This is a genomic window from Gordonia caeni (assembly GCF_039537105.1).
Lineage (GTDB): Bacteria > Actinomycetota > Actinomycetes > Mycobacteriales > Mycobacteriaceae > Gordonia > Gordonia caeni.
The window spans coordinates 342130-399800 of the sequence record NZ_BAAAZW010000003.1; the positions used below are offsets into that span (position 1 = coordinate 342130).

Annotated in this window: 46 protein-coding genes (2 of these 46 only partly in view); 22 read left to right on the top strand and 24 right to left on the bottom strand. The window is 71.1% G+C overall.

Annotation, left to right across the window (positions count from 1 at the left end; genetic code table 11):
• The 6 genes in view from ABD732_RS06730 to ABD732_RS06755 are tightly spaced (at most 46 nt apart) and all read left to right on the top strand, a layout consistent with a single transcriptional unit that may run on beyond the window.
• A protein-coding gene (locus ABD732_RS06730; RefSeq protein WP_344781892.1) for an acyl-CoA dehydrogenase family protein crosses the window boundary here: on the top strand, positions 1–99 show its 3' end. It extends 1047 nt beyond the left edge of the window; 99 of the gene's 1146 nt are visible here — the last part of the coding sequence; its start codon lies off the left edge, out of view; its stop codon occupies positions 97–99.
• 46 nt (positions 100–145) lie between these two features.
• On the top strand, positions 146–889 hold the full coding sequence (locus tag ABD732_RS06735) for an SDR family NAD(P)-dependent oxidoreductase (protein ID WP_344781894.1): 744 nt from the start codon (positions 146–148) through the stop codon (positions 887–889).
• Between the two features lie 14 nt (positions 890–903).
• The gene (locus ABD732_RS06740) at positions 904–2517 is read left to right on the top strand and encodes an AMP-binding protein (RefSeq protein ID WP_344781896.1); all 1614 of its coding nucleotides are present in this window, start codon (positions 904–906) and stop codon (positions 2515–2517) included.
• Complete coding sequence (locus ABD732_RS06745; protein WP_344781898.1) at positions 2514–3293, top strand: enoyl-CoA hydratase/isomerase family protein; 780 nt, start codon at positions 2514–2516, stop codon at positions 3291–3293. Before ABD732_RS06740 ends, ABD732_RS06745 begins: the two co-directional genes overlap by 4 nt.
• Positions 3290–4174, top strand: a complete 885-nt coding sequence (locus ABD732_RS06750; protein ID WP_344781900.1) for a 3-hydroxyacyl-CoA dehydrogenase family protein — start codon at positions 3290–3292, stop codon at positions 4172–4174. The genes ABD732_RS06745 and ABD732_RS06750 overlap by 4 nt, the downstream gene beginning before the upstream one ends.
• Complete coding sequence (locus tag ABD732_RS06755; RefSeq protein WP_344781902.1) at positions 4174–5325, top strand: acyl-CoA dehydrogenase family protein; 1152 nt, start codon at positions 4174–4176, stop codon at positions 5323–5325. Before ABD732_RS06750 ends, ABD732_RS06755 begins: the two co-directional genes overlap by 1 nt.
• A gap of 6 nt (positions 5326–5331) precedes the next feature.
• On the opposite strand, the gene ABD732_RS06760 is transcribed toward ABD732_RS06755, so the two are convergent.
• The 9 genes from ABD732_RS06760 to ABD732_RS06800 all read right to left on the bottom strand — a co-directional run bounded on the left by ABD732_RS06760 (position 5332) and on the right by ABD732_RS06800 (position 24096).
• Positions 5332–5949, bottom strand: coding sequence for a helix-turn-helix transcriptional regulator (locus ABD732_RS06760; protein WP_344781904.1), 618 nt, complete (start codon positions 5947–5949; stop codon positions 5332–5334).
• Positions 5950–5952: 3 nt separating this feature from the next.
• The gene (fdxA, locus tag ABD732_RS06765; RefSeq protein WP_344781906.1) at positions 5953–6303 is read right to left on the bottom strand and encodes a ferredoxin; all 351 of its coding nucleotides are present in this window, start codon (positions 6301–6303) and stop codon (positions 5953–5955) included.
• A 7-nt stretch (positions 6304–6310) separates the two neighbouring features.
• Positions 6311–6901, bottom strand: a complete 591-nt coding sequence (locus ABD732_RS06770) for a DUF2249 domain-containing protein (protein ID WP_344781908.1) — start codon at positions 6899–6901, stop codon at positions 6311–6313.
• A gap of 77 nt (positions 6902–6978) precedes the next feature.
• On the bottom strand, positions 6979–7746 hold the full coding sequence (locus ABD732_RS06775) for an anti-sigma factor (protein ID WP_344781910.1): 768 nt from the start codon (positions 7744–7746) through the stop codon (positions 6979–6981).
• Positions 7743–8306 (bottom strand): sigma-70 family RNA polymerase sigma factor, encoded by a 564-nt coding sequence (locus ABD732_RS06780; protein ID WP_344781912.1) that lies wholly within the window; start codon positions 8304–8306, stop codon positions 7743–7745. Before ABD732_RS06780 ends, ABD732_RS06775 begins: the two co-directional genes overlap by 4 nt.
• 77 nt (positions 8307–8383) lie before the next feature.
• Positions 8384–9166, bottom strand: a complete 783-nt coding sequence (locus ABD732_RS06785; protein WP_344782030.1) for an ABC transporter permease — start codon at positions 9164–9166, stop codon at positions 8384–8386.
• Complete coding sequence (locus ABD732_RS06790) at positions 9166–10254, bottom strand: ATP-binding cassette domain-containing protein (protein WP_425552996.1); 1089 nt, start codon at positions 10252–10254, stop codon at positions 9166–9168. Before ABD732_RS06790 ends, ABD732_RS06785 begins: the two co-directional genes overlap by 1 nt.
• On the bottom strand, positions 10232–10513 hold the full coding sequence (locus tag ABD732_RS06795; protein ID WP_344781914.1) for an MbtH family protein: 282 nt from the start codon (positions 10511–10513) through the stop codon (positions 10232–10234). Before ABD732_RS06795 ends, ABD732_RS06790 begins: the two co-directional genes overlap by 23 nt.
• On the bottom strand, positions 10510–24096 hold the full coding sequence (locus ABD732_RS06800) for a non-ribosomal peptide synthetase (protein WP_344781916.1): 13587 nt from the start codon (positions 24094–24096) through the stop codon (positions 10510–10512). Before ABD732_RS06800 ends, ABD732_RS06795 begins: the two co-directional genes overlap by 4 nt.
• A 187-nt stretch (positions 24097–24283) precedes the next feature.
• Between ABD732_RS06800 and cysD the strand changes: the two genes are divergently transcribed.
• Together cysD and cysC are read left to right on the top strand one after the other, a co-directional pair.
• Entirely contained in the window at positions 24284–25198 is a 915-nt protein-coding gene (gene cysD / locus ABD732_RS06805; RefSeq protein WP_344781918.1) for a sulfate adenylyltransferase subunit CysD, read from the top strand.
• Positions 25198–27036, top strand: coding sequence for an adenylyl-sulfate kinase (gene cysC / locus ABD732_RS06810; RefSeq protein WP_344781920.1), 1839 nt, complete (start codon positions 25198–25200; stop codon positions 27034–27036). Before cysD ends, cysC begins: the two co-directional genes overlap by 1 nt.
• A gap of 7 nt (positions 27037–27043) precedes the next feature.
• On the opposite strand, the gene ABD732_RS06815 is transcribed toward cysC, so the two are convergent.
• The 9 genes from ABD732_RS06815 to ABD732_RS06855 all read right to left on the bottom strand — a co-directional run bounded on the left by ABD732_RS06815 (position 27044) and on the right by ABD732_RS06855 (position 37078).
• Entirely contained in the window at positions 27044–29767 is a 2724-nt protein-coding gene (locus tag ABD732_RS06815) for a fumarate reductase/succinate dehydrogenase flavoprotein subunit (RefSeq protein WP_344781922.1), read from the bottom strand.
• Entirely contained in the window at positions 29764–30516 is a 753-nt protein-coding gene (locus tag ABD732_RS06820) for an ABC transporter ATP-binding protein (protein WP_344781924.1), read from the bottom strand. The genes ABD732_RS06815 and ABD732_RS06820 overlap by 4 nt, the downstream gene beginning before the upstream one ends.
• A complete protein-coding gene (locus ABD732_RS06825; protein WP_344782033.1) occupies positions 30513–31334 on the bottom strand; it encodes an ABC transporter permease in 822 nt (273 codons plus the stop codon). The genes ABD732_RS06820 and ABD732_RS06825 overlap by 4 nt, the downstream gene beginning before the upstream one ends.
• 101 nt (positions 31335–31435) lie before the next feature.
• Positions 31436–32815, bottom strand: coding sequence for an ABC transporter substrate-binding protein (locus ABD732_RS06830; RefSeq protein WP_344781926.1), 1380 nt, complete (start codon positions 32813–32815; stop codon positions 31436–31438).
• 95 nt (positions 32816–32910) lie between these two features.
• The gene (locus ABD732_RS06835) at positions 32911–33138 is read right to left on the bottom strand and encodes a 4Fe-4S dicluster domain-containing protein (RefSeq protein ID WP_344781928.1); all 228 of its coding nucleotides are present in this window, start codon (positions 33136–33138) and stop codon (positions 32911–32913) included.
• Positions 33135–33893, bottom strand: coding sequence for a GntR family transcriptional regulator (locus tag ABD732_RS06840; protein WP_344781930.1), 759 nt, complete (start codon positions 33891–33893; stop codon positions 33135–33137). The genes ABD732_RS06835 and ABD732_RS06840 overlap by 4 nt, the downstream gene beginning before the upstream one ends.
• Positions 33894–34057: 164 nt before the next feature.
• Positions 34058–35791 (bottom strand): type VII secretion AAA-ATPase EccA, encoded by a 1734-nt coding sequence (gene eccA, locus ABD732_RS06845; RefSeq protein ID WP_344781932.1) that lies wholly within the window; start codon positions 35789–35791, stop codon positions 34058–34060.
• 91 nt (positions 35792–35882) lie between these two features.
• Entirely contained in the window at positions 35883–36365 is a 483-nt protein-coding gene (locus ABD732_RS06850) for an SRPBCC family protein (protein ID WP_344781934.1), read from the bottom strand.
• A 14-nt stretch (positions 36366–36379) separates the two neighbouring features.
• On the bottom strand, positions 36380–37078 hold the full coding sequence (locus ABD732_RS06855) for a TetR/AcrR family transcriptional regulator (RefSeq protein ID WP_344781936.1): 699 nt from the start codon (positions 37076–37078) through the stop codon (positions 36380–36382).
• A gap of 117 nt (positions 37079–37195) precedes the next feature.
• Here ABD732_RS06855 and purL point away from each other — a divergent pair, with 117 nt between their 5' ends.
• From purL to ABD732_RS06880, 5 genes are all read left to right on the top strand, one after another.
• Positions 37196–39484: a phosphoribosylformylglycinamidine synthase subunit PurL gene (gene purL, locus ABD732_RS06860; protein ID WP_344781938.1), complete on the top strand. Its 2289-nt coding sequence runs from the start codon at positions 37196–37198 to the stop codon at positions 39482–39484.
• Positions 39485–39575: 91 nt separating this feature from the next.
• The gene (locus ABD732_RS06865) at positions 39576–40148 is read left to right on the top strand and encodes a CD225/dispanin family protein (RefSeq protein WP_344781940.1); all 573 of its coding nucleotides are present in this window, start codon (positions 39576–39578) and stop codon (positions 40146–40148) included.
• A gap of 11 nt (positions 40149–40159) precedes the next feature.
• Entirely contained in the window at positions 40160–40624 is a 465-nt protein-coding gene (locus tag ABD732_RS06870; RefSeq protein ID WP_344781942.1) for a CD225/dispanin family protein, read from the top strand.
• 14 nt (positions 40625–40638) lie between these two features.
• Positions 40639–41085, top strand: coding sequence for a DUF2752 domain-containing protein (locus tag ABD732_RS06875; RefSeq protein WP_344781944.1), 447 nt, complete (start codon positions 40639–40641; stop codon positions 41083–41085).
• A gap of 5 nt (positions 41086–41090) precedes the next feature.
• Entirely contained in the window at positions 41091–41771 is a 681-nt protein-coding gene (locus tag ABD732_RS06880; RefSeq protein WP_344781946.1) for a CD225/dispanin family protein, read from the top strand.
• Positions 41772–41779: 8 nt separating this feature from the next.
• Here ABD732_RS06880 and ABD732_RS06885 read toward each other — a convergent pair whose 3' ends face one another.
• A complete protein-coding gene (locus ABD732_RS06885; RefSeq protein WP_344781948.1) occupies positions 41780–42628 on the bottom strand; it encodes a glycerophosphodiester phosphodiesterase in 849 nt (282 codons plus the stop codon).
• A gap of 43 nt (positions 42629–42671) precedes the next feature.
• Between ABD732_RS06885 and ABD732_RS06890 the strand changes: the two genes are divergently transcribed.
• Positions 42672–43748, top strand: a complete 1077-nt coding sequence (locus ABD732_RS06890; protein ID WP_344781950.1) for an NAD(P)H-dependent amine dehydrogenase family protein — start codon at positions 42672–42674, stop codon at positions 43746–43748.
• Positions 43749–43796: 48 nt separating this feature from the next.
• Here the strand turns inward: ABD732_RS06890 and ABD732_RS06895 are convergent, their stop codons facing one another.
• Together ABD732_RS06895 and ABD732_RS06900 are read right to left on the bottom strand one after the other, a co-directional pair.
• On the bottom strand, positions 43797–44159 hold the full coding sequence (locus ABD732_RS06895) for a hypothetical protein (RefSeq protein WP_344781952.1): 363 nt from the start codon (positions 44157–44159) through the stop codon (positions 43797–43799).
• Positions 44160–44306: 147 nt separating this feature from the next.
• Complete coding sequence (locus ABD732_RS06900) at positions 44307–45818, bottom strand: glutamate-cysteine ligase family protein (RefSeq protein WP_344781954.1); 1512 nt, start codon at positions 45816–45818, stop codon at positions 44307–44309.
• 207 nt (positions 45819–46025) lie between these two features.
• Here ABD732_RS06900 and ABD732_RS06905 point away from each other — a divergent pair, with 207 nt between their 5' ends.
• Positions 46026–46979 carry a hypothetical protein gene (locus tag ABD732_RS06905; RefSeq protein WP_344781956.1) on the top strand — a complete coding sequence of 318 codons (954 nt, stop codon included), beginning with the start codon at positions 46026–46028 and terminating at the stop codon, positions 46977–46979.
• A 91-nt stretch (positions 46980–47070) separates the two neighbouring features.
• Here the strand turns inward: ABD732_RS06905 and ABD732_RS06910 are convergent, their stop codons facing one another.
• On the bottom strand, positions 47071–47931 hold the full coding sequence (locus ABD732_RS06910) for a PHP domain-containing protein (RefSeq protein WP_344781958.1): 861 nt from the start codon (positions 47929–47931) through the stop codon (positions 47071–47073).
• A 78-nt stretch (positions 47932–48009) separates the two neighbouring features.
• Here ABD732_RS06910 and ABD732_RS06915 point away from each other — a divergent pair, with 78 nt between their 5' ends.
• The 3 genes from ABD732_RS06915 to purM all read left to right on the top strand — a co-directional run bounded on the left by ABD732_RS06915 (position 48010) and on the right by purM (position 51233).
• Entirely contained in the window at positions 48010–48408 is a 399-nt protein-coding gene (locus ABD732_RS06915; RefSeq protein ID WP_344781960.1) for a sterol carrier family protein, read from the top strand.
• Positions 48409–48488: 80 nt separating this feature from the next.
• Complete coding sequence (gene purF, locus ABD732_RS06920) at positions 48489–50084, top strand: amidophosphoribosyltransferase (RefSeq protein ID WP_344781962.1); 1596 nt, start codon at positions 48489–48491, stop codon at positions 50082–50084.
• 66 nt (positions 50085–50150) lie between these two features.
• Entirely contained in the window at positions 50151–51233 is a 1083-nt protein-coding gene (purM, locus tag ABD732_RS06925) for a phosphoribosylformylglycinamidine cyclo-ligase (protein WP_344781964.1), read from the top strand.
• A 79-nt stretch (positions 51234–51312) separates the two neighbouring features.
• On the opposite strand, the gene ABD732_RS06930 is transcribed toward purM, so the two are convergent.
• Both ABD732_RS06930 and ygfZ read right to left on the bottom strand, forming a co-directional pair.
• On the bottom strand, positions 51313–51498 hold the full coding sequence (locus ABD732_RS06930; RefSeq protein WP_344781966.1) for a DUF3073 domain-containing protein: 186 nt from the start codon (positions 51496–51498) through the stop codon (positions 51313–51315).
• Positions 51499–51683: 185 nt separating this feature from the next.
• Positions 51684–52853, bottom strand: coding sequence for a CAF17-like 4Fe-4S cluster assembly/insertion protein YgfZ (gene ygfZ / locus ABD732_RS06935; protein ID WP_344781968.1), 1170 nt, complete (start codon positions 52851–52853; stop codon positions 51684–51686).
• 51 nt (positions 52854–52904) lie between these two features.
• Between ygfZ and ABD732_RS06940 the strand changes: the two genes are divergently transcribed.
• From ABD732_RS06940 to cydD, 4 genes are all read left to right on the top strand, one after another.
• Entirely contained in the window at positions 52905–53780 is an 876-nt protein-coding gene (locus tag ABD732_RS06940) for an aminodeoxychorismate lyase (protein WP_344781970.1), read from the top strand.
• Positions 53781–53985: 205 nt separating this feature from the next.
• Positions 53986–55581, top strand: a complete 1596-nt coding sequence (locus tag ABD732_RS06945) for a cytochrome ubiquinol oxidase subunit I (protein WP_344781972.1) — start codon at positions 53986–53988, stop codon at positions 55579–55581.
• A 12-nt stretch (positions 55582–55593) separates the two neighbouring features.
• The gene (gene cydB / locus ABD732_RS06950; RefSeq protein ID WP_344781974.1) at positions 55594–56661 is read left to right on the top strand and encodes a cytochrome d ubiquinol oxidase subunit II; all 1068 of its coding nucleotides are present in this window, start codon (positions 55594–55596) and stop codon (positions 56659–56661) included.
• 21 nt (positions 56662–56682) lie between these two features.
• Positions 56683–57671: the 5' portion of a thiol reductant ABC exporter subunit CydD gene (gene cydD / locus ABD732_RS06955; RefSeq protein WP_344781976.1), read on the top strand. 724 nt of this gene lie beyond the right edge of the window; the window shows 989 of its 1713 coding nt (coding positions 1–989); the start codon lies at positions 56683–56685; the stop codon falls past the right edge of the window.

Here is a 57671-nt window from a genome sequence, read left to right on the forward strand (position 1 = left end):
CTGCGCGACGTGATCGGCCTGGAGATCGGCGACGGCACCGCGCAGGTCTCCAAGCTCGTCATCTCCCGCAATCTCCTGGGCCGCGGCTACGCGCCCTGACCCACATCACGCTGACCTCTTTCCTTCCCACCACAGGAGCATTCACATGACCACCCGACTCGACCAGAAGATCGCCTTCGTCACCGGCGCGGGCCAGGGCATCGGCGCCGCCATCGCCCGCCGGCTCGCGGCCGACGGCGCCACCGTCGTCGTCACCGACCTCAACGCCGACACCGCGGCGCAGACCGCCGCCGAGCTGGGCAACGGCGCCATCGGCCTGCAGGTCGACGTGACCGACCGCGACAGCGTGAACGCCGCCGTCGACGTGGCAGTCGAACGCTTCGGCCGCATCGACGTTCTGGTGAACAACGCCGGCTGGGACAAGGGGGAGCCCTTCGTCGACTCCACCCCGCAGACCTGGGACCGCATCATCGGTATCAACCTCTACGGCGTCCTGAACACGTGCAAGAAGGTCGCTCCGCTGATGATCGAGCAGGGTTCGGGAAAGATCGTGAACCTCGGTTCGGACGCCGGCCGGGTCGGCTCGTCCGGCGAAGCGGTCTACGCCGCGGCCAAGGGCGGCGTCATCGCCTTCACCAAGTCGCTGGCCCGCGAGACCGCCCGCAACTCGGTGAACGTCAACTGCGTCTGCCCCGGCCCCACCGACACCGCCCTCTTCGCCTCCATGGGCGGGGAGAAGTTGCGCGAAGCCCTGCAGAAGGCCATCCCGATGCGCCGCCTGGGCCAGCCCGACGACCTCGCCTCCGCGGTGGCGTTCCTCGCATCCGACGACGCCGGTTTCATCACCGGCCAGACCGTCAGCGTCAGCGGCGGTCTCACCATGAGCTGACGGAGGCGAGACCCGTGGAAACCCTCCTCACCCCCGAGCTGTCCGCGAAGTACCACGGCGGCGGCTACTGGATCGATCGCACCATCACCGACTACCTCGACGACGTCGCCGCCGCGACACCGGACAAGGTGGCCTTCATCGACCACCGGCGCCAGATCACGTACGCGCAGTTGCGCGCCGAGGTGGACCGCTGCGCCCTCGGACTGCTCGAACTCGGGGTGCAGCCGGGCGACGTGGTGTCCTTCCAGCTGCCCAACTGGATCGAGTGGATCGTCGTGCACTACGCGGCCACCCGGATCGGCGCGATCAGCAATCCGCTCGTCCCGATCTTCCGGGAACGCGAGGTGGCCTTGATGATCCGGCTCGCCGGGAGCAAGGTGGCGGTGATTCCGGAATCGTTCCGCGACTTCGACTATCCGGCCATGTACGCCGGCCTGGACGGCGCGCTGCCGTCACTGGAACACACGCTGGTGGTCGGCTCCAGCTTCGACGAGTTCATGGCGACGCCGTGGGAGACGCGCCGCGACCCGACCGCGCTCGCCGCGCTGCATCCGGCCGGCGACGACGTGTCTCTGCTGATCTTCACCTCCGGCACCACCGGAGAACCCAAGGGCGTTATGCACACCCACAACACCCTGGTGGCGGCCAATCTGCCCCTCCCTGCGCGATTGGGCATCACCGACGACACCGTCTTCCACATCGCCTCCACCCTCGCGCACCTGACGGGCTTCCTGTACGGGGCCCGGCTCAACGTGCAGAACGGCGCCACCTGTGTGCTGCAGGACGTTTGGGACCGCACCGAGTTCGTGCGGCTGGTGGGCGAACACCGCATCAGCTACACCTCCGGCGCCACCCCGTTCCTGCACGACTTCATCGCCGCGGAGAACCTGCCGTACTCGGACGTGAGCAGCCTGAAGCTCTTCTGCTGCATGGGCGCACCGATCCCGCGGGCGATCGTCGACCAGGCCCGCGAGACGGTGCCCGGCATGGTGGTCCTGGGCGGCTGGGGCCAGACCGAGAACGCTCTGGTGACCCTGGGCGTCCCGAGATCGCCGATCGAGAAGATCGTCGGCACCGACGGCTACCCGTGGCCGGGAATGGAGATCCGCACCGTCGACATGGACGGCGCCGACCTCCCGGCCGGGCAGCAGGGGCGCCTGCAGGTGCGCGGACCGTCGCTGTTCGTCGGCTACCTGAATCGGCTCGACGACACCCGTGCGTCCTTCGACGGCGACTGGTTCGACACCGGTGACCTCGGGGTGATCGACGCCGACGGCTACCTGAAGATCGCCGGCCGCACCAAGGACATCATCATTCGCGGTGGGGAGAACATTCCGGTGGCCTTCGTGGAGAACGTCTTCTACGAGCACCCGAAGATCGAGGCCGTGGCGCTCGTCGGGCTGCCCGATCCGCGGCTGCAGGAACGAGCCTGCGCGTGCGTGGTGCTCAAGCCCGACGCCGACGGCTTCACCTTCGACGAGATGCGCGAGTATCTGGCGAGCAAGGGGCTGGCCAAGCAGTACTGGCCTGAGCGGCTCGAAGTGCTCGAGGCGCTGCCCACCACACCGAGCGGCAAGATCCAGAAATTCCATCTGCGCTCGACCCTGACGGAGGGCGAGAAGGCGTGACCGACTATCAGACTCTCGACGTGCAGGTGGCCGACGGCCTGGCCGTGCTCACCCTGAACCGGCCGGACGTCCGCAACGCGATCAACGCACAGGTTCAGGCCGACATCGCGGCGGCCCTGGACGCGCTGCGCGACGACGACTCCGTCGGCGCCGTGATCTTCACCGGGGCCGGCGACCGGGCCTTCGCCGCCGGCGCCGACATCGGCCAGTTGGCGAACTACGATCTGCACTCCGGGCTGGCTTCGACCATGCAGCGCCTCTACGACACCGTCGAGGACTACCCGAAGCCCACCCTCGCGGCGGTCAACGGCTGGGCGCTGGGCGGCGGCTGCGAACTGGCCATGGCCTGCGACATCCGGATCGCTGCGGCCTCGGCCCGCTTCGGGCTGCCGGAGACGACGCTGTCGGTGCTGCCCGGCGCCGGCGGCACCCAGCGGCTGGCCCGGCTGATCGGGGTGGGCCGCGCGATCGAGGCGATCCTGACCGGCCGGGTGTTCACCGCCGACGAGGCGCTGGCCGCCGGACTGGTCACCGAGGTGGCGCCGGACGGCGCCGTGGTGGACGCCGCCCGCGCGACCGCGGCGAAGATCCTGGCCAAGGGGCCGGTCGCGATCCGGCTGGCCAAGCTCGTCATCCGCACCGGCATGGATGCCGACCAGCGGACCGGTCAGGTGGTGGAGCGGCTGGCGCAGTCGTTGCTGTACACCACCGCTGACAAGGCCGAGGGCGCCGCCGCGTTCCTCGGCAAGCGCACCCCGGAATGGAGCGGCCGATGACCGCGCGCATCGGGCACGTCGCCGTGGTCGGCGCCGGCGCGATGGGCTCGCAGATCGCCATGGTCTGCGCCCTGGCCGGCCACCGGGTGACGCTGACCGACGCCGATCCGGCGGCGCTGGACCGGGCCCGGACCCAACTGCGCGAGCGCACCGACGCCATGGTGGCCAAGGGCCGCCGCAGCGCCGACGAGGTGGCACAGGCCTGGGCGCGGTGGGAGGCCGCGACCGTCCCGCCCGCCGACGCCGACCTGGTGATCGAGGCGATCGTGGAGAAGCTGGAGGCCAAACGGGAACTGTTCGCCGACCTGGACGCCCGCTGCGGCCCCGGCACCGTCTTCGCCAGCAACTCCTCGAGCTTCGTGCCGTCGTCGCTGGCCTCGGCCACCGGGCGGCCGGACCGCTTCGTCAACCTCCACTTCTTCAACCCGGCCCTGGTGATGACGTGCGTGGAGGTGGTCCGCGGACCGGAGACGGCCGACGCGGTGGCCGCGGAGGCCACCGAGTTCGTGACCGGCCTCGGCAAGGTGCCGGTGGTCCTGGACCGGGAGATCCCGGGCTTCGTCGCCAACCGGATCCTGGGCGCGGTGCGCGACGAGGCGCTCGCCCTCTACGAGGGCGGCTACGCCGACATCGAGGCCATCGACACCGCGGCCCGCACCGCGCTCGGCTACCCGATGGGGCCGTTCGAGCTGATGGATCTGACCGGGATCGACATCGGTTACCTCACCAAGACCGCCCGCTACGCCGACACCGGCGACGCCGCCGACAAGCCGTCGGACACCGTCGCCGCCCTGGTGGCCGACGGGCATCTCGGCCGCAAGACCGGCCGCGGCTTCTACCACTACGACCAGGCGGGCAACCGTCTCGGAAAGGCGCTCTGATGGACTTCACCCTCACCGACGAACAGCGGGCGTTCCAGCAGACCGCACGCGACTTCCTGAACAAGGAGGTGGTGCCCTTCCGAGCCGAGTGGGACCGCCGCGAATCGGTCGACACCTCGATCATCCCCAAACTGGGTGAGGTCGGCTTCTTCGGTTTGACCATCCCCGAGGAGTACGGGGGCCTGGGCGGTGACTACATCACCTACTGCCTCGGCATGGAGGAGTTGGGGCGGGCCGACTCGTCGGTGCGCGGCATCGTCTCGGTGTCGATGGGGCTGTTCGGCAAGATCGTCCTGAGCCACGGCACGCACGAGCAGAAGCAGCGCTGGCTGCCCGGCATCGCCGACGGCTCCCTCCTGGGCTGCTTCGGTCTGACCGAGCCGGACAGCGGCTCGGATCCGGCGAACCTGAAGACCCGGGCGGTCCGGGACGGCACGGACTGGGTGATCACCGGCAACAAGATCTTCATCACCAACGGCACCTGGGCCGACGTCTGCGTCGTCTTCGCCCGCACCGGTGGTGCCGGTCCGAAGGGCGTCTCGGCGTTCCTGGTCCCCACCGATTCAGCCGGCTTCGAGCGCACCGAGATCCACGGGAAGCTGGGGCTGCGCGGGCAGGCCACCGCCGAACTGCGCTTCGACGGGGTGCGTGTGCCCGCCGACGCCGTCCTGGGCGAGGAGGGCCAGGGCTTCGCCATCGCCATGACGTCGCTGGACAAGGGCCGGGTGTCGGTGGGCGCGGGCTGCACCGGCATCGTCGCCGGCTGCCTGGACACCGTGGTGGAGTACACCACCGCGCGCACCCAGTTCGGCCGGCCCATCGCGTCGTTCCAGCTGATCCAGGACATGATCGCCGAGATGTCGGTGGACGCCGACTGCGCCCGGCTGCTCACCTGGAAGGCCGCCGCCGCGATCGAATCCGGCGAACCCGTCGCGGTCCCGGCGTCGAAGGCCAAGCTGTTCGCTTCGGAGGCGGCGGTCAAGGCCGCCAATCTGGCGGTGCAGGCGCTCGGGGGCTACGGCTACATCGACGAGTACCCGGTGCAGAAGTATCTCCGAGATGCCCGCGTGATGACCCTCTACGAGGGCACCAGCCAGATCCAGAAACTCCTCATCGGACGCGCCGAGACCGGTGTGAGCGCCTTCGCCTGAGGGGGTTCACCGGACCGCCGGGGCCCCGGCGGACCGGGGCGGGCCGATGGTGGCCAGGCAGTGATCGCCGTCGACGAAGGGGTCCAGGTCGGCCCGCCGCCGATCGCCGTGCGCGTCGAGCACCCCCTGCATCAGTCCGCGGTGCACCGAACAGGTGATCGCGGGATGCTCGCGGGCGGCCTCCAGGAACGGGCATCGCTGCAGCCGGATGCGGGACCCGGTGGCGGTGGGGGAGAAGCCCATCCCGGTCAGCACCGACAGCAGATCCTCCATCGTGCCGGTGCACGGATCGGCCTGGACCGTGCCCAGCCGGTGGCCGGAGCGGGCGGCTTTGGCCGCACCGTCCGGGTCGGCGTCGAGTGCGGCCGCCAGGGCCCCGGCCAGGAGACCGAACTCCCGGGAACCGGCCGGATCCATGCACGCGCGCGCCGAATAGGCCAGCTGCGGCCGTCCCGGTCCAGCCGGCGGCAGCGGCGTGGCCTCGGCCAGCCCGTCGTCGAGCAGCCCGGCCAGATGGAAACGCACCGTGGTCGGCGGCCGCTGCACCGCCTGCGCCAGCCGGGCGAGGGTCTGCGGACCGTCCCCGGCGCGGAGCGCGGAGAGCAGTTCCTCGCGCAGGTCCATCGCTCAGGTGTCCGTGTCCTGCGGCGGCAGCGAGGCCACCAGCGGGGCGTCGCCGCCGATCGCGCCGAGCTTGGCCGCACCGCCGGGCGATCCCAGCGGCGCGTCCTGGCCCGGCAGCGTCTCGACGAAGAAGTCGGCGTTGTCGGTGAGGTACGGGAGCCACTCGTCGGGCAGGTCGTCCTCGTAGAAGATGGCCTCCACCGGGCACACCGGTTCGCAGGCGCCGCAGTCGACGCACTCGTCGGGATGGATGTAGAGGGCGCGGCCGCCCTCGTAGATGCAGTCGACCGGGCACTCCTCGACGCAGGCGCGGTCGAGCACGTCGACGCACGGCTGGGCGATCACATAGGTCACGGGCGCATCACCTCCCCGCCGCGGGGGTGATGGTCAGGGTCGGCTCGCGGTGCGTGTGCACCGTCAGATAGCTGAGGCCGGCCACTCCCGCGCTGAACGAGCGCCGCGAACCCTTCGGCAGCCAGAGCAGGTCCCCGGCGGTCACCTCGACCGGTCCGGTCGCGGTGCCCAGGGTGCCGCCGCCGGCCAGGACGTGGATCAACACGTCCACCTCGGCACCGGTGTGCTCGCCGATGCCGCCGCCCGGGGCGATCGTGATGACGTTGGAGTCGAGGCCGCGGTCGGGGACGTCGAGCTGCCAGGCGACACCGGGTCCGCCGCCGGCGAGCGCGGCGGCGGTGTTGCCGAGTCGGCGGGGGACGGGCGCGCCGAGCGTCTTGCCGATGCGGATGCGGTAGTCGCCGCGCTCGCGCACCAGGTACTCCCACTCGTAGCCGCCGGGGTTGCGCTCCTCGAACTGATCGTGCAGGTGACGCGGGTCGTGGTCGTTGATCAGGATCACAGCCTCGCCGACGCCGAGACCGTCGAAGAGACCGAAGATCTTCGGGTGCCGCTGCGGCTTGGCGATCTCGCGCACATCGATGGTGACGTCGGACATGGACCCTCCCGAAATAAATACAACCCTTACTCGTAAAAATTACCCGTGTTTCCGCCGGTCGGCAATCCGCGTCGGCGTCAGAGGGCCAGTTCCGTGAGAATCGGGGTGGTGGGAGCAGCCGAACCGCCGCTGGGCTCCAGGGTCACCGCCAGCGCCGCGACGGCAGCGAGATCGTCGACGACGACGGGGGCGCCGCCGGGCGCGCTGAACAGGCCCGCCGAAACGGGCGTGGAGCCGCCGTCGAGCTTCCACAACTGCAGCACCCGGTCCGCGGGCACCGGGTTGGCCACGCCGCCCAGCGTGACGACGGCCTGATCACGCTCTTGCGAACTGACGACCGTCAGGATGCCGCGACCGTCGGCCAGTGCGCTGCTCGCCAGTTGCGCATCCGGAGCGGTGAACACGGCGCCGGCCGCTTCGACGACGGCGTCGGCAGGCGGTCGCGGTGCGCTGGCGCGCCCGATGAGGACCCCGGCGCCCATCGCGACCCCGACGACGACGGCTGCGGCGGCGACGGCGATCGCCGCCCGCCCTCGGCGGCGTCGTGTTCGATCGATCCGGGCGACGGGCGGCGCATCGCCGGCTTCCCGGTCCGACGGGTGCGCGGCGGCGTGATCGGCGAGCACCCGCTGCCGCAGTTCCTCGGGTGCGCGGTCGGAGTAGCGCGCGGCGTACTCCGCCATCACCGCCTGCATCTCGGCGATCTGCGCCTCGAACTCGGCGCGTTGCGCGGCGGGCAGGCGTGCGAGTTCGGCGGCGAACCGGGCGTGCTCGCCGGGCGGCAGAGCGTCGACGGCGAACAGGTCCAGGTCCTCGCGCAGCCGACCGGGTTCGGGAGTGGTCATGATGCTCCTTCCGAAACGCACCGTCGCAGACGGCGCAGCCCGTCCCGGATACGCGACTTGATGGTGGGCAGCGGAGTGTCGGTGTGTTCGGCCACTTCGGGATAGGACATGCCTCCGAAGTACGACATTTCTATGGTGCTGCGTTGCAGGGCGGTGAGCAGGCCCAAGCATTGCCGCAGGGTCACCGCCTCATCGCGACGCTCGACGTCTTCACCGACCGGCGGCTCGGGCACGGCGGCTCCGGCACTCGCATACTCGGCGCTGCGGCGGCGGTGCAACCGCTCGGCGCGGACCCGGTCGACCGCGCGGCGATGGGTGATGGTCATCATCCAGCCGAGGGCGGTGCCCCGGCGGGCATCGAACCGGTCGGCCTGCTGCCAGCACTGCAGGTACGACTCCTGCACCACTTCCTCGGCGTGACTGCGGTCGGCCAGGATGCGGAGCGCGAGACCGTACACGCGGGCGCTGGTCAGGTCGTAGAGGGCGGTGAAAGCCTCGCGGTCGCCGTCGGCGGCGGCGCTCAGCAAGCCCGTCAAGTCGGGTTCCTGCGACCGGGTCATCGATGGGCTCGATCGTCGGGACAACGGTGTTCCGGCATAGCGTCACACACCTTCATCTCTCGCCGTTCTGCTCTGACTCACCGACGCGTGGAGCGTCGATACAACAGCATCGACAGTGGCACGCACACCAGCGTAATCGCTACACACCAGGTCAGCGCATAGCCGAACGCGTGCTCCGCCGGCCATCCCGTCGGCACCGGGAAGTCGTCCGGTGCGGCGTTGCCGAAGCGCGCCCGGCAGGCCGTCGCCACCGCCGTGACCGGATTCCATTCGGCGATCGGGCGCAACGGTCCGGGCAGACTCGCCGCCGAGATGAAGGCACTGGACAGGAAGGTGACCGGGAACATCCACAGGAAACCGATGCTCTGGGCCACCTCGACGTTGCGGGCGGCCAAACCCATCACCGCGCCCACCCACGCCATCGCGAACGCGAACAGCAGCAACAGGCCGAACGCCGCAGCGGCGTCGACGGGGTCGCCCCGCACGCGCCAGCCGATGATCAAGCCGCACCCCACCATCACCGCGAGGCCGACGACGCCCAGGACCATGTCCGAGCACACGCGACCGGTGATCACCGCCAGCCGCGACATCGGCAGCGAGCGCAGCCTGCCGACGATTCCGCCGGACATGTCGCCGGCCAGTCCGACCGTGGTGAACGCGGAGTTGAACAGCATGGTCTGGGCGAAGATTCCGGCCATCAGGAACTCGCGGTACGGGCCGCCGCCGAGCGTGGCGCCGAAGACGTAGGCGAACAGGAACACGAACATCAACGGCTGCACGGTGGCGCTCAGCAGCAGGGTCGGGATGCGGCGGACGGTGATCAGATTGCGCTCCACCAGCACGGCGGTGTCGGCGAACATCATCGGGTCTCTCCACGGTCGGGCGACCCGATCGCGAGGCCGTCGGTGAGGGCGAGGAACACGGTGTCGAGGGTGGGCGCGTCGACGGCGGCATCGACCACGTCGACGCGGCACGCCGCGAGGGCCTGCACCGCCGACACCGCGCTGCGGGTGCCGTCCCCGACCGGAACCCGGAACCCGGTGGCCCCGGTCTGCTCCGGTCGCCCCGTGCCGATCGCGCCGAGGGTGAGTAGTACGTCGCCGGCCCGGTCGGTGGACTGCGCGGCGACCTCGAGGGTGAGGACGGCCGTACCGAGCTCGCGTTTGAGTGCTTCGGGCGTGCCGCGGGCGCAGACCTTTCCGCCGTCGATCACGGTGATCTCGTCGGCGAGCTCGTCGGCCTCTTCCAGGTATTGAGTGGTGAGCAGGATGGTGGTGCCCGAATCGACCAGCTCGGTGATGACGTCCCAGATCTGCCTGCGGCCGCGCGGATCGAGCCCGGTGGTGGGTTCGTCGAGGATCACCAGTCGCGGGCGATTGATCACCGCGCCGGCCAGGTCCAGGCGCCGGCGCATACCGCCGGAATAGGTTTGCATCGGGCGGTCCGCGGCGGCGGTGAGGCCGAGCTGCTCGATCAGCTCCCGGGCCCGCCGGGACGCCTCCTTCCGGGACATCTGATAGAGCTGCCCCACCAGCCGCAGGTTCTCGAAACCGGTCAGCGTGCCGTCGACGGCGGCGTACTGGCCGGAGACGCCGATGCGGCGCCGGACCCGTGCGGGGTCGGCGCGCGCGTCGACGCCGTCGACGGTGATCGTGCCCTCGTCGGGAGCGAGCAGGGTGGCGACCATCGAGACGGTCGTGGTCTTGCCGGCGCCGTTCGGGCCGAGGACCGCGTGCACGGAACCGGCGGGCACCCGCAGGTCGAGGCCGTCGACGGCGACGTGACCGGGCCCGCGGCCGAACAGGCCGGAAGGGAAGGTCTTGCACACGCCGCGCAACTCCAGCGCGGCACGTTCGGCGGGCACCTCAACACAGGCGGTGTCGAGGTCCGTGTCGACGGTGTCGAGTGCGATCGTCTCGTCCAGATCAGTGTTGCGGTGTCGGCCCACGACCGCCTCCTTCGGTTGCGGTGGTCGCCCCGGCCGAGCGCACCTGTGCACCGTCCATGGCGGCGATCAGGCCGGCCGGGCGCATGTCCGTCCAGTGCTGCTCGACGAAGTCGAGGCACGGCGCGCGACCGGAGGGGCCGAAGACGGCGGTCCAGCCGCGCGGCACCGGCGCGAACTCCGGCCACAGCGAGTGCTGGTTCTGGTCGTTGATCAACACGAGGAAGGTTCCTTCGGCGTCGTCGAACGGGTTGGTGCTCATTGCGATTCCTTTCGGTGGGTGGTGCCGCGCCGCGCCGAGCGCCAGATGGTCACCGGGCGCCCTTCCACGACGTGGCCGTAGTGGGCGACGTTCTCGGGCAGCAGCATCTGTGCGTGCGGGCAGTCGACGCGCACGTCGCTCAGTTCGCCGGTGAAGCGGCCCGCCCAGGTGTCGCGGGCCGCGACCTGCGGGCCGCCGGCGGTGGCGGTGACGAACTGGGCACCGCCGACGAAGACGCGGGGCAGCCACTGCGCGGCGAGCGGGGCCGCCGAGGTGAACGCCGCCTCGACGGCGCCGAGCTGGTCGGCGGACAGATCCGCGAGTGGTCCGCCGTGCGCGCGCAACAGCTCGGCGACCGTGTCCGGGTCGGGCTCTTCCGGAACCTGCGACGCGTCGACACCGAACTCACCGAGCAGGTCTCGCAACGACTCCGGGCGCGCGAGCTCCGGACGGCCGGCGAGAACGTACGAGTCGAGCAGGATCAGCCGCTCCACGGTCTCCCCGGCGCGCTGCAGGATCACTGCGGCCTCCTGTGCGATCAGCCCGCCGAGCGACCAGCCCAGCAGCCGGTACGGCCCGTGCGGCGCCACCTCGCGGATACGCCGCACGTAGTCGGCCGCCAACTCGCCGATCCCGGCGGCCGGCGCGGCGCCGGAGAGCGCCGGGTTCTGCAGCCCGTACACCGCGCGGCCGTCGTGGACGTGCCCGAGCAGGGTCGTGAAGCTCCACGACAGGCCGAGCGCCGGATGGACGACGAACAACGGCGCGAGCTCGCTGCCGGGTGCACCGCGGCGCAGGGTCAGCAGCGGCGCCAGTGCGGGGTGCACGCCGTCGTGGGTGCGCTGCCCCGCCGACGCGGGCGCCAGGGTCGCGGCGAGCTCGGCCGCCGAGGGGGCGGCGAACAGGTCGGCCACGGAGATCTGGTGGCCGTCCTCCCGCAGGCGGGTGACCACCGTCGTGCCGAGCAGCGAGTTGCCGCCGACGTCGAAGAAGTCGTCGTCGGGGGACACCTGGTCGATGCCGAGGACCTCGGAATACACGGCGACGACCCGCCGGGTGAGCGCGTCGGCACCGGCTGTGGACGCAGAAGTTCTGCTCGCCGGTGCCGCAGCCGCCGGTGTGCCGAGCGCCTTCCGGTCGACCTTGCCGACCGGTGTCAACGGCAGCGAGTCCAGCACGGTGATCGTGGCCGGCACCATGTGCCGGGGCAGCGTGCGAGCGGCCCAGCGGCGAGCGGCCGTGGGATCGAACTCGCCGGCCGGGTCGGTCAGCGTGAGGTAGCTGTGCAGCACCGTCGACCCCGGTGAGGCGTCGGCGACGGTCACCGCCGCGCGGACCCCCGGTGCGCTCGACAGCACGTCGTCGATCTCGCCGAGCTCCACGCGGAAGCCGCGCACCTGGATCTGGTCGTCGGCGCGGCCCACGTACTCTAGCTGCTCGTCGTGCGTCCACCGCACCACGTCGCCGGTGCGGTACATCCGCTGACCCTCGAAATCGGGCCCCAGAATGCTCGGGGCGGCGACGTACCGGGCGGCGGTCAGCTCGGGCCGGCGGTGGTAGCCGCGGGTCAGTTGGCCGCCGAGCAGATACAGCTCACCGGCGACACCGCTGGGCACCGGATGCAGGCGGCTGTCGAGTACCAGGGCGCTCACCCCGTTCCCGGGTCGCCCGATGGTGACCGGGCCGTCGGGCCGCAGCGCCCCGGACTCGGTGGTGATGACCGTGGTCTCGGTGGGGCCGTAGACGTTGAGCAGGGTGCGACCGGGCGCCCAGGTGCGCACCAGGTCGCCGGTCACCGCCTCGCCGCCGACCGCCAGCGTGGTCAGCGAGATGACGTCCTCCGGAGCCATGCTGGCCACCGCCGCCGGGGTGATGAAGGCGTGCGTCACGCCGCGGCGTTGCAGGAAGCCGGCCAGGTCGGCGCCGCCGTAGACGTCTGTCGGTGCGATCACCAGCGTCGAACCGCCGGCCGCCGCCAGCAGGAACTCCAGCACCGAGGCGTCGAAACTCGGCGACGCGAAGTGCAGCACCCGCGAATCCGGTCCGGGCGCCATCGCGTCGGCGAGCTCGTCGTACACCGCCGCCAGTCCACGGTGCGGCACCAGCACCCCCTTGGGCGCGCCGGTGGAACCGGAGGTGTAGATGACGTACGCGAGCTGGTCGACGTCGATCCGGCGCGGCAGTTCCTCATCGGTCAGCGCGGTGCCCGGCAACCCCGCCAGGCGCCGGGACACGGCGGGCTCGTCGAGCAGCAGCGGCCGGGCCGTCCCGGGCAGGTTCGGCGCCGCTGCCGTGCTGGTCACCACCAGAGACGCGCCGGAGTCGGCGAGCATGTGCGCGATCCGGTCTGCCGGATAGGTGGGATCGACCGGCACGTAGGCCGCCCCGGTGCGGACGATCGCCCAGATCGCGATCACCGCGTCGATCGACCGCGGCAGTGCCACGGCCACCGCGGCTTCGGGAGTGTCGGCCGCGCCTTCGGCCAGCAGCAGGCGGGCCAGGCGGTCGGCGCGCTCGGCGAGTTCGCGGTAGGTCAGCGTCACCGTCGCCCCGTCGGGCCGCTCGGAGGTGACGGCGATGCCCTCGGGATTGCGCGCGGCGGCGGCGTCGAGCAGTTCGGCATAGGTGCGCGGCGCGGCGGCAGGGCGGCCCCGCACGGGGGAGAGGGCCGCGACCTCCAGCGGACCGGTGATCGGCAGGTCGCCGACCACCCGCTGCGGGTCGGCGAGCATCGCGCGCAGGGTGCGCAGCAGCCGGATGCCGAGCTCACGCGCCTGCGGTTCGCTGTAGCGGTTGCGCGCGAAGGCCACCGACAGCGCCGCCTCGTCGGCGTGGTGGGCGCTGATGCCGGTCGCCGTGAACTGCAGGTCGAACTTGGCGGCCGGGGACGGCACGTCGATCACCTCGCACTGCAGGTGGTCGGTCACCGGGAGGCGGACGCCGGCGAGACCGTCGCCGAACTCGTGCACCGACAACGCCACCTGGAACAGCGGGGAGCGGCCGGGCAGTCGCGGCGGATTGACCGCGGACACCACGTCGTCGAACGGGGCGTCGATCCGGTCCCAGGCGTCCAGATCGCCGGTGCGCACCGCATCGATCAGGGCCTGCACCGAGTCGGCCGGCCGCACCGCGGTGCGCAGGGCGACGGTGTTGACGAACATGCCGACCGCGCCGCGATAGTCGCCCGCGGCGGTGCCGCGCGTGTCCACCGGGGTGCCGATCACCAGGTCCTCGCCGGCCCCGAGCCGATGCAGCAGCAGAATCAAGGAAGCGTGCAGCACCGAGAATGCGGAGGTGGAGTGCTCACGGGCGAACTCGGCGAGCGCCACGCGCAGGTCGGGTTCGACGGGCAGGGTCACGGTGCCGCCTCCGGACGCGCCGGCCTGCGCGGGATCGGCGGGGACGCTCGATTCGGCAGGGGCGCCGGACAGGACCGACGCCCAGTAGTCGAGGGACTCGCCGCCGGCCGTGCGGTTCTGGGCGAGCGCGTAGTCGCGATAGTCCGGGACCGCGGCCTCGGCGGACGCGACGCCCCCGCCGCCCACGCGGGTGCGGTAGGCCTCGATCAGATCGCCGACGACGATCGGCAGCGACGCGCCGTCGACGGCGATGTGGTGCAAGACCAGGACCAGGGCCGCGGACCGTTCGTCGTCGAGCACGAGCGCCGCCCGCAACGGCGGCTCTCGGGTCAGGTCGAAGGGGCGGCCGGTCAGCTCGGCCGCGATTTCCTCGGGGGACCGGTCGCGGACGACGGGGAGTTCCGGGGCTGCGCCGGAGTCGATGATGGTGCCGATCGGCCCGTCGGGCAGATCCGCGTAGACGGTGCGCAGCGCGCTGTGCCGGGCCGCGACGTCGGCGAGCGCCGCGCGCAGCACGTCGGCGTGCAAGACGCCGTGCAGACGCAAGACGAACGGCATCGCGTACTCCACCGAATCGGGGTCCGCGCGGTGCAGCGCCCACAGACGGCGCTGCATCGGCGCGAGCGGGAACTGCGCCGGACGCCCGGGGTCGGCCGGTGCGTCCGCGGCGACTGCCGCACCGGGCCCGTCGACGTCGAGCAGGGCGGCGAGGGCCCCGACACTCGGATGGTCGAAGACCGCGCGCACCCGGATCGGCTCGCCGCGGTGAACGGAGTTGATCCGGCTGACCAACCCGGTCGCCTGCAGCGAGGTGCCGCCGAGGGCGAAGAAGTCGTCGTCGGCGCCGATACTGCCGGTGGGCAGGCCGAGGGCGTCCGCCACCAGGTCGGCGACCAACTGCTCGGCCGGGGTGCCGGGCGTGCGCTCCGGTGCGGCCGCGGGTTGCCGCGGCGCAGGCAGGGCGGCGTGGTCGATCTTGCCGTTGACGGTGGTCGGAATCGTGTCCAAGACGGTGAGCGACGACGGGACCGCCGGCCGGGGGAGCCGTTGCGCGAGAGCCGCGAGCAGCGCGGCCTCGTCCGGCGGTGTGCGCCCGGCCGCCGTCACGTAGGCGACCAGGCGGGCCGTGTCGCCGTCGCCCGCCACGGTGGTCACGGCGACGGCCACATCGGGGTGCGCGGCCAGCAGCGAGTCGATCTCGTCGAGCTCGATGCGGAAGCCGCGCACCTTGACCTGGCGGTCGCTGCGCCCGTGATAGGTCAGGACGCCGTCGGTGGAGGCGGAAGCCAAGTCGCCGGTGCGGTACATCCGTGCGCCCGGCCGGGCCGGGTCGGCCACGAAGCGGGTCGCGGTCTGCGCCGAGCGGCCGAAGTAGCCGCGGGCCAGGCCCGGGCCGGTCAGGTACAGGTCACCCGGGGCGTGCGGCGGCAGCGGCCGCAGTCGGCTGTCGAGCACCAGCGCACCGGCGCCGTCGACGGGCGCACCGATGGTGATCGGGTCGCCGGGGCGCAGGTCGGCCATCGTCGCCACGATGGTGGTTTCGGTGGGGCCGTAGCAGTTGACGAACCGCCGCCCGGCACCCCAGCGCGTCACCAGTTCCCGGCCGAAGGACTCGCCGCCCACGCCGAGGCAGACGAGCACGGGAAGCTCGCGCGGAGCGGCGGCGGCCAGCGCCGCGGGAGTGACGAAGGCGTGCGTCACCTGCTGATCCGCCAGGAACTCGGTCAACTCGTCGCCGCCGTAGATCGACGGCGGAGCGATCACCATGGTCGCCGCCGCGTCGATGGCGAGCAGCAACTCCAGCATGGCCGCGTCGAAGCTCGGCGAGGCGAAGTGCAGCGTCCGGCTCTGCGCGTCCACCCCGTACCGGCGCGTCTGCTCGGCCGCGAACGGTGCGAGCCCGCGATGCGTGACGGCGACGGCCTTCGGCGGACCGGTGGTGCCGGAGGTGTAGACGAGGTAGGCGCAGCCGTCGAGATGCCGGGCCGGCGGCTCGGGCAGGGATTCGGTGGGGAGGGGTTCGGGTGCGGCCGACAGGTCGTCGGGGGTCACCCAGACGACGTCCCCGGCGGCTTCGGCGGGCAGGTTCGTGGTGGTGATCCCGAGCCGCGCGCCCGAATCGTCGAGCATGTGGCGGATGCGCTGCGGGGGATGGCGGGTGTCGATCGGCAGGGCGGCGGCGCCGGCCTTGGCGACCGCCCATACCGCGAGCACCGAATCGATCGACCGCTCGACGGCGACGGCCACGACGTCGTCGCCGCCCATGCCGCGACGGCGCAACTGCGCGGCCCACCGGTCGGCGCGCCGACCGGCTTCGGCGTAGGTCAGCTCCGCAGCGGCATCGCACATCGCGATGGCCTCCGGGCGGGCGGCGACGGCGTCGTCGATCAGATCGGCGAGGTGCCGAGGCGGGGCCGCCGCCTCGGCGGCGACCGCCGCACCCCCGGCGGCCCCTGCCGGCTGGTCGTCGACCAGCGGGTAGTCGCCGATCGGGCGTCCCGGATCGTCGGCGATCGCTTGCGCGAGCGCAGCGAACCGCCGGGCCAGATCGGTCATGCGGGCGCGGCTGTAGCGTCCGGCGTCGTAGATGAAGCGGGCGACGCCGTCGCGGATCCGCACCTCCAGGTCGAAGCGGGTGCCTCCGGTCTGCACCGCCAGAAGCTGCACGGACGCGCCGTCGACGTCGAGGGCGGCGGGGGTCGCGGAGTCCTCGACGGTCAGCACGACACCGAAGATCGGCGGACGCCCGGTGCGCGGGGGCGCCGTCGCGGCCACGATGTCCTCGAACGGGAGCTCGGCGTGCGCGAGGGCCTCGAGGTCGTGCGCGTGCACCGATCGCAGCAGGTCGTCGAACCGCTGCCGGCCGTCGACACCGGTGCGCAGCGGCACGGTGTTGACGAACATGCCGACCAGGTCGGCCAGGCGTGGATCCGGCCGGCCGGCCACCGGGGTGCCGATGACCAGGTCGCTCACGCCGGTGCCGACGTGCACGGCCGGGTCGCCGTGCAGGCGATGCAGCGTGGCGGCGAGCACCGCGTGCACGGCCATGAACTCGGTGGTCGACGCCGCGTCCGCCGTCGACCGCAGTGCCGCACGCAGGGCCGGACCGAACGGGACCTCCACTTCGGCGCTGCGGCCGGCGGCCTCGTCGTCGTCGAGGTCGGGGGTCAGGATCGCGGCATGGCCGATGCCGTCGAGGCGTTCGCGCCACCAGTGCGTCAGGTGCTCGCGGCGGGTGGTCGCCGACTCCGGCTCGGGGCGATCGAGATTCTCCTGCTGCCACTGCAGGTAGTCGCGGTAGGTGACCGGCAGCGGCGGGCGGTGCGGGGCTCGGCCGGCGCGCAGGTCCGCGTAGGCGCCCGCGATGTCGCGGGCCAGCGGAGCCATCGAGGCGCCGTCGGCGGCGATGTGGTGGATCACCACCGTCAGCCGGTGGTGGGTGCCGCCCTCGTCGCCGGTGTCGATGCGGTGCAGCGCCACCCGGATGGGCGGGTCGACGGTGAGGTCGAACGGTGCCGAGGCGAACGTGCGGGCCGCGTCCTCCCACTCGTCGACGGCGACGACCGCCGGCCGGTCGCCGGCACCCGGCAACGCGCCGGAGTGCACCGCCAGGGTGGGCCGTCCGTCGCGCTCGGGATAGCTGGTCCGCAGCGGCTCGTGCCGGTCGACGGCGTAGCCGATCGCGTCCATCAGCACGCCGGTGTCGAGGTCGCCGGCCAGGTCCAGGCCGAAGGTGATGTGGTACGCCCCGGCGTCCTCGTCGCCGGTCAGGCGATTGAGGAACCACAGCTGCTGCTGGGCGGCGCCGGGCTCGGGCGCCGCGCCCGGATCGTGACGCAGCGGTACCGGGGCCGCGGCGGGGTCGCCGGGTGCGGCGTGATCGATCGCGTCGATCAGCCGGGCGATCGCGGCGATCCGGGCGTCGTCGAACACCGAGCGCACGCTGAGTGCGGTGCCGAAGCGGTGCTCCAGGGCACCGGCCAGCCGGGTGGCCAGCAGCGAATCGCCGCCGAGCTCGAAGAAGTCGTCGTCGCGGCCGATGGTGCCTCGATCGAGGGCCAGCAGGTCCGCCACCTCGTCGGCCACCGCGCGTTCGGTGTCGCCGGCCGGCGGCACGTGCGCGGTGCCGGATGCCTCCGGCGCGGGGAGCGCGCGCACGTCGATCTTGCCGATCGGCGTCGTGGGCAGCGCGTCGAGGCCGACGATCGACGACGGGATCATGTGCCGCGGCAGGCGGCCGGACAGGCGGTCGCGCAGCCGCTGGAGGGCGGCGTCGTCGAGAGGGTGAGAGTTCGGCGTGGTCACGTAGGCGACCAGCCGCGCCAGGTCGGCGGCCCCGTGCACCACGGTGACGGCGTCGCGCACGGACGGGTCCGCGACCAGCGCGGCGTCGATCTCGCCGAGTTCGATGCGGTGACCGCGAATCTTGATCTGGTCGTCGGCGCGGCCGCGGAACTCCAGGGTGTGGTCGGCGCGCCAGCGCACCAGGTCGCCGGTGCGGTACATGCGTTCGCCGGGTTCGCCGTAGGGGTTGGCGACGAAGCGCGACGAGGTCAGCGCGAGCACGCCGTGGTACCCGCGGGCCAGGTGCGGGCCGCTCAGATACAACTCGCCGACCACCCCGGGGGCCACCGGGGCGAGCCGCTCGTCGAGCACCAGCGCGCAGACGCCGCGGATCGGACGGCCGATGGTCAGGTCGGCGCCGGCACCCAGCGGCGGTGACATGGTCGCGACCACGGTGGCCTCGGTGGGGCCGTAGGCGTTGATCAGGCGACGGCCGACCGCCCAGCGTCGCACCGCCTCGGCGTTGGGCGCCTCCCCGCCGATCACCAGGGTGCGCAAGGCCGGGAACTGGTCGGGTTCCATCGTCGTCAGCAGTGCCGGGGTGAGGAAGGCATGGCTGATCTGCGCCTGCGTCATCAGCTCGGCCAGTTCGCGGCCGCCCACGATGCCCGCGGGGGCCACGTGCATGGTGGCCGCCGCGCCGACGGCCATGATCACCTCGAGCACCGAGGCGTCGAAGCTCGGCGATGCCAGGTGCAGCGTGCGGCTGTGCGGTGTGAGGTCCAGGCGCGCGACCTGCTCGGCGGCGAAGTCGGCCAGCCCGCGGTGGCCGACCACCACGCCCTTGGGCCGGCCGGTGGTGCCGGAGGTGTAGATCAGGTAGGCGGGCTGGTCCACGTCCAGCGGCAGGCGTCGGTCGGCGTCGGTCAGCGGTGCCCTCGACGCCGCGGACCACGCGCGGGCGGTGTCCTCGTCGTCGAGCACCAGCGTCGTCGCCGACTCGGCGGCGGGCAGTCCGGCCACGGACGCCTGGTCGGTCAGCAGGATCGCGGCGCCGGAGTCGTCGAGCATGAAGGAGATCCGGTCGGCCGGATAACCCGGATCGACCGGCACCCAGGCGGCGCCGGATTTGGCGACCGCCCACAGCGCGATCACCCAGTCGATGCCGCGCGGCAGCGATACCGCGACATAGGTCTCCGGGGCGGCGCCGGCGTCGATCAGCAGGCGTGCGAGCTGCGTGCTGCTCTCGTCGAGTTCGGTGTAGGTCAGCGCGCGGCCGTCGGCGGCGTCGACAACGGCCGCGCCGTGCGGCTCGGCGGCCACCGCCGCGCTCAGCAGCCGGCAGAGGTGTTCGACGGGGCGGGCGCCGCCGCCGACCGCGGGCACCAGCTCCAGACGCTCGGTGGCATCGAGCAGACTGATGTCGCCGAGGAGCCGGTCGGGGTCGGCGGCGACGGTCTGCAGCAGGCGCGCGCAGCGGGCGGCGAGTGCGGCCGCGGTCTCGGCGTCGAAGAGCTCGGTCGCGTAGTTGAGGAACAGGTCCAGTTGCCGGGCGTCGCGGTCGGTGCCGGTACGGCCGGCGAACGTGAACTCCAGATCGAACTTCGCGGCCCCGATCTCCAGCTTGGCGGCCGTGGCGGACAGCCCGGCGAAGTCGAGCTCGATCCGCTGGGCGTCTTCGTGGGCCACGGTCACGTCGAAGAACGGTTGGCCGCTGCTGCTGCGCGGCGGATTCAACTCGGCCACCACCCGGTCGAAGGGCACCCCGGAGTTGTCGAATGCGGCCAGGTCGGTCTCGCGCACGTGCCCGAGCAGGTCGGCGAACGACGACGACTTCGCCACCCGGGTGCGCAGGGCCAGCGTGTTGACGAACATGCCCACGAGCGGATCCAGCTCGTCGGCGCCGCGGCCGGAGACCGGCGTGCCGACCACGACGTCGTCGGTGGAGGACATGGTGCGCAGCAGCGCGGCCACCGCGGCGTGCAGCACCATGAACACGGTGACGTGTTCGCGCTCGGCCAGCGCGGCCAGGGCATCGGCGGTGGTGCGATCGATGGAGGTGCTCACCACCGCCCCGGACCGACCGCCGTCGCCGCCGGGCGGGCGGTCGTAGGGCAGTTCGGTGCCGGCCGGTGCCCCCGCCAGCGTCTGCGCCCAGAAGTCGAGTTGCGCCGCCGCCGACGAGTCGGGGTCGGCCAGCCACTGCAGCTGATCGGCGCCGGCCTGCCGGTAGCTGACCGGGAGCGCGGGCCAGTCCGGGGCGTGCCCGGCCCGGCGCGCGCGGTAGGCGGCGGCCAGATCGGCGGCCAGCGGACCGAGCGACCAGCCGTCGGCCGCGAGATGGTGGATCACCACGGTGAGGGTGTGGTCATCGTCCCCGCGGGCGACGATGCGTGCCCGGATCGGAAGGTCGACGGCGAGGTCGAACGGGGTGGCCGCAAAGTCGCGGGCACTGCCCACCGCGTCGTCGGGGCCATGGACCCCGACGTCGATCAGCCGGCCGTGCGCGGGGTGGACGTGCTGGTAGCCGGTGCCGTCCCGGTCGTCGACCGTGGTGCGCAGCGGTTCGTGACGGCCCACCACGTCGTTCAGGGCGGCCACGAGCGCGGGCGCGTCGAGTTTCCCGATGAGCCGGACGCTGAACGGGATGTTGTAGTCCGCGGCCGACTCGGGCCGCAGCCGCGCGGCCAGCCACAGGCGATGTTGAGCCGGCGAGAGGGCGATCGGACCGTCGACGACGGCACGTGGGACGGGGCGCTCGACTGCGACCTCCGCCTCGCCGGCGCCGAGGCGGCGGGCCGCCGCTGCGATCGCGGCGACGTCGTCGGCGTCGAAGACCGCCCGCAGGCCCAGGGAGACTCCCGTGGCCGCCGACACGCGCGCGGCGATCCGGGTGGCCGACAGCGAGGTGCCGCCCAGGTCGAAGAGGTTGTCGGACATCGAGACCTCGGTGCGGCCCAGGACGGCGCAGAGCGTGCGGTGCACCAGTTGCTCCAGGCCGCCCTGCGGTGCGACGAAGCCCGCCTGACGGGTGCCGCCGCTCAGCCCCGGCTCGGGCAGGGCGCGGCGGTCGAGTTTGCCATTGGCGCTGGTGGGGAGCACGTCACGGACCACCACCTCCGCCGGGATCATGTGCGCAGGCAGCGTCGCGGCCAGTTCGGCCCGCAGATCGCGGCCGGAGTCGGCGGGCGCACTCGCGTAACCGATCAGTACCGGCTCGGCCAGCAGGTCGTCGCGGGCCACCACCGCGGCGGCCCGGACGCCGTCGAGCGCGGCCAGCGCCGCCTCGATCTCGCCGAGTTCCACCCGCTGGCCGCGGATCTTGACCTGCGAGTCGCTGCGGCCGAGGTATTCGAGTTCGCCGCCGGGGCGGCGGCGGACCAGATCGCCGGTGCGGTAGAGACGCTCGCCGGCGGCGAAGGGGCTGGCCACGAACCGGTCCGCGGTCAGACCCGGGGCCCGGTGATAGCCGCGGGCCAACTGCACACCCGCCAGGTACAGCTCGCCGACCGCTCCAGTCGGCAGTGGTCGCAGTCGCCGGTCCAGCACGTGTGCCGCGGTGTTGGCGACCGGTGCGCCGATGGGGATCACGTCGGCATCGCCGGCGCAGTGGTCGTGCGCGGTGACGTCGATGGCGGCCTCGGTGGGGCCGTACAGGTTGTGGATCGGGGCGCTCGAGCGCGCCGCGGTCGCGGCGACCACCCCGGGGGTGAGCGCCTCGCCGCTGGTGAAGATCAGCCGCAGCGAGCGCAATGCGGTGCGCACCTCGTCGTCGGCCGGCAGCGCCTCGGAGAACGCGGCGAGCATCGACGGCACGAAATGCAGTGCGGTGACCCGATGGTCGGCGATCACCCGGCGCAGGTACCACGGGTCACGGTGCCCGTCGGGGGCGGCGACGACGATGCCCGCGCCGGTCAGCAGCGGCCAGAAGTACTCCCACACCGACACGTCGAACGTGGCCGGCGTCTTGTGGAGCACCCGGTCTTCGGGGGTGAGGTGATAGGCCTCCTGCATCCAGTGCAGCCGGTTGACCAGTGCGCGGCCGCTGACCAGCACGCCCTTCGGGCGGCCCGTCGAGCCGGAGGTGAACAGCAGGTACGAGCCGTTGTCCGGATGCACCTCGGGCAGGGACATCGGCCCGGGCGTGTGCAGGTCGGCCAGGGTCGCGGTGGCCACGCCCGGGACCGGCTCGGCTCCCTCGGCGATGATCACCAGGTCCGGATCGGCGGTCTCCAGGATGTGCCGGCGGCGGTCGGCCGGCTCGTCGACCGCCAGCGGCAGGAAGACGGCGCCCGCGTGCACGACGGCGTGCAGAGCGACCTGCTGATCGAGGCCGCGCGGCAGCAGCACGCCGACGACGGACTCGGCACCGATACCGCGTTCACCCAGCGCGCGAGCGGCCGCCCGGGCGCGATCGTGCAGCTGCGCGTACGACATCGTCGACCCTTCCGGATCGATGAGCGCGGCCCGGTCGCCGAAACGGTGCCGTGCCGCCGAGAGCAGTTCGGCCAGTCCGGCGTCGCCGTAATCGGCCCGGGGGCCGGCGCTCTGCACCTCGAGGCGGCGGCACTCGGCAGATGTCGGCAGGGTCACCGCGCCGACCGGCCCGTCCACGGAGGCGTCGACGAACCGGGTGAGGAAGTCGACCAACCGCGCGTGGTGGGTGCGGACCTGGTCGTGGTCGTAGATGTGCGGATTGGCCTCGAGGTCGAGCCGCATGCCGCCGAACATCGTGTCGTAGACGTTGACCGAGGAATCCTCGACCGGTCCGGTGGACAAGATGGACAGTTCCCCGCGCAGATCGCCGAAGTCGATGTGCGAGAAGAAAAGCATCACGTTGACCATCGGCCCGAAGAAGCCGCGACGTCCGCCGGACTGGCCGAGCACGTCGGCGGTGATGTCCTCGTGGCGGAACCGCTGGTGGCGCACGGCTTCCTTGATCTCCGAGTTCACCGCCCGGATGTAATCCCCGATCCGGCGGGCGCCGCCGCTCGAAGCATCGCCGTCGACGAGGCCGCTCAGGATCGGCACCACATTCGAGGTGAGTCCGGCGGAGGTGCGGAGCAGATCGGTGTCGCGGACCGCCACCGGGAGGCTCACCATGGCCTCGTCGGCGTCGTTCCAGCGCGCCAGATACAGCGCGACCGCGGCCGTGATGACCGAGGCCGGGCGTACATCGAGCTCGCCGGCGAGCTCGCGGACACGGGCCACCAGCTGCTCGTCGAGTGCGGCGGAAACGACAGTGGCCAGCGGAGCGGCGGCCTCGGCGCGCGTCGAGAACGAGGTGGCGGGCAGGTCGGCGGGCTCCTCGCCGAGGCGGTGGGCCCAGTGATCGCGATCGGCGCCGAAGCGGTCGGAGGATCGGTAGGCGGCGTCGATCTCACTGATCTGCGCCATCGATGCGACGTCCGCGTCCGGCAGGGGGCTGCCGCCGGCCGCGGTGTAGCGCTGGGCCACCCGCAGCATCATGTACATCGCGGCGTAGCCGTCGAAGCTCAGGTGGTGGCCCCAGCAGTACCAGATGCTGTGCTCGGGTCCCAGGGTCAGCAGGTAGGTCTGCAGCAGGTCGTCGGCGAACAGGTCGGTGCCCTGCGAGCGGTGCTGGTCGATCCACGCCAGAGCGGCCGCCCGCGGGTCGGGGTGGGCGCTGAAGTCCCGGCGGCGCAGGCTGATCGTCCGGTCGGTGTCGACGAACGTCGCCGGCTCGTCGTCGTCCTGCTCGACGAGCCGCAGCAGCCCGGACTCCGACTCGACGGTGGTCTCGGCGACCGCCCGGTCGAGCCGCGCGGCGTCGACGTCGCCGTGGAACTCGACGTAGGCGGCCACCGACATCGGCACGTCGGGGTCGATCTGCTGGGCGTAGTAGATGCCGCGTTGCGCCGCGGTCAGGGGCAGCGCCCCGGGAACGTCGATGCGGTCAGTGAGGTCGAGCGTGCTCACATGGTCCTCCTTTGTCGGCCGTATGCGTGTGCTTCGTGCGGGAACCGGCCGCGGATTGGTGCGTCCGCAGAATTTCTTCCCGGGGACGGCGCGCGCCCTGGCAAAGTGCTTCCCAGGGAATGGCTTAGGCTCGGAGCCCAAAGGGCAGACGGCACGACGTTCCGCGTTCGGAGCGGTGAGGAGACCGATGGACGGCCACGGCTACGAGTTGTCAGACCTCGGCGCGCTGGAAGCCGAGTCCGTCCACATCTTCCGGGAGGTGGCGGCCACGTTCGAGCGCCCCGGCATGCTCTTCTCTGGCGGCAAGGACTCGGTGGTGATGTTCCACCTGGCCCGGAAGGCTTTCTGGCCGGCACCCGTGCCGTTCCCGCTGATGCACGTCGACACCGGGCACAACTTCGACGAGGTGATCGAGTATCGCGATCGCGTGGTCGCCGAGTCCGGGGTGCGGCTGCTGGTCTCCAGCGTGCAGGACGACATCGACGCCGGCCGCGTGGTGGAGCAGACCGGCGTCGGGGCCTCGCGGAACCGGCTGCAGACCGCCGCGCTCCTGCGGGGGATCACCGAGAACCGCTTCGATGCCGTCTTCGGCGGGGCAAGGCGCGACGAGGAGAAGGCTCGCGCCAAGGAGCGCGTGTTCAGTTTCCGCGACTCCTTCGGCGCCTGGGACCCGCGCAACCAGCGGCCCGAGCTGTGGAATCTGTACAACGGCCGGCACCACCGCGGTGAGCACATCCGGGTCTTCCCGCTGAGCAACTGGACCGAGCTGGACATCTGGCGGTACATCGACGCCGAGGGCATCGACCTGCCGTCGATCTACTACGCGCACGAGCGCGAGGTGGTGCCGCGGGACGGCATGCTGCTGGCCAAGACCAGGTTCCTCGAAATCGGCCCGGACGAGATCGGCCACGTGGAGCGGGTCCGCTTCCGCACCGTCGGCGACGCCACGTGCACCGGCTGCGTGGAGAGCGACGCCGACACCCCGGCGAAGGTGATCGAGGAGGTCGCGGCCACGCGCGTCACCGAACGCGGCGCGACCCGCGCCGACGACCGGATCTCCGAGGCCGGCATGGAAGATCGCAAGAAAGAGGGCTACTTCTGATGGCGGGCGAACTTCTGCGCATTGCGACGGCAGGCAGCGTCGACGACGGCAAGTCCACCCTGATCGGCCGGTTGCTGTTCGACTCGAAGGCGATCTTCGCCGACCAGCTCGAGGCCATCGAGCGCACCAGTGCGGGCCGCGGCGACGAGTTCGCCGATCTGTCGCTGCTGACCGACGGCCTGCGCGCTGAGCGCGAGCAGGGCATCACCATCGATGTCGCCTATCGCTACTTCTCCACCCCGGAGCGCAAGTTCATCATCGCGGACTCGCCGGGGCACGTGCAGTACACGCGCAACATGGTGACCGGCGCGTCCACCGCAGACCTGGCGATCATCCTGATCGATGCCCGCAAGGGGGTGCTGGAGCAGACCCGTCGGCACGCCTTCCTGTCGTCGCTGCTGGGCATCCCGCACCTGACCGTCTGCGTCAACAAGATGGATCTGGTCGGCTATTCGCAGGAGCGCTTCGAGGAGATCCGCGACGAGTTCGTCGCCTTCGCGGCCAAACTCAACGTCACCGACCTGACCTTCATCCCGCTCTCGGCCCTCCGCGGGGACAACGTCGTCGACAACAGCGAGGAGATGAGCTGGTACGACGGCAGGCCGCTCCTCGGTCACCTCGAGAACGTCTACATCGCCTCCGACCGCAACCTGATCGACGCCCGGTTCGGCGTCCAGTACGTGATCCGGCCGCAGCGCAGCGACGGCTACGACCACCGCTCCTACGCGGGCACCGTCGGCGGCGGCGTCTTCGCCGTCGGGGACAAGGTGGTGGTGCTGCCGGGCGGTTTCGGCACGACCATCGCGAAGCTGTGGGGCCCGGGGGGCGCCGAACTCACCGAGGCCTTCGCGCCGATGGCGGTGTCGATGGAGCTCGCCGACGAGATCGACATCGTGCGCGGCGACATGATCGTGCGGCCGAACAACCGGCCGCACATCGACCGCGACCTCGACGCGATGGTCTGCTGGTTCTCCGAGAGCAGCACGCTGACGCCGGGATCGTCGTACCTGATCAACTGTGGGACCCGGCAGTCGCGGGCGCGCGTCTCGGGCCTGAACTACCGCCTCGACGTGAACACGCTGCACCGGGACGAAGAGGCGGATTCCCTGCGGCTCAACGAGATCGGTCGGGTCACCCTGCACGCCCAGCAGCCGCTGCTGTTCGACGACTACCGCCGCAACCGCGAGACCGGCAGCTTCATCCTGATCGACGAGGGGACCAACGCGACGGTCGCCGCGGGCATGATCACCGGACCGGTCGCGCACGACACCAACGTGGTCTGGCAGGACACCAAGGTGACCCGGCAGCAGCGGGCGCACCGCGGCGCCACCGTCTGGATGACCGGGCTCTCGGGCTCGGGGAAGTCGTCGCTGGCCGTCGAGCTGGAGCGCCGCCTGGTGGCCGAGGGGCGCCCGGCGTATCTGCTCGACGGGGACAACCTCCGGCACGGCGTGAACTCGGACCTGGGCTTCAGCGACGACGACCGGCGCGAGAACATCAGGCGCACCGCCGAAGTCGCGGCCCTGTTCGCCGATTCGGGGGCGGTGGTGCTGGTCTCGCTGATCAGCCCGTTCGCCGACGAGCGGCAGCGGGCCCGGGAGATCCACGAGGCCCAGGACCTGCCGTTCTACGAGGTGTTCCTGGACACTCCGCTGGACGAGTGCGAAGCCCGCGATCCGAAGGGGCTCTACGCCAAGGCTCGCGCCGGCGAGATCAGCCAGTTCACCGGTATCGACTCGCCCTACGAGCGGCCCGCCGGACCGGACATCGTGGTGACCCCGGCGGACGGCTCCCCGGCCGACACCGCGGTCGCCGTGCTGCGCGACCTGGGCCTGTAAGCACACCTCAGCGAGCGGCGGCGCGCACGTCGGCGTCCTCATCGGTGGCCGCAGCGGACATCAACTCGGCGACCGCCGGGTCGTCGGACCAGGGTCGCAGCGTCTGCACGGCCGCCTTCCGCACGTCGCCGTGCGGGTCGGCCACCAGCGGGGCCAGTGCGGACACCGACTCCTCGCCGGGGGCCACCGCCAGTCCGGTCGCCGCCCCCTTGCGCACCTGCCAGGCGTTGTCGCGCAGAGCTTTTCGCAGGAGCTTTCCGTCGGCTTCGGGGTCACCGAGGGTCGACAGGGCGGCGAGAGCGGCCGCACGCACCAGCGGATCGGGATCGATCGCCAGCCGGCGCAGGGTGTCCGCACCCGCACCGACGGTCGCCAGCCCGTGCGCGGCCACCACCCGGACCTCGCGGTCGGCGTCGCCGGCGGCCAGCGCGATCGACGTCGCATCGTCGTGGGAGACCAGACCGCGGATGGCCTCGATCCGGACCCGATGATGCGCATCGCCGAGGAAGCGTGCGAAGAACGCCGCCTCGGCCTCCTTCAGTGCGCGCAGCACGTCGAGCACCCCGGCGCGGACCAGCGGATCGCCGGACTCGGCGGCCTGGCGCAGCGCCGCGACGAAGTCGGGTTTGCCGGCCAGCACCTCCACCAGTTCGCGGAGAGCGTCGACGGCGCCGCGGCGGACGCCGCCGTCGGCGTCGCCGAGCGCCGCGGCCAGCGCCAGCTCGAACCCCGGCGGGGTGTGTTCGGTGAGGGTGACCACCGCGGTGCGGCGCACCGTCGCATCGTCGTCGGTCAGATAGCCGGCGATCTCGTCCACGGTCACCGACTCCAGGGCCACGAGCTCGGCGATCCGCGGCGAGAGCGGCTCGCGCTGGCGTGGGGCCGCTCCGGGGCGGGCGACCGGCCGGACCGGAGCCCCCGCGGACAGTCCCCCGCCCGGGCCCGCGTTCGCCGCCGGCTGCCGGATGTCTATCACCGAACGATCCTGCGGCGGAAGGTGATCCAGGCCGTCGACGGGCACCAGGTAGGGGGCCACGGGCCGGCCGAGGAACTCCATCTCGCCGGCACCGTTCTTGCGCACGTTGAGGTGGTAGCCCCAGTTCGCGTCGTCGCGTTCGGTGAGGTCGTCGCGCTGGTGGTAGAGACCCCAGCGGCTTTCGGTGCGGGTCAGCGAACTGCGGGCGGCGAGCTCGGCGCAGTCGCGGATGAAGGTCACCTCGGCACAGCGCATCAGTTCGTGCGGGGTGCGCCCGCCCATCTGCGCGATCTCGCCTTTCATGCGCTCGAAGGTCTCGATGGCGATACCGAGCTTGTTCGAGGTCTTCGGCGGCGCGACGTAGTCGTTGACGAACCGCCGCAGTTTGTACTCGACCTGCGGCTGTGGGGGACCGTCCGGGTTCGCCAGCGGCCGGTAGATCAGCGCGTGGGCGTCGGCGATCTGCTCGGCGGGCAGCTCGCCGGGCGCGGCGACCGTCTTGGCGCGGTCGCTGGCGTGACCGCCGGTCAGCTCGCCGTAGACGAAGGCGCCGATCATGTAGTTGTGCGGCACGCAGGCCAGATCACCGGCGGCGTACAGGCCGTCGACCGTGGTCGCCCCGTTCTCGTCGACCCACACCCCGGACGCCGAATGCCCGCTGCACAAACCGATCTCGGACACGTGCATCTCGATGTCGTGCGTGTGATAGCTGTGCCCGCGGTTGGCGTGGAAGGTTCCGCGCGTCGGGCGCTCGGTGGTGTGCAGGATCGACTCGAGGGTGTCGATGGTCTCGGTGGGCAGATGGCTGACCTTCAGGTAGATCGGGCCGCGAGCGGAGTCGATCTCCCGGACCACCTCGCTCATCATGTCGCCGGACCAGTAGTCCGAGTCGACGAAGCGGTCGCCGTCGGCGTTCACCTGGTAGCCGCCGAACGGGTTGGCGACGTAGGCGCAGGCGGGACCGTTGTAGTCCTTGATCAGCGGATTGATCTGGAAGCATTCGATCCCGCTGAGCTCGGCGCCGGCGTGGTAGGCCATCGAGTAGCCGTCGCCGGCGTTGGTGGGGTTCTCGTAGGTGCCGTACAGGTAGCCCGAGGCGGGCAGTCCGAGGCGGCCGCACGGGCCGGTCGCGAGGATCACCGATTTGGCGCCGATCACGTAGAACTCGCCGGTCCGGGTGTGCAGGGCGGCCGCACCGACGGCACGACCGTCTTCGGTGAGGACGCGGACCGGCATCAGCCGGTTCTCGATGGTGATCTTCTCCCGCATCTCGCGGCGGCGCAGCACCCGGTAGAGGACCTTCTTGACGTCGCGGCCCTCGGGCATCGGCAGCACGTACGAGCCGGACCGGTGCACGCGGCGCACCGCGTACTCGCCGTACTCGTCCTTCTCGAACTTCACGCCGTAGCGCTCGAGACGGGAGATCATGCCGAAGCCCCGGGTGGCGGTCTGATAGACGGTCTTCTGGTCGACGATGCCGTCGTTGGCGCGGGTGATCTCCGCGACGTAGTCCTCCGGGGTGGCCTTGCCGGGGATCACCGCGTTGTTCACTCCGTCCATGCCCATGGCGAGCGCGCCGGAGTGCCGGACGTGCGCCTTCTCCAGCAGCAGCACCTGCGCGCCGTTCTCGGCGGCGGTCAGCGCCGCCATCGTGCCGGCGGTGCCCCCGCCGATCACCAGGACGTCGCAGTCCAGGCGCCGGGCGTCGGCGAGGTCGGGGGCGGTGAAGGTCTGCGTGTGGTCGGGGGCGCTCATGCGGTGGCTTTCTGCTGTGCGGCGGGAGAGACGAGGGCTGCGGCGGCCGCGGCGCGGGCCGCATCGTTCGCGGGGGATCCGGTGCGCGGTTCGGGCACGTCGACGATCTCGCGGACCGGTTCACCGGCGCGGCCGAGAACGACGATCCGGTCGCCGAGCAGCACGGCCTCGTCGATGTCGTGGGTGACGAAGACGACCGTGGCCGGGTGGGCGGTCAGGGTGCGGATCAGCAACTGCTGCATGGAACTACGCGTCTGGGCGTCGAGGGCGCCGAAGGGCTCGTCCATCAGCACCGCCCGCGGTGCGCCGGCCAGACCGCGCGCCAACTGCACGCGTTGCCGCATGCCGCCGGACAGCTCCCGCGGCAGGTGATCGGCGAAGTCGCCGAGCCCGATCTCGCCGAGCCAGCGGTCGGCGTCGGCGCGCCGCCGGTTGCGCGGCACGCCGCGCAGCGTGAGAGCGAGCAGGATGTTCTTCCGGACGGTGCGCCAGGGGTGCAGGGCATCGTCCTGGAAGACCATCGCACGGTCGCGGGACGTACCGGTGATCGCCTCGCCGGCGACGGCGATCGTGCCGTCGTCGACGGGCCGCAGCCCGGCGATCGCGCGGAGCAGCGTCGACTTGCCGCAGCCGGACGGGCCGGTCACCACCAGCACCTCGCCGGCGGGGATGGACAGCGTGAGGCCGTCGATGACGACCTGCGCGCCGTGCCGCAGGGTGGCGCCGGTGATCTCGATCGCGGTGCTCATGACTTCTGCTCTCCTCTCGGCAGCCACCGCGTCATGCGCCGGCCGCACAGTTCGATGGCGCCGGAGGTCGCGGCGCCCAGCGCGGCGATGGTGAACATGCCGACGAAGACGCCCGGGTAGTCGACCACCGTGTAGCTCTGCCAGGTCTGGTAGCCGATGCCCAGGCGGCCGGAGATCATCTCGGCGGAGATCAGGCAGATCCAGGCGACGCCGATGCCCACCGAGAGGCCGCCGAAGACGCCCGGCATGATCCCGGGGAGGATCACGCGGAGGGTCACGTCGCGGCGGGTGCCGCCCATGGTCAGCACCGATTCCTCCCAGATGGTGGGCAGCGCGCGGACGGCGTGCCGGGTGGACACGATGATCGGGAACAGCGCGGCCAGGAAGGTGATGAACACCATGCCCGCCTCGTCGGTCGGGAAGACCAGGATCGCGATCGGGACCAGGGCGATCGCCGGGATGGGTCGGGCCAGTTCGGTGAGGGTGCCGAGGGTGTCGCCGGCCACGCGGGACCGGCCGAGGGCGATGCCCAGTGGGACCCCGACGGCGGTCGCCAGGGCGAAGCCGATCCCGATGCGGATCAGGGACTGCCCGACGTCCAGGTAGTACTGCTGCGTGCCGAACCGGTCTCCCCACGCCGAGAGCACTTCCAGGGGTGAGGGGACGGTGTCGAAGTGCAACCATGCGACCACGTTGTTCGCGGCCAGCACCTGCCAGAGGACGACGACGGCCGCGACGGTGGCCAGGCGCAGTGCCCAGCGGGAGACCGAGACGGCGGACCCGCCTCCGGGGCGGGCGGATCCGGCCGGTGCCGCCACACCGTCGGTGCCGCCCAGCCGGGCGGCGTGCTCGACCGGGGCGGGCGCGATCGGGGGGCGCGCCGCGTCGACCGGGCGGGCCCCGGGGACGGTGCCCGCGGTCACGACCGCACCTGCGAGATCGCCTCGTCGTAGCCGACGGTCACCGCACCGGGATGGCTCTCCCGCCAGGTGCGGGCGCTGTCGGCGGTGGTGAAGGCCTCGAAGCGATCACCGTCGCGCAGCCAGACCGAGTGGTCGGCGAACCAGCGGGTCCCCAGGACCGGGTCGGTCACGTACGCGGCCGTGACCTCCTTGTTCTGCGCCTTGGCATCGCGGACCAGGCGCAGCACGGCCGTGGCGTCGTCGGTCTTGGCGGTGTCTCGGCCGTCGTACCAGACCTCGCCGACCGCGACCGACTCGTTGCCCGCCCGCGCGAGCAGGGCCGGGTAGTCGCCGCCGGTGGCGGCGACCGCCGAGCGCAGCGGCGCATCGTCGACGAAGCCGTCCAGGTCGACGGGGTTCGGGAAGCTGCCGATGGATTGCAGGTACGGCTTGTCGGCGGCGAGCGCCTCGATCAGCGAGGGCTTGAGCGCCGGATTGAAGTCGGTGCCCCCGGGGCCGTTGTAGAGGTAGACCACCTCCGGTGGCAGGCCGCTGGCGTCGGCGACCTGCTTCGCGGCGGCCAGGGGATCGGCGACCAGGGCCGCGGTGGCATCCAGTTGTGCCTTGAGGAAGGCCTCGACCACCTCGGGGCGGTCCTTCACCAGGGTGTTGCGCGCGATGGTGCCGTGCAGAGTCGGGCGGCCGAGCTGGGCGCCGTCGTAGATCAGCTTGGCCTTGTTCTGGAAGACGAGCAGTCCGGGCCAGGCGACGAACTGGGCGAGGGCGTCGGTCTTGCCGCTCTCCAGCGTGGACGCGCCCACCTCCGGCTGCTGATTGGCCACCTCCACCTGGTCGGCCGGGATGCCGGCCTGGTCCAGGGCGGCCACCAGGGTGCCGTGACCGGCCGAGCCGACGCTGGCCGAGACCCGCTTGCCGCGCAGGTCGTCCACCGAGTCGATGGGCGAATCCGGTTGCGCCACCACCATGTTCAGCGATCCCTTGGGGGACGAACCGGTGACCGAGAGGATCGACGTCGCGGTGGCCGGGTCGGCGTTGGCGCGGGAACCGTTGATCAGCAGCGGGTAGTCGCCCATCGAGCCGATGTCGATCTTCCCCGCGATCATGCCGGTGGTGATGGGTGCGCCGGTGTCGTAGTCCTCCCAGCGCACCGAGTACCTGGTGCCGCTCGCCTCGCCGGCCTGCTCCAGGCGCTTCTCGAAGTCGCCGCGGGCGCGCAGCAGGGTGCCGGCGGTGACCGTGTTGATGGTCTTGGACTGGTATCCGACGACGATCTGGGTGGTGTCACCCGCGTCGTCGGGGGACAGCGAGCAGGCGGTGGCGCCGACGCCGACCGCGACGGCCAGGACGGGGGAGAGCAGATGGCGGATTCTGGGCATGAGGGGACCTCACAGGGGGCTGGGTCGAACTGGGGGCTGGGTCGAATTGGGGGCTGGGTCGAGCGGGGAGCGACGGTGTTCCGGCGAAGGGCGGGTCAGCGCAGCAGGTAGGGCATGTTGACGGTGACGGCGCCGGTGGGGCAGCGGATGGCGCACGGCCCGCAGTACCAGCACTCGTCGACGTGCATGAAGGCCTTCCCGGACTCGGGGTTGATCGCCAGCGAGTCCAGCGGGCACACCTCGACGCACAGCGTGCAGCCTTCGATGCACAGCGATTCGTCGATGGTGACCGGGACGTCGGCGCGGTTGTGGGCCAGGGTCATCGGGATTCTCCATTCGGGTGGGTGTCCCGCAGCGCCGTGGCGTGCAGGGTGATGCGGTCGCTCCGCATCCGCAGGTACTCCAGGTCCACCGGGCGGGCCTCGGGACCGAGGCGCGTCAGGCGTTCGATCAGCAGCAGTGCGGTGCCGGCCGGGACATCGAGGTTGGCGGCCGAGTGCGGGTCGGCGCCGGCGGCCTCCACGCTCTGCTCGGCGGAGTGCAGACGCCGGCCGGAGACCCGTTCCAGCAGGGTGAAGACGTCGGTGTTCTCCAGGTCGTGTTCCAGGATCGGCACGCCGACGTCGGGGGCCAGGTAGGTGAGGTCGAGGCTGACCGGCTCGTCGTCGAGGAACCGGAGCCGCTCGATGTAGACCACCTCGGCGCCGGGGTCCAGTGCCAGGCGGCGGGCGACGGCGGCCGGGGACCGGACCAGGGTGGCCACCCGGACCTCGTTGCGCACCCGGCCGTGCTCCACCAGGGTCTCCTTCAGCCCGCGCAGCGCATCGATGCCGTGTTCGGCCTTGCGGCGGACCACGTGCGTGCCGACGCGGGGTGCTCGGTCGATCTGCCCCTGGGCGCACAGCAGCGCGAGGGCGTCGCGGACCGCGTTGCGGGAGACGCTGAACTCGGCGGCGAGCCGCTGCTCGTCGAGGGCGCCGGTGCGTTCGCCGCGGTCGATTCCGCGTCGCAACACGTCGGCCACGACGCGGGCGTCGTCGGCCCGGCGGCGGCGTGTCGGATCGCTCGTTTTCGGCATGGTTGGGAGCCTAAGGCCGCAGATCGGTGCTGGTCGGGGCTACGCGGACAGGTCCGGCGGCCGGTGAGTGATCCCGCCACGACAGCTGTCGCCGGCGTTCGCGTGACCTGGGTGGACGTCCGGGGAGTCGCCGATTCCGCCACCGCCGGGCCGGTGCCGGCAGTTCAATTCAGCGCGGGCGTAACTCCGGTGGTGGCCAGTGCCCGGTGCACATCCGGTGCCGTGATGGTCATCAGTTCGGTCTCGGTGAGCCCGGTGAGGTCGTTCCCGGCGGCCAGGCGGTGCTCGCGCTCCTCTTCGGCCGCCTCCAGGACGTTGCGGACGAACCGGCCGTTGCCGGCCACGTCGGTGCCGCGGCGGGGCCCGGCCGGAGTGTCGACGACGTCGTCGTAGAGGGCGCAGAACGCCTCGGACAGCGCGTCGGCGGCGTCGGCGGTCAGCCGGTCGTCGCGGCGGTCGGCGAGGACCTCGGCGATTCTGGTCAACTCGTCCGGCAGGTACGACGGGAAGCGGATCCGCCGGGCGAAGCGGGAGGCCAGGCCCTCGTTGGCGGCCAGCAGCCGGTCGATCTCGTCGTCGTAGCCGGCGATGATCACCACCAGCCGGTCGCGGTCGACTTCCATGCGCTGCAGCAGGGTGTCGAGGGCTTCGCGGCCGAAGGCGTCGCCGCCCGACAGTCCCTGCTGGATCAGGGTGTAGGCCTCGTCGATGAACAGGACGCCGTCGAGCGCCGAATCGATCACGCGGGCGGTCTTGGGGGCGGTGCTGCCCAGATGTTCGCCCACCAGGTCGCGGCGCGTGGCCTCCACCACCCGGTCGGTCGCCAGCAGGCCGAGCGTGCAGTAGAGGCGGGCGACGATGCGGGCGATGGTGGTCTTCCCGGTCCCCGGGGGACCGGTGAAGGCCAGGTGCAGGCTGCGGTCGCCGGTGCGCAGGCCCCGCTCGGCGCGCACCTTGGCGAGAGTGGCGGTGGATCGGAGGCGGGCCACCTCCCGCTTGACCGCGGTCAGGCCGACCTGGCGGTCGAGCTCGCGTTCGAGGTCCGCCCAGGGATCAGTAGCGGTCGGCGCCGAGCCGTCCCGGGGCTGCACCCCCTCGTCGGGGGTATCGGCGGCCGGAACCAGGCGGTAGTCGGGATCGGCCAGCGCCCGGGCGGCCTCGGTCAGCCCCGGGTCCAGGGCGAAGGCCTCCTGCAGCAGGACGCGGGCGGAGTCCTCGTCCCCGCGCGAGCGATGCGCCATGGCGATGGTGAAGACGGCTTGGGCGCGGGCATTGGTCAGCGGCCCGTCGCGGACCGTCTCGAGCCGGCGGATCCCCTCCTCGACCAGCCCCAGGTGAACGCACGCGATGCCCGCCAGGAGCTCCCCGGCCGCGGCCAGGCAACCGTCCTCCCACTCGTCCAGGCGGGCCAGTGCGGTGAGCACTTCCGGCCACTCGTGGGCGCGCAGCCGCACTGCGGCCCAGGAGAACTGAACGATCGGCGAGTGGTCGTCGAGCCGGTCCAGAACGCGGGCGGCGCCGTCGACGTCGTCGCCGGCCGACAGGGATGCGGCGTAGGCGACGGCGGCGCCCGCCGCGTCGGCGACCGGATAGTCCACGTACATGCCGGTGGGTGCGCGGCCGCCGAGCAGCCCGGTCGGCAGACCGAGTCGGCGCTGCTGGACGCCTATCGTCTCGCGCGCGCAGTACAGGCCGAAGAGCGTCTCACCGGAGGCGTCGCCCGCGGCCAGGCGGCCCAGCCACGCATCCCCCATGCCGGGATCGACTTCGGTGGCGCGGGTGAACGCGATCTGCGCCTCGTCGGGCCGCGGCCGGCGGTCCTGCCCGTCGACGGGTATGCCGAGCCGGACGATGCCCGCGTCGAAGAGGTCGCGCGCGATGCGCCGCTGATCAGCCATGGTCCCCCCGAACCCCAGATCTGCTGAATGCCAGAACTGCTGGACTGCTCACTGTAGTGCGCGGCGATACCTCAGGTAGGGGATTCGGGCCTCAGGTAGGGGATTCGGCGAGGGCCGCGAGGCGATCGAGGGTCGTCGTCATGCCCGCGTGCAGGTCGCCGGGGCGGTCGTGCAGGCCGCCCAGGGTGTCGATGATGAACCAGCCGACCGCGGTGATCGGTTCGGTCACCGTGTACGACTCGACCACCCGGGTGCCCGACCCCTCCGGGATGAAGCGGTACTTCCACTCCAGGGTGCCGCAGAAGGGTTCGGTCCGGGTGAACGCGAACTCCCGCCCGCGGTCGGCGGTGACCACCACCGGCCAGTTCGGCCACACGCTGTGCCCGCCGGTGGTGTTGATGGCCCGGAACCGGGCGCCCACCGCGGGGCCCGTCGCACCCCGCACCCACGTGCAACTGCGGATCTCGGGCGAGAGCTCGGGAGTCCGGGTCACATCGGAGACGATGTCGTAGAGCGACTCCGGGGACGCCTCGATGTGGCGTTCGACGGTGTCGCTGCTCAGCTCCTGCTTCATGACTGTTCCTTTCTTCAGGGCTGTGTCTTCTCGGTGCTCGTGGTCTTCTCGGTGCTCGTGGCCCTCCCGGGACCGGTCGCGTAGTGGCCGACGAACATCGCGAGCGCGTCGTCGAGCAGCGTGGTGAACCGCCCGGTGTCGAAGGAGGCGCCGGGCTCATTGGCCAGTTGCTGGGAACAGATGCCGCTGACCAGAGAAGTCAGCAGTCCGGCGGCCTCGTCGGAGTCGGCGGCCGCGGACAGCTGGCCGCGACCGGCGGCCGCGGTCAGTTCGTCGCGGGTCCGTTGCCACATCTCGCGGGCCGGGGCGTACGACTCCGGGCTCGGGGCGAATCCGGGGATCGGCCGCCAGATCAGCAGGGCCGCCGGACCGGGATGGGTGACGATCCAGTGCACGTATGCCCGGGCTCCGGCCAGCAGAGTGTCCAGGCCCCGATCGCCGTCGGCCACCGCGTCGGCGACGCAGTCGTTGAGGCGCGCGTTGCCGCGGGCGAACAGGGCGTCGTAGATCGCATGGAGCGACGGGAAGTACTTGTACACCGACGGCGACCGCATCCCCATGCGCCGGGCGATCTCGGCGACGGTGACCGCACCCGCCCCGTCCTCGACCATGATCTGCTCCGCGTGATCGAGCACTTCGGACCTGGTCTCGGCCCGCCGGGCGGCGACTCGGCCGGACGTGGAACCGACTTCTGGGCTATAGGGTGTAGCCATAGCTACAGTATGTAACTCACAGTGCTCCGAGTCAATGGATTCGCCTTCCCGGCGGGCGATCGCGCCGGGCCTCTGCCGGGGGCGAAGCGCCGCGCGCGCTGGCATAGACTGTCCGGTGTGAGCGCCCAGGTAGATACCGTTTCCCACGCCGTCGAGACCCCCGACGTTCCGCAGCCGTTCGCCGAACTCGGACTGAAAGACGACGAGTACGCGCGGATCCGCGAGATCCTCGGCCGTCGGCCCACCGCCGCCGAACTGGCCATGTACTCGGTGATGTGGTCCGAACACTGCAGCTACAAGTCGTCGAAGGTGCACCTGCGCTACTTCGGGGAGACCACCACCGAGGAGATGAAGGCCGGCATGTTGGCCGGCATCGGCGAGAACGCCGGTGTGGTGGACATCGGCGACGGCTGGGCGGTGACCTTCAAGGTCGAATCGCACAACCACCCGAGCTACGTCGAGCCGTATCAGGGGGCGGCGACCGGTGTCGGCGGCATCGTCCGCGACATCATGGCCATGGGGGCGCGTCCGATCGCGGTGATGGATCAGCTGCGCTTCGGTGCGGCCGACGCGGCCGACACCCGGCGCGTGGTGGATGGTGTGGTGCGCGGCGTCGGCGGCTACGGCAACTCGCTGGGCCTGCCGAACATCGGCGGCGAGACCGTCTTCGACGCCAGCTACCAGGGGAATCCACTGGTCAACGCGCTGTGTGCGGGTGTGCTGCGCACCGAAGACCTGCACCTGGCGTTCGCCTCGGGCACCGGCAACAAGATCATCCTGTTCGGTGCCCGCACCGGCCTGGACGGCATCGGCGGCGTCTCGGTGCTGGCGTCGGAGACCTTCGACTCCGACGACGGCGACGCCGGGCCCAGCCGCAAGAAGCTGCCCAGCGTCCAGGTGGGCGACCCGTTCACCGAGAAGGTGCTCATCGAGTGCTGTCTGGACCTCTACCGCGACGGGCTGGTGGTCGGTATCCAGGACCTCGGCGGCGCGGGGCTGTCGTGCGCGACGTCCGAGCTGGCGGCTGCCGGTGACGGCGGCATGCACATCGAGCTGGAGAAGGTGCCGATGCGCGCCGAGGGCATGACCCCCGCCGAGGTGCTCTCCAGCGAGTCGCAGGAGCGCATGTGCGCGGTGGTCAAGCCCGAAGACGTCGATGCCTTCATGGACGTCTGCCGCAAGTGGGACGTGCTGGCCACGGTGATCGGCGAGGTGACCGACGGCGAGAACCTGGAGATCACCTGGCACGGCGAGACCGTGGTGGACGTGCCCCCGCGCACCGTCGCCCACGACGGTCCCGTCTACGAGCGCCCCGTCGCCCGCCCCGACTGGCAGGACGAGGTGATCGCCTCGACCACCGCCGGCCTGGCCCGTCCGCAGACCGGCGATCAGCTGCGCGAGACCTTCCTGATGATGCTCGCCAGCCCCGCGCTGTGCAGCCGCAAGTTCATCACCGAGCAGTACGACCGCTACGTCCGCGGCAACACGGTGCTGGCCGAGCACGCCGACTCGGGCATGATCCGGATCGACGAGGCCACCGGTCGCGGCATCGCGATCTCGACCGACGCCTCGGGCCGCTACACCTACCTGGATCCGTACCGCGGTGCGCAGCTGGCACTGGCCGAGGCCTACCGCAACGTGGTGGCCTCGGGTGCCTCGCCGCGGGCGGTGACCAACTGCCTCAACTTCGGTTCGCCCGAGGACCCGGCGGTGATGTGGCAGTTCAGCCAGGCCGTGCGCGGTCTGGCCGACGGGTGCGCGCAGCTCGGCATCCCGGTGACCGGCGGCAACGTCAGCTTCTACAACCAGACCGGGACCACCGCGATCCTGCCGACGCCGGTGGTCGGTGTGCTGGGTGTGATCGACGACGTCAGCCGCCGCATCCCCACCGGTTTCGGTACCGAGCCGGGCGAGAGCCTGATCCTGCTGGGGGACACGCACGACGAGTTCGACGGCTCCGTCTGGTCGCAGGTGGCGCACGAGCACCTCGGCGGGGTGCCGCCGCAGGTCGACCTGGAGCGGGAGCGTCTGCTGGGGGAGATTCTGGTCGCCGGTTCCCGGGACGGCATGATCTCGGCCGCCCACGACATCTCCGAGGGCGGCCTGATCCAGGCGGTGGTGGAGTCGGCGCTGGCCGGCGAGACCGGCTGCCGGCTGGTGCTGCCCGAGGGCGCCGACCCGTTCGTCACACTGTTCTCCGAATCGACCGGCCGGATGGTGGTGGCGGTGCCGCGCACGGAGGAGTCGCGGTTCTGCGCCATGCTCGACGCGCGCGGCATGCCGTGGGTCCGTATCGGCGTGGTGGATCAGGGCAGCGACAGCGTCGAGGTCCAGGATCAGTTCTCGGTGACTCTGGAGCAGTTGCGCCAGGTCCACGAGGAGACGCTGCCCAGGCTCTTCGCGTAGCGGCGTCCGCGCGCCGACTGTTCCGATCCGTTACGATCTGCCTACTCGAAGCTGGCTTCCTGAGTGACATCACCCGAGAGGAACTGAGCGCATGACAACTCCGAACGACGACAATCCGGGCAACCCGGAAGATCCGAATCAGACGCCCGGAGGGTTCGGCGAGCAGCAGCCGCCTCCTTTCGGCGAGCAGCCCCAGTACGGCGGGCAGCAGCCGCCCCAGTTCGGCGAGCAGCCCCCGTACGGTGAGCAGCCCCAGTACGGGCAGACACCCCAGTACGGTCAGCAGCCCCAGTACGGCCAGCCGCAGTACGGTCAGCCGCAGTACGGCGCGACGCCCGGTACCCCGGCCGGGGCTCCGCCGGCGAACAACATGGTCTCGGCCATCATCGTGACCGTGCTCGGATTCCTGTTCACCTGCGTCAGCTGCATCAGCCTGGTGGCCGGCATCCTCGGCGTCGTCGCGATCGTCAAGGCGAATGCGGTCAACCAGCTGTGGAACGCGGGCGACGCGCCCAGCGCGCAGCGCAACGCCGACGAAGCCAAGAAGTGGGCGAACATCGCCTGGATCGTGTTCGGCGTCTCCGTCGTCTTGTGGATCATCTTCCTGATCGTGATCGCGGCGACCGGCACCGGCGTGGGCTACTACGACTTCAGCACCACGTAAAGAAAGGCGAGATGAGCAACCCCGAGAACCCTTCCAACCCGAACGATCCGTACGGGCAGCAGCCGCAGTACGGTCAGCAGCCCCAGTACGGGCAGCAGCCGCAGTACGGCCAGCCTCAGTACGGGCAGCCGCAGTACGGTCAGCAGCCCCAATACGGGCAGCCGCAGTACGGGCAGCCCCAGTACGGGCAGCAGCAGTACGGGGGAGCGCCCGGGCTGGAGCCGGACAACAACCTGGTCTGGGCAATCCTGAGCACGGTCCTGTGCTGTCTGCCGCTGGGCATCGTGTCGATCATGAAGGCGACCTCGGTGAGTGGTCTGTGGGCGCGCGGCGATTACGCCGGTGCGCAGCAGGCGGCCGACGATGCCAAGAAGTTCGCGATCTGGTCGGCGGTCGCGTCGGTGGTGGTCTGGGTGGTCGTCGTGATCGTCTACATCGTGATCATCGCGGCAGCGGTGTCGACGAACACCTACTGACGATGAGCGTGGCCGTGGGGACCGCTGACCGTGCCGTAGCCACGGTGCAGGCGGTCGCCCGGCATCGCATCGCCGGTCCCGCGGTGGTCGTGGCCGGGGTCGCCGCGGCCGGCACTCTGGTCTGGTTCGCCGATCCGACGACGCCCGGCGGGATCATTCCGCCGTGTCCGACCAACGCGCTGCTGCACATCAACTGTCCCGGCTGCGGGGCGTCACGCATGGTCTACAGCGTGCTGCACGGCGATGTCGGTGCGGCGCTGCAGTACAACGCGCTCGGACTGGTTCTGCTGGCGCTCCTGGCGGTCTCCTTCGTCACCTACACGCTGGGGCTGTGGCGGGGCCGGAAGGTCCGCGGCTGGCAGCACCTCCGCTATGCACCGATGACGGTGCTGGTGGCGACCCTGACCTGGTTCGTGATCCGCAACATCCCGTTTCCCCCCTTCGACGGCCTCAAGGTTTGAATGACATGACCACACCGCAGGATCCCGACCGGCCCTCCGGCGGCCCCGATCAGCCCTCCGACGAGGAGACGACGATCACGCCGGCGCAGGACTGGTCGTCGTACGAACCGACCGTCGTCGCCGGCGGCGGGGCCGATGCCGATGCCGGGGGCGCCGACGGACCGCTGCCGCCGCAGGCCTACCCGGGCTACCCGAATCCGTACGCGGAGCAGCAGTCGGTGTCGCAGCCGGAAGCCCAGCAGCCCTACACGCAGCAGCCGCCGTACACCTACCCCTACGCCCAGCCGCAGCCGTACGCGCCGCAGCCGTACGCGTATGTGCCGCCGCCGTCACCGCAGGCCGTCTTCGCCAGTCAGGGAGCTGCGCCGCAGACCGGCCAGGTGTCCGCCATCGTCGCGCTGGTGGTCGGCGCCATGCTGCTCGTCAGCTGCTACGGCACCCTCGCCGGGATCGCCCCGACGGTGCTCGGCATCCTCGGCATCATGCAGGCCAATTCGGTCAACCGGTCCTGGATGGCCGGACAGATCGAGGAGGCGCGCCAAGCTGCGGAGGGCTCCAAGAAGAAGGCGATGTGGGCGTGGATCTCCATGGCGATCGGCGTGCTCGTGACCATCGTGGTCGTGGTGATACTCATCGTCGTCGCCATTCAGGCGGACGGCGGCTCGTCGACCGGGTACAGCACCTGAGCTGATCGTCAGTCCGCCCGCAGAGCGACCAGTCCTGCCGGATCGTCGACGGTGAGCTGATCGGCGCCCAGCGCCAGCAGCCGGTCGACGAGGGGCGTCATGCCGGGATCGGCCGGGCCGCCGAAGGTGTAGGCGTCCACGGCGCGTTGCCGCCGGTGGAACTCGGCGATCAGGTCGGCGCCACGATCGTCGGCGGCCAGGATCAGCGGGATCTCCAGATAGATCATGGTGGCGCGGGGTGCGGCCGCACAGGCCCGGTCGACGAAACCGGTGAAGTCCCCGGACGCCAGCACCGCATCCACGGCGCCGCCGTGGCACGGGTCGTAACCGACGGCCAGTGCGGGCACGGCGCCGGTGAGAACGGCGACCACCCGGGCGTCGCCGCACGACAGGATCGTGTGCCGGGCAATGGGTTTCACCGTCCTGGCGAAGGCATCGACGATGCCCGGATCCAGCGCGGATGCGCTCACTTTGACGTCCAGCTGCAGCATCGCCGTCGCCGGCAGCGACGCACCGTCGAGGAGCCCGGCGAGATCCTCCAGCAGCAGGACCGGAGAGTCACTCGGCCGCCCGTCCGGATCCCGCAGCGTCAGCGACCGCAAGTAGGTGGCGGAAGTATTGCGTACCTTGCCTTTTCCGGTCGTCGAGGCGGTGAGGTCGTCGTCGTGCAGGACGGCGAATCCGCGGTCGGCGTGGATCAGCAGATCCACTTCCACGCAGGCGCCGGCGCGCAGTCCCTCGACGATGCGGGCGGCGGTGAACGGCGCGTCGCCGGCGGTCCGCCGCGCGCGGTGCCACTTCAGCGTCGTCGTGGCGCCGTTGCGTGACAGGACGACCGGGGCAGGTTCTGGAACCACCGAACCGACGTTACCGGCGGCACGTGCGCCCTAGGGTCGTTGTATGACCTTACGAGTAGTGGAATGGTCCACGGGCACCGTCGGCCGGCACGCGATCGCGGGCATCGACGCCCACCCGGAATTGGAACTGGTCGGGGTCTGGGTCTCCGACCCCGCCAAGGTCGGCAAGGACGCGGGCCGGTTGGCCGGGCTCGACCGCGACCTCGGCGTGCTCGCCACCGATGACGCCGATGCGCTTCTTGCGCTGGCGCCGGACGCGATCGTGCACACCGCGATGACCGACGACCGGGTGATGGAGGCGATCGACGACCTCACGCGGTTCGTGAAGGCCGGGGTCGACGTCGTCTCCTCCGGGCCGGTGATCCTGCAGTTCCCGTACGGTGTGCTGCCGCAGGAACTGATCACCCCGATCGAGGAGGCGGCGGTGGCCGGCGGGGCCAGCCTGCACGTCAACGGCATCGACCCGGGCTTCGCCAACGACGTTCTGCCGCTGTCGATGACGAGTCTGTCGCAGTCCATCGACGAGGTCCGCTGCATGGAGATCGCCGACTACTCCACCTACTACCAGCCCGTCGTCATGACTCAACTGTTCGGCTTCGGGCAGCCGATGGACTTCCAGGCCGTGCTGGCGGCACCGGGCGTGCTGTCACTCGGCTGGGGCAGCGTGGTCCGGCAGGTCGCCGCGGGGCTGGGGCTGACGCTGGACGAGCCGCTGGTCGAACGCGTGGAGCGGGTGCCCGCCGACCGCGACTATTCGACCGTCTCGGTGGAGATCGCCGAGGGCACCCTCGCCGCGATGCGGTTCGAGATCGCCGGTCAGGTGAACGGGGTGGACCGCGTGGTGCTGGAACACTACACGCGCACCCATCCCGACCAGTGCCCGCAGTGGCCGCGCCCCGACCACGGCGACGGCTGCTACCGCATCGAGGTGCGCGGCGAACCGGAGATGACGGTGGAGTTCAGCCACCACGGCCGCGACGGCGACCACAACGTCTCCGGGATGATCGTCACCGCGATGCGGCTGGTGAACTCGGTGCCGGCCGTCGTCGCCGCGAAGCCGGGCATCGTGACCGCGCTGGACATGCCCCTGGTGACCGGACGCGGTCTGGTCACCGAGTAGCGCTCGAGGCAGTCGTCGCCATCGGCTCGATCAACTGGAGCGGCGACCTCAGTCAGGTAAGAACCACGGCAGGGTCGGAAGGTTGAGGTTCGGCAGGTACCACTCGTTCGGCAGGTACACCATGGGGTCGATGTTCCGCAGCTCGGGCGGCGGGTTCGTCACCGGCGGATTCCCCGGTGGGGTCTGCGGTGGTGCCTGCGGTGGTGCCGGCGGTGCCGGCGGCGGTGCGAACCACTGAGTGAACGGATCGGCCGGCGGAGTCGCGGGCGGGGCGGGCTGATTGTTCCTCGGCGCCGCGGGCTTCTCGTCGTCACAGGCGGCACTCATCCCGGCACCGAGGAACAATCCACCGGTCGCCAGGGCGCCGACAGCGGTGCCCAACAGCCATCTCTTGGTAGCGGTGACGCTCATGCATCTCACCTTCTGTACTCGGCCGGACCGCGGTTCAGTCCGGTCCGATGAAGGTAGTGCGGTCCTGGCGCCGGAGTCTCCCGTCACGACTACCTGATTCGCGGCGCCGTACTACTCACGTGGGATCGGCGAGCGGTGCAGCAGCAATCAGGGCACCGGCCAGTTGTGCACCGGTTCGCCCTGGTGCATCAGCGCGACGTAGTCGGCCAGCATGCCGTGCAGGGCCTGGCGCCGCGATTGGCCGGCGGTCTCGCGGGCGGCGACGGCGCGGCGCTGCCACACCGAACCGGTCTGCTTGGTGACGCACCGCCCGTGGATGATCCCGAGGTATCGGCTGCGCGCCTTCTCCGAGACGCCGAAGGCGATCAGGCCGCGTTCGGCGATGGGCAGCAGCCGGCGCAGCGTCAACTCGTCGGGCCGCACCCAGCCGACGTCGGGCCAGTACAGCTGGGCCTGCATGCCCCAGTGCGCGCCGGCAGCCAGATTCTCGCGGGCCGCGTCGAACGACATCCGCGACCAGATCGGCAAGTCCTCCTCCACCAGGCCGCGCACCACGCCGTAGTAGAACGCGGCGTTGGCCATGATGTCGACGACGGTCGGCCCGGCCGGGAGCACCCGGTTCTCCACCCGCAGATGCGCCTGACCGTCGACGACGTCGTAGACGGGCCGGTTCCACCGGTAGACGGTGCCGTTGTGCAGCCGCAGCTCGTCGAGCATCGGGATCCGGCCGTCGTCGAGCACCTGAAGCGGATCGACGTCGCTGGAGACCGGAAGCAGCGCGGGGAAGTAGCGGATGTTCTCCTCGAACAGGTCGAAGATGGTGTTGATCCAGCGCTCGCCGAACCAGACGCGCGGGCGCACCCCCTGATTCTTCAGTTCCAGCGGACGGGTGTCGGTGGCCTGCTCGAACACCGGGATCCGGGTCTCGTGCCACAGCGCCTTCCCGGCCAGGAAGGGCGAGTTGCCGGCGATGGCCACCTGCAGCCCGCTGATCGCCTGCGCGGCGTTCCAGTGGGCGGCGAAGTCTTCCGGTGCCACCCGCAGATGCAGCTGCAGGGAGGTGCACGCGGCCTCGGGCAGGATGGAGTCGGTGGTGGTGTGCAGCCGTTCGGAGGGGCCGTCGTCGGTCAGCGGCACCCCGGAGATGTCGAGTTCCAGATCCTCGCCGCGGGCGGCGAAGATCTGCTCGTTGAGCAGGTCGTAGCGCGGGTTGGACGAGATCCAGTGGTGGGCGAAGTGATCCGGGCCCAGCGTGGGCAGCATGCCGACCATCACCAGATGGTTGCCGGTGGTCTTCGCCGCGGCGTCCGCGCGATTCAGCGAGCTCCGCAGGCCCTGCTCCAGACTCACGGTGTCGCCGCCGACGAACGGCCGCGGCGAGACGTTGATCTCGATGTTGAACTGGCCCAGCTCGGTCTGATAGTCCGGGTCGGCGATCGCGTCGAGGACCTCGGCGTTGGCCATCGCCGGATTGGCGGCGGCGTCGATCAGGTTGAGCTCCACCTCCATGCCCAGCAGCGGCTCCGGGGGATGCCCGTGGTCGGTGAACAGTCCCTCGGTGAGCATCCGGGCGATGGCCTCGGTGCCGCGCGAGACCTGCGACCGGAACCGCACCCGGTCGGCGCCGGTGAACTGCTGGCGGCTCACTTCTTCGCCCATGCGCCAATCGTGCCGGACGCGCTGTCGTCGCGTCGTGCTTCGGCGAACGCGACGGCGCTTGAGTTCGGATACGCGCACTCGGCCGAATGCGCGTATCCGAACGCGGTGCGCCGGAAGGTTCAGCAACCTGTGGAGTACTCGCGGGAAGGGGCTGGGCCTGTGGATGAGCGGAATGACGGCGCGTCGCCGGCGTCGTGCGATGACGCCATGAGCATTCCGATCGCGGACTACCCGCGCGACCGCTACGGACTGATCCGACGTGCCGCCGCACAGAAGATCGGCATCACCGACGACGAGCTCGGCGCCGCCGTCAAGCGGTCCGAACTGGTACGGCTGACCCGCGGGGTGTTCATGGTCGCCCCGCCGGAGACGGAGGCGCAGACTCCGACGGTCCGGGAGGAGGAGTATCGCCTGCGGTGCATCGCCGCGGCCACCTCGGCCCGGACCGGGGAGGCGCTGCTGAGCCACACCTCCGCCGCCGCGCTGCACGGACTACCGCTGCTCACCCCCGACCGCGGCACGGTCCATCTCACCCGCAGGCGCCACGGCGGCGGCTCGGTCCGCGACGGCAGACACCGGCACCCCGGTCCCGTCCCGGCCGAGGACGTCGTCGAGATCGACGGCCTCGCTGTGACGAGCCTGCGCCGCACGGTGCTCGACGTCGCCCGCGCGGGCACTTTCGCGCAGGCACTCACCGCGGTCGACGGCGGGCTGGCCCGCGGCCTGACCCGCGACGAGCTGACCGCAGGTCTCGCCGGGCGGGCGACCGGCGGGATCGGCACGGCACGGCGCGCAGTGGTCTGCGGCAACCGGCTGGCCGAGTCACCGGGGGAGTCGTGGAGTCGGGCGCAGATGATCGCCGGCGGACTGCCGGTCCCGCAGTTGCAGCGTCGTCATACCGCAGGAAGCAAGGAGTACCGGGTCGATTTCGATTGGGACGGCGTCCTGGTGGGGGAGTTCGACGGTCTGGTCAAGTACCGGGGCCGTCTGCGCCCCGGGGAGACCCCGAACGACGCGGTGATTCGCGAGAAGCTGCGCGAGGATGCGCTCCGCAACGAGGGGATCGCGGTGATCCGGTGGACCTGGCGCACGCTCGAGCGGGGCGAGATGGTGACGCTGGTGCGGTCGTGGCTGGTGCGGACCGGAGTGCTGTCGTCGTGACCGCGCACTGACCTCGATTGCCGACGCACTCACTTCGGAGACGCGCACTCGGCCGAATGCGCGTATCCGAAGTCACGCGCGGACCGCGGGTTCAGGCGCTGAACGGAGCGATGGCGCCGAGGTCGATGATCTGCTCGACCACCTCGTCGCTCGTCCGCTCCTGGCCGATCCGGAGCGTCTTGTTCTCGCCGTGGTAATCGCTGGAGCCGGTCTGCAGCAGCTCCAGCTCGGCGGCGATCCCGGCCAGCTCGGCGCGGGCCGCGTCGTCGTGGTCGGGGTGCTCCACCTCCAGGCCGCGCAGTCCCAGCGGCACCAGGCCGGCGATCACGTCGGCGGTCAGCACCGCGGCCGCCGCCCGCGCCCGGGGATGGGCGAGCACCGGGACCCCGCCGGCCGCGGTGACCAGTTCGACGGCCTCGGTGAGCGGCAGCGAACGCAGGGCGGCGTAGTAGGGGCCGTTCTCGTCGAGCAGTTCGGCGAAGGCCTCGCCGACCGAGCCGACGACGCCGGCCTCCATCAGGGCCCGCGCGATGTGCGGGCGGCTGACGGCGCTGCGACCGGCGATCTCCTGCACGCGCTCGGCGGTGATCGGGAAGCCCGCGGCCACCAGGTTCGCGACGATCTTGCCGCCGCGGCCGGCGCGCTCGGCGCGCATCCGCTCCCACTCGGCGACGATCGCCGGATCGGTGCGATCGAAGAGATAGCCGAGCAGGTGCACCGACACCAGTTCGCCGTCGGCGCCCGGATGCTTGGTGGAGAACTCGGCGCCCGGGAGCACCCGCATGCCCGCGGGTACCAACTCGCGCGCCTGGTCCCAGTGGGCGGCGGTGTCGTGGTCGGTCATGCCGAGCGTCGTCAGCCCGGCCGCCTGCGCCGCCGCGAACAGTTCGGCGACCGAGTCGGTGCCGTCGGACCAACTGGTGTGCACATGCAGATCGGCGGTGCGGCTCATGGTTCCTCAGCTTAATCGGGGGCCGGCTGCTCGATATGCTCGCCCGAGACAGGGGACCCGAGACAGCGAGGAGTGGTCGTGCCACCGAAGAATCGCGTCGATCCCGCACAGTTGCGGAGCGCCGTGCTCGCCGTCGCCGACTGGCTGCGGGACGAGACGCTGCCCACGCCGCCGCGCACCGAACTGGCGGCCGCGGTACGGCTGTCCGCGCGGGCACTGGCCCAGGACGCACCCGGCAACGCGGTGGAGGTGCGGGTGCCGCCGTTCGTGGCCGTGCAGTGCCTGGAGGGAGTCCGGCACACCCGCGGCACCCCGCCGAATGTGGTGGAGACCTCACCGCGGCAGTGGCTGCTGCTGGCCACCGGTCTGGCGGAGTTGTCGGAGGCGATCGCGAACCACCAGGTCAGCGCGTCGGGGCATCGGGCCGCCGACATCGCCGCGTACCTGCCGATCGTTCGCGTCACACCTGGTGGCTGAGACTGTTCACAAGCGCAACGGGCACGTAAACTCTGTAGCACGTACGCGCCCGTCCCAGCCCACAACATCGGAGCGTCCTGTTGACTGAGCTTTCCGTCCATTCGTCCAACCTGGTGAGCCCCTCCGGAACCGAACCGCGACGCGACGGCGCCCCGTTCGACGATGAGCACGAGATCGAGCCGCGCGAGGAGTGCGGCGTCTTCGGCGTGTGGGCACCCGGTGAGGACGTCGCCAAACTGACCTATTACGGCCTGTACGCCCTGCAGCATCGCGGCCAGGAGGCCGCGGGCATCGCCGTCGGCGACGGCGCCCAGGTGCTGGTCTTCAAGGACCTCGGGCTGGTGAGCCAGGTCTTCGACGAGCAGACACTCGGTTCCATGGCCGGTCACGTGGCCGTCGGGCACTGCCGCTACTCCACCACCGGGTCGACCAGCTGGGAGAACTCCCAGCCGATCTTCCGGCACACCGCGGCCGGCAACGGCGTGGCGCTGGGCCACAACGGGAACCTGGTGAACACCGCCGAGCTCGCCCAGCGGGCGCGGGAACTGCGCATCTACGGCCGCAGCGAGGGCGCCAGCTCCGATTCGGACGTCATCGGCGCTCTGCTGGCGCACGCCGCCGCCGACAAGACCCTCGAGCAGGCCGCACTGGAACTGCTGCCCGACCTGCGCGGCGCCTTCTGCCTCACCTTCCAGGACGAGAACACCCTGTACGCCGCGCGCGACCCGCACGGTATCCGTCCGCTCTCGCTCGGCCGCCTCGACCGCGGCTGGGTGGTGGCCTCGGAGACGGCCGCGCTCGACATCGTCGGCGCCTCCTTCGTCCGCGACATCGAGCCCGGCGAACTGCTCGCGATCGACGCCGACGGGGTCCGCAGCACGCGCTTCGCCGAGCCCACCCCGAAGGGCTGCATCTTCGAATACGTCTACCTGGCCCGTCCGGACAGCGTGATCAACGGCCGCTCGGTGCACTCCACGCGCGTGGACATCGGGCGGCGGCTCGCCCGCGAGGAGCCCGCCGTCGGCGACCTGGTGATCCCGGTGCCCGAATCGGGCACTCCGGCGGCCGTCGGTTACGCCCAGGAGTCGGGCATCCCCTACGGGCAGGGCCTGATGAAGAACGCTTACGTCGGCCGCACCTTCATTCAGCCCAGCCAGACCATCCGCCAGCTCGGCATCCGGCTCAAGCTGAATCCGCTGAAGGAAGTGATCCGCGGCAAGAAGCTGGTGGTGGTCGACGACTCGATCGTGCGCGGCAACACCCAGCGGGCCCTGATCCGCATGCTGCGGGAGGCCGGGGCCGCCGAGGTGCACGTGCGCATCGCCTCGTCGCCGGTCCGGTGGCCGTGCTTCTACGGCATCGACTTCGCCTCGCCCGCCGAACTGATCGCCAACGGCATGGAGTCCGAGGAGTCCATGGTCGAGGGCATCCGGCAGGCCATCGGCGCCGACTCGCTCGGATACCTGAGCGTCGACCAGATGGTGGCCGCCACCCAGCAGCCGGCGTCCGCGCTGTGCGCCGCCTGTTTCGACGGCGTCTATCCGATCGAACTGCCGCACGAGACCTCGATGGGCAAGGCGGTGCTGGAGACCATGATGAAGAACTCCGCGGCCGACGAGATTGCCGATCCCCTCACCACCGCCAACGACAACGTCAGCGCGGTCATGCGGCCGTGAGCACCCTCTGAGCGCTCCGGTAGCCTGGTCTCCGCACGATCTCACCGACCCAGGAGTGCTTCGACCATGAACGACGGTCCCGCCAACCCCATCGACAGCGGAGCCGGAGCGTCGTACGCGGCCGCCGGAGTGGACATCGACGCGGGTGAACGCGCAGTCGAGCTCTTCGCCCCGCACGCCAAGCGCGCCACCCGCCCGGAAGTCCTCGGCGGCCTCGGCGGATTCGCCGGGCTGTTCGCCCTGAAGGGCGACTACCGGGAGCCGGTGCTCGCCGCCTCCAGCGACGGCGTGGGCACCAAGCTGGCCGTGGCGCAGGCGCTCGGCGTGCACCACACCGTCGGACGCGACCTGGTCGCCATGGTGGTCGACGATCTGGTGGTCTGCGGTGCCGAACCGCTGTTCCTGCAGGACTACATCGCCGTCGGCAAGGTGATCCCGGAGATGGTCGCCGACATCGTGCGCGGCATCGCCGACGGCTGCTACGACGCCGGCTGTGCGCTACTGGGCGGGGAGACCGCCGAACACCCGGGCCTGATGGAGGACGGCCACTACGACATCTCCGCCACCGGCGTGGGCGTGGTCGAGGCGGATTCGATCCTCGGCCCGGACCGCGTGCGACCGGGGGACGTGGTGATCGCCATGGGCTCGTCGGGCCTGCACTCCAACGGCTACTCGCTGGCCCGCAAGGTGCTGCTCGAGTGGGGCCGGATGGACCTGGAGGGGCACGTGGAGGAGTTCGGCCGCACCCTGGGCGAGGAACTCCTCGAGCCCACCCGGATCTACGCCAAGGACTGCCTGGCGCTGGCCGCCGAGAGCGAGGTGCGCACCTTCGCGCACATCACCGGCGGTGGCCTGGCCGACAACCTGGCGCGGGTGCTGCCGGCCGGGCTCTCGGCCGAGCTGGAACGCGGCTCGTGGACCCCGGCCCCGATCTTCTCGCTGATCGCCCAGCGCGGACGCGTGGAGCGCGCCGAGATGGAACGCACCTTCAACATGGGGGTCGGCATGGTCGCCGTCGTGGCTCCCGAGGACACCGATCGCGCGCAGGCCATTCTGACCGCGCGGCACGTGGACAACTGGGTGCTCGGCTCCGTCGGCCGCAGCGCCGACCCCGGCGTCGAACTGATCGGTGACTACGCGCGCTTCTGACACGCGCACCGGCGGGCACCAGAAAACCCTGCACCCACTCGCGGTGAGTGCAGGGTTTCGGGTTGCTTCGGCAGGCGCGTCAGGCGCGCCGCCACTCCTCTTCGGCCCAGCCGTTCTCGTCGGCCCAGTCATCGACCGGTGTGTGGGACTGACCGCTGCTGCCGGACAGCTCTCGCTGCAGGCTCTCGAGGTCTGTGTTCGGTGTGGAGTACTTGAGCTGACGAGCGACCTTCGTCTGCTTTGCTTTTGCCCGGCCACGGCCCATTAGGGACCCCCTCGCACAATGACGGGGCGGCCACGTGGTGGCGGCCCCGTTCTACTCGTTAGTTATATTCCTGCCGCACAGTCTACCCCGCTTCTTCCGAATGTGTAGTCGGGCCGCGCCGACCCCGCGTGCCGGGGGCCTGAACTGCGCATTCGCGTCGGAGGCGGCACCATCGCGACGCGGCGTCAGTCGCGCCCGCGGAGCCGGTTGACGGCCGCCCGTCCGGCCGGCACCGCGTCGTCGGAGGTGTAGTAATCCGGGTCGATCCGGGCGGCGGTCTCCTCGCCGACGGTCAGCTCGGCGTCGGCCGGAATGGACCGCTTCACCAGGGCCAGGGCGATGGGGCCCAGATCGAAGTGGTCGATCACGGTGCCGACCCGGCCGATCGCGCGCCCGGCCAGGGACACCGCATCGCCGGTCGCCGGCCGGTGGTCGGCGCTGCCGTCCAGGTGCAGCAGCACCAGCCGGCGCGGCGGGCGCCCGAGGTTGTGCACGCGGGCGACGGTCTCCTGGCCGCGGTAGCAGCCCTTCTCCAGGTGGACGGCGCCGTACTCGGCGGGCGCCCCGATCCAGTCGGCCTCGTGCGCGATGGTCCGCTCGTCGGTGTCGGCGCCCAGGCGGGGACGCATCGCGGCCACGCGCAGCGCCTCCTGCGCCCACACGCCGGCTTCCACGGCGCCGGCGCCGACGATCTCGGCCCACCACAGCTCCAGTTCGGTGTCCGGGACCACGAGGTCGACGACGGGCAGCTCGCGGCCCTCGCCCGTCGGCGGCATGATCCGCCAGAACCCCAGGGGCTCGTCCTCGTGGTGCACCTCGGGCAGGTCGCCGGCCGAGTACACCCCGGCGTCGGCCGGGATCTCGAGCAGGTCGGCGATCGGTCCGCTGCGCGCGGCGGGGCCGATCAGCGTCAGCACGTGCAGGTCCGGCCGCGCCGCGGGGGTCACGTCGGACCGGAAGACCATGCGGCTCAGGTACTCCAGCAGGGCCTCGCCGCGGGCGTGCTCGGTATCGACCCAGGTGACCAGGTCCATGTCGGTGAGGACGAAATGGTCCTCCACCCGGCCGTTGCCGTCCAAGGAGAGGCTTTCGGCGGCGGCGCGGTCGCCGAGTCCGGCGACGTCCTGGGTGACGATGGTGTGCAGCCACGTCAGGCGGTCGGGTCCGGCCAGTTCCAGCACGGCGCGGTCGCTGCGGTCGACGATCACCGCGCCGCGCCGGGCCGCACGCTGCTCGCCGAGCGGATCGCCGTAGTGCCAGGCGACGCCCGGGCTCAGATCGCCCTCGGGGGTCGGTATCGCGTCGGGGTGGTTGCGCAGGATGGGGGAGCGGGCGGAGACGCCGGGAACAGCCATACCTGCAGTCTACGAGGATCGCCGCCGGCCGCCATGACCTAAGTTGGGCGCATGAGTCTGGTGGTGGTGTCCGGCGACGGGCGGGTGTGTGACCCGGAGCAGCCGTTGCTGTTCGCCGACGACCTGGCGGCGCTGCGGGGAGACGGAGTCTTCGAGACCGTGCTGGTCCGGAACGGACGCGCACTGCTGGTGGACCGCCACCTCGACCGGCTGGTCGACGGCGCGGCCGCCCTGGCGCTGCCGCCCCCCGATCGGGCGGGGCTGCACCGCGCGGTGGCGGTGGCCGCCGGCGAGTGGGCCGCGACCGCCGGGAGCGAAGGCGGAACGGTGGCCGAGGGAATGCTGCGCGTCAGCTACTCGCGGGGCCGCGAGAGCCGGCCGGACGGGCCGCCGACCTGTTATCTGACCGTGGGACCGGTCGCCGGACGGGTCGCGGCCGCGCGCCGCGACGGGGTCTCGGCGATCACCCTGGAGCGCGGGCTGGCGACCGAGACCGCGGCGCAGGCGCCCTGGCTGCTGACCGGGATCAAGGCGCTCGCCTACGCCGCCAACACCGCGGCACTGCGTCATGCGGCGCAGCGCGGTGCCGACGACGCGATCTTCCTGGCCGCCGACGGCTCGGTGCTGGAGGGGCCCCGGTCGACGGTGGTGATCGCCTCGGGCGGCGCCCTGTCGACGCCGCCGCGGTCGGGGGCGATCCTGCCCGGCACCACCCAGGCCGCGCTCTTCGACCTGGCCGCCGCCCGCGGCATCCCGGCGATGCAGCGGCGGCTGACCCTCGACGACCTCCGCGGCGCCGACGGGGTGTGGCTGCTCTCGTCGATCTCCCTGGCCGCGCGGGTGCACACCCTGGACGGCGCTTCGCTGGCGCTGCGGTCCGGCCTCGACGTGGCCGCGCTGGTGGACGAGGCCGTCGCGGACCGCTGATCGAATTCGCCGGAAAACCCTGCGCACGACCGGGTTCCACGGTGATGATGTGGGGGCGTGTGAATCGCCTCACAGGCCGGGGGATTAAGTCCTTAGTCCATTGGCTCTCCCGTCCGGGTGCCCGTAGCGTGACGCACGAGTACTACTTCTTGTAGTACGACGGCCGGTCAGCCCCCCGGCCGCAGACGTTTGAAGGGAGACCCGCGTGGACGTGGTCGACATATCCCGGTGGCAATTCGGCATCACCACCGTGTATCACTTCATCCTCGTACCGCTGACCATCGGTCTCGCGCCGATGATCGCCATCATGCAGTCGGTCTGGTTGAAGACCGGCAACGAGGCGTGGCTGCGCGCCACCAAGTTCTTCGGGAAGCTCTTCCTGATCAACTTCGCGCTCGGCGTCGCCACCGGCATCGTGCAGGAATTCCAGTTCGGCATGAACTGGAGCCAGTACAGCCGCTTCGTGGCCGACGTCTTCGGCGCCCCGCTGGCGTTGGAGGGGCTGGTCGCCTTCTTCCTGGAGTCGACTTTCCTGGGGCTGTGGTTCTTCGGCTGGCAACGCCTGCCCAAGGGTGTGCACCTGGCCTGCATCTGGCTGGTGGCCATCGGTGTCACCGCCTCCGGCTACTTCATCATCGCGGCCAACTCGTTCATGCAGCACCCGGTCGGGGTGGAGTGGAACGAGCAGCTGCAGCGTCCGCAGATGAACGATTTCTGGGCGGTGATGACCAACAACACGACATTGGTGGCCTTCCCGCACGTGATCCTGGGCGCGTGGCTCACCGCGGCCACCGTGGTCGCCGTGGTCTGCCTGTACTGGATGTCCCGCAACACCATCCGGGCCCGCAAACTGGTCGCCGGCGAGGCCCCGGTCACCACTGCGCCCAGCCAGCTCGGCGCCAGCAGCGACGACCTGATGAACGAGAACCGGACGCTGTGGCGACCGGTCGCGCTGTTCGCGCTGTGGTTCACCATCTTGTCCGGCCTGGGCCTGTTCATCACCGGTGACTCGCAGGCGCAGTTGATGTTCAAACAGCAGCCGATGAAGATGGCGGCGGCCGAGTCGCTCTGCCAGAGCGAGGACGGCGCAGGCTTCTCGGTGCTGAGTATCGGCACGCAGAACAACTGCGACCACATCAACCACATCATCGTCATCCCGAACATGCTGTCGTTCCTGGCCGATCACTCCTTCGACAGCCGGGTTCAGGGGGTCGAGGAACTGCAGCAGCAGTACACCGAGGCCTTCCAGAAGGCCCGGGACGAGGGACGGCTGCCGCGCACGGTGACCGAGAACACCAACTTCCCGGCCGACCAGAACTTCGCGCCGAACCTGTTCGTCACCTACTGGAGCTTCCGCGCCATGATCACCTGGGCGCTCGGCTCGGTGGTGGTCGCCTTCGGCGGCCTGTGGTTCCTGCGCAAGAAGCGGATCGAGGTGCCCAAGAAGTTCGCCACCGTCGCGCTGCTGATGCTGCCGACGCCGTTCCTGGCGAACGCCTCGGGCTGGATCTTCACCGAGATGGGCCGCCAGCCCTGGGTGGTGGTCCCGAACTGGGCCAACCCTGAGGACGCCGACCCGTTCAAGGTGATGATGACCGTCCAGGACGGCGTGTCGTTCAACTCCGCCGGGATGGTGCTGAGTTCACTGATCATCTTCACGCTGCTGTACGGCGCACTCGGCGTCGCCTGGTTCTTCCTGGAACGCCGGTACGTGCTGGAGGGCCCCGAGGCCCCCGTCGATCCCGATGCCGAGCCCGCCGATGACGACGAGAGCGACGACAAACTCTCGTTCGCGTACTGAGGAGACGCTTCGATGACTCTGGAAGTTTTCTGGTTCTGCGTGATCGCGGTCCTGTTCGTCGGCTACTTCGTGCTGGAGGGCTTCGACTTCGGTGTCGGCATGCTGATGCCCTTCCTGGGCCGGCGGGCCGAGCCGGACGGCGACAAGCGCCGCCGCCTGGTGATCAACACCATCGGACCGGTGTGGGACGGCAACGAGGTCTGGCTGCTGACCGCCGGCGGTGCGCTCTTCGCCGCCTTCGGCGGCTGGTACGCCACCATGTTCTCCGGCTTCTACATCCCGCTGTTCCTGATCCTGCTCGCCCTGATCGTGCGCGTCTGCGCGATCGAATGGCGCGCCAAGATCAACGACGTGAAGTGGCGCCGCTGGTGCGACGTCGGCATCGGGATCGGATCGTGGGTGCCCGCGATCCTGTGGGGCGTCGCCTTCGCCAACATCCTGCGCGGTGTGCCGATCGAGTTCCGCGACCCGAACCACGTCTACACCGGTGGCTTCTTCAATCTGCTGAATCCGTACGCGATCCTGGGCGGCCTCACCACACTGGTGGCCTTCCTGACGCACGGCGCCATCTTCATCGCGCTGAAGACCAAGGGCGAGATGCGCGAGGACGCCTCCAAGCTCGCCGCCTCCCTGTCGGTCGCGATGCTGGTGATCGCCGGCACCTTCCTGGTGTGGACCCAGCTGTCGTACGGCAAGACCTGGACGTGGGCGCTGGTCGCGGTCGGCGCCGTCGCCGTGCTGGTGGCGGTGGTCGCCGCCCAGATGCGCCGCGAGGGCATCGCCTTCCTTGGTACGGCGATCGCGATCGCCGGCACGGTGGCCATGCTGTTCAGTTGCCTGTACCCGAACGTGATGGTGTCCTCGCTGGGCGAGGCGCACAACCTCACCATCTACAACACCGCGTCGAGTCACTACACGCTGGTGGTGATGACCTGGGCGGCTGTCTTCATGACTCCGGTCGTGATCGCATACCAGGCATGGAGTTACTGGGTGTTCCGCAAGCGGGTCTCGATCGACGACGTTCCCGAGACGCCTGCGGGCCTTCCGGTCTCCGACGCGGTGGTCGCCGACAGCAAGTGAATTACACCCGACAAGTGCCCCGTGGCTGAGCCGGCAGCGGTGGAGCAGGATCAGGTGCGGCGACCGCCGCTGGATCCGCGCCTGCTCAAGTACTCGCCGTCCGCGCGCTGGTACGTGATCTTCACGGCGGTCTTCCAGGCGGCGACGGTGGTGGCCGTGCTGGTGGCGGCGGTCGCGCTGGCCGGGTTGCTGGCCGAGGTGATCACCGATCCGGGGGCGCGTAGTTTCGCGGCGCAGGCGAATCACCTGTGGGTACTGGGTGCGGCGCTGGCGGTGCGCGTGGCGCTGGACTTCCTGGCGGGCCGGTACGCCCACCGCGCGGCGCTGAGCACCATCTCCGAACTGCGGCTGCGCGCCCTCGACCGGCTGACCGATCCGGGGCACACCTCTCCGCGCACACTGTTGACCGTGCGCGAGCGCGCCCTCACGGTGGCGTTGCGCGGACTCGACGCCCTGGTGGACTACTTCGCCGGCTACCTGCCGGCACTGTTGGCGACGATGATCGTGACTCCCGTCGTCGTGGTGGTGATCGCCTGGGTCGATTTCACCTCGGCGATCATCGTGCTCGTCACCATCCCGCTGATCCCGGTTTTCATGGTCCTGATCGGATTGGTGACCCGGGACCGCACCGAACGCAAACTCGAATCGATGAGCGCGCTGACCGCTCAGCTCATGGACCTGCTGACCGGGCTGCCGACGCTGCGTGCCCTCGGCCGGGCGCACGAACCGGCCGCCCGCGTCGAAAAGCTCGGCGGCAACCTGCGCACCAGCAGCATGTCGGCGCTGCGCGTCGCCTTCCTCTCCGGCACCGCGCTGGAGCTGATCGCGACGCTGAGCGTGGCCCTGGTCGCAGTGAGTATCGGCCTGCGGCTGGTGTTCGGGGAGATGACCCTGTACGCCGGGGTGCTGGCGTTGATCCTGGCGCCGGAGGCGTACCTGCCGCTGCGTCGGGTGGGGGCGCAGTTCCACAATTCCGAAGACGGGATGACCGCCTCGCGCGAGGTGCTCGA

Excerpts from the sequence above, each read along its gene's own strand:
- ABD732_RS06735 (WP_344781894.1), top strand. The coding sequence starts at position 146 with ATGACCACCCGACTCGACCAGAAGATCGCCTTCGTCACCGGCGCGGGC.
- ABD732_RS06750 (WP_344781900.1), top strand. The coding sequence starts at position 3,290 with ATGACCGCGCGCATCGGGCACGTCGCCGTGGTCGGCGCCGGCGCGATG.
- ABD732_RS06755 (WP_344781902.1), top strand. The coding sequence starts at position 4,174 with ATGGACTTCACCCTCACCGACGAACAGCGGGCGTTCCAGCAGACCGCA.
- ABD732_RS06760 (WP_344781904.1), bottom strand. The coding sequence starts at position 5,949 with ATGGACCTGCGCGAGGAACTGCTCTCCGCGCTCCGCGCCGGGGACGGT.
- ABD732_RS06770 (WP_344781908.1), bottom strand. The coding sequence starts at position 6,901 with ATGTCCGACGTCACCATCGATGTGCGCGAGATCGCCAAGCCGCAGCGG.
- ABD732_RS06775 (WP_344781910.1), bottom strand. The coding sequence starts at position 7,746 with ATGACCACTCCCGAACCCGGTCGGCTGCGCGAGGACCTGGACCTGTTC.
- ABD732_RS06780 (WP_344781912.1), bottom strand. The coding sequence starts at position 8,306 with ATGACCCGGTCGCAGGAACCCGACTTGACGGGCTTGCTGAGCGCCGCC.
- ABD732_RS06785 (WP_344782030.1), bottom strand. The coding sequence starts at position 9,166 with ATGTTCGCCGACACCGCCGTGCTGGTGGAGCGCAATCTGATCACCGTC.
- ABD732_RS06795 (WP_344781914.1), bottom strand. The coding sequence starts at position 10,513 with ATGAGCACCAACCCGTTCGACGACGCCGAAGGAACCTTCCTCGTGTTG.
- cysD (WP_344781918.1), top strand. The coding sequence starts at position 24,284 with ATGGACGGCCACGGCTACGAGTTGTCAGACCTCGGCGCGCTGGAAGCC.
- cysC (WP_344781920.1), top strand. The coding sequence starts at position 25,198 with ATGGCGGGCGAACTTCTGCGCATTGCGACGGCAGGCAGCGTCGACGAC.
- ABD732_RS06815 (WP_344781922.1), bottom strand. The coding sequence starts at position 29,767 with ATGAGCGCCCCCGACCACACGCAGACCTTCACCGCCCCCGACCTCGCC.
- ABD732_RS06820 (WP_344781924.1), bottom strand. The coding sequence starts at position 30,516 with ATGAGCACCGCGATCGAGATCACCGGCGCCACCCTGCGGCACGGCGCG.
- ABD732_RS06830 (WP_344781926.1), bottom strand. The coding sequence starts at position 32,815 with ATGCCCAGAATCCGCCATCTGCTCTCCCCCGTCCTGGCCGTCGCGGTC.
- ABD732_RS06835 (WP_344781928.1), bottom strand. The coding sequence starts at position 33,138 with ATGACCCTGGCCCACAACCGCGCCGACGTCCCGGTCACCATCGACGAA.
- ABD732_RS06840 (WP_344781930.1), bottom strand. The coding sequence starts at position 33,893 with ATGCCGAAAACGAGCGATCCGACACGCCGCCGCCGGGCCGACGACGCC.
- eccA (WP_344781932.1), bottom strand. The coding sequence starts at position 35,791 with ATGGCTGATCAGCGGCGCATCGCGCGCGACCTCTTCGACGCGGGCATC.
- ABD732_RS06850 (WP_344781934.1), bottom strand. The coding sequence starts at position 36,365 with ATGAAGCAGGAGCTGAGCAGCGACACCGTCGAACGCCACATCGAGGCG.
- ABD732_RS06855 (WP_344781936.1), bottom strand. The coding sequence starts at position 37,078 with ATGGCTACACCCTATAGCCCAGAAGTCGGTTCCACGTCCGGCCGAGTC.
- ABD732_RS06865 (WP_344781940.1), top strand. The coding sequence starts at position 39,576 with ATGACAACTCCGAACGACGACAATCCGGGCAACCCGGAAGATCCGAAT.
- ABD732_RS06870 (WP_344781942.1), top strand. The coding sequence starts at position 40,160 with ATGAGCAACCCCGAGAACCCTTCCAACCCGAACGATCCGTACGGGCAG.
- ABD732_RS06880 (WP_344781946.1), top strand. The coding sequence starts at position 41,091 with ATGACCACACCGCAGGATCCCGACCGGCCCTCCGGCGGCCCCGATCAG.
- ABD732_RS06890 (WP_344781950.1), top strand. The coding sequence starts at position 42,672 with ATGACCTTACGAGTAGTGGAATGGTCCACGGGCACCGTCGGCCGGCAC.
- ABD732_RS06895 (WP_344781952.1), bottom strand. The coding sequence starts at position 44,159 with ATGAGCGTCACCGCTACCAAGAGATGGCTGTTGGGCACCGCTGTCGGC.
- ABD732_RS06900 (WP_344781954.1), bottom strand. The coding sequence starts at position 45,818 with ATGGGCGAAGAAGTGAGCCGCCAGCAGTTCACCGGCGCCGACCGGGTG.
- ABD732_RS06905 (WP_344781956.1), top strand. The coding sequence starts at position 46,026 with ATGAGCATTCCGATCGCGGACTACCCGCGCGACCGCTACGGACTGATC.
- ABD732_RS06910 (WP_344781958.1), bottom strand. The coding sequence starts at position 47,931 with ATGAGCCGCACCGCCGATCTGCATGTGCACACCAGTTGGTCCGACGGC.
- purM (WP_344781964.1), top strand. The coding sequence starts at position 50,151 with ATGAACGACGGTCCCGCCAACCCCATCGACAGCGGAGCCGGAGCGTCG.
- ABD732_RS06930 (WP_344781966.1), bottom strand. The coding sequence starts at position 51,498 with ATGGGCCGTGGCCGGGCAAAAGCAAAGCAGACGAAGGTCGCTCGTCAG.
- ygfZ (WP_344781968.1), bottom strand. The coding sequence starts at position 52,853 with ATGGCTGTTCCCGGCGTCTCCGCCCGCTCCCCCATCCTGCGCAACCAC.
- ABD732_RS06940 (WP_344781970.1), top strand. The coding sequence starts at position 52,905 with ATGAGTCTGGTGGTGGTGTCCGGCGACGGGCGGGTGTGTGACCCGGAG.
- cydB (WP_344781974.1), top strand. The coding sequence starts at position 55,594 with ATGACTCTGGAAGTTTTCTGGTTCTGCGTGATCGCGGTCCTGTTCGTC.